The sequence below is a fragment of the Marinicella gelatinilytica genome (assembly GCF_026410405.1).
Taxonomy (GTDB): domain Bacteria; phylum Pseudomonadota; class Gammaproteobacteria; order Xanthomonadales; family Marinicellaceae; genus Marinicella; species Marinicella gelatinilytica.
Genome location: NZ_JAPMLN010000013.1, coordinates 1 through 57,671 on the forward strand (window position 1 = coordinate 1; position 57,671 = coordinate 57,671).

54 protein-coding genes and 2 pseudogenes (1 of these 56 running past the window's edge) are annotated in these 57,671 nt (G+C 41.9%); 23 read left to right on the forward strand and 33 right to left on the reverse strand.

Annotated features, from left to right (window positions below):
- Nucleotides 1-391: 391 nt before the first annotated feature.
- From OS173_RS09105 to OS173_RS09140, 8 genes are all read right to left on the reverse strand, one after another.
- A complete protein-coding gene (locus OS173_RS09105; protein WP_188366037.1) occupies nt 392-658 on the reverse strand; it encodes a transposase in 267 nt (88 codons plus the stop codon).
- Between the two features lie 51 nt (nt 659-709).
- The gene (locus OS173_RS09110) at nt 710-988 is read right to left on the reverse strand and encodes a GIY-YIG nuclease family protein (RefSeq protein ID WP_267183971.1); all 279 of its coding nucleotides are present in this window, start codon (nt 986-988) and stop codon (nt 710-712) included.
- Nucleotides 985-5,961: a DEAD/DEAH box helicase gene (locus OS173_RS09115; RefSeq protein ID WP_267183972.1), complete on the reverse strand. Its 4,977-nt coding sequence runs from the start codon at nt 5,959-5,961 to the stop codon at nt 985-987. Before OS173_RS09115 ends, OS173_RS09110 begins: the two co-directional genes overlap by 4 nt.
- 134 nt (nt 5,962-6,095) lie before the next feature.
- Nucleotides 6,096-6,719 carry a hypothetical protein gene (locus OS173_RS09120; protein ID WP_267183973.1) on the reverse strand — a complete coding sequence of 208 codons (624 nt, stop codon included), beginning with the start codon at nt 6,717-6,719 and terminating at the stop codon, nt 6,096-6,098.
- Nucleotides 6,706-8,727: a site-specific integrase gene (locus tag OS173_RS09125; RefSeq protein ID WP_267183974.1), complete on the reverse strand. Its 2,022-nt coding sequence runs from the start codon at nt 8,725-8,727 to the stop codon at nt 6,706-6,708. The genes OS173_RS09120 and OS173_RS09125 overlap by 14 nt, the downstream gene beginning before the upstream one ends.
- 8 nt (nt 8,728-8,735) lie before the next feature.
- Nucleotides 8,736-11,003, reverse strand: coding sequence for a hypothetical protein (locus OS173_RS09130; RefSeq protein ID WP_267183975.1), 2,268 nt, complete (start codon nt 11,001-11,003; stop codon nt 8,736-8,738).
- Between the two features lie 58 nt (nt 11,004-11,061).
- The gene (locus tag OS173_RS09135; protein ID WP_267183976.1) at nt 11,062-12,261 is read right to left on the reverse strand and encodes a tyrosine-type recombinase/integrase; all 1,200 of its coding nucleotides are present in this window, start codon (nt 12,259-12,261) and stop codon (nt 11,062-11,064) included.
- A gap of 116 nt (nt 12,262-12,377) precedes the next feature.
- Nucleotides 12,378-12,656, reverse strand: a complete 279-nt coding sequence (locus tag OS173_RS09140; protein ID WP_267183977.1) for a YjbQ family protein — start codon at nt 12,654-12,656, stop codon at nt 12,378-12,380.
- A gap of 96 nt (nt 12,657-12,752) precedes the next feature.
- On the opposite strand from OS173_RS09140, the gene OS173_RS13415 reads away from it, so the two are divergent.
- Nucleotides 12,753-12,878 carry a TA system antitoxin ParD family protein gene (locus OS173_RS13415; RefSeq protein WP_407659817.1) on the forward strand — a complete coding sequence of 42 codons (126 nt, stop codon included), beginning with the start codon at nt 12,753-12,755 and terminating at the stop codon, nt 12,876-12,878.
- A 405-nt stretch (nt 12,879-13,283) separates the two neighbouring features.
- Here the strand turns inward: OS173_RS13415 and OS173_RS09145 are convergent, their stop codons facing one another.
- Entirely contained in the window at nt 13,284-14,717 is a 1,434-nt protein-coding gene (locus OS173_RS09145; RefSeq protein WP_267183978.1) for an NAD(P)H-hydrate dehydratase, read from the reverse strand.
- Nucleotides 14,718-14,755: 38 nt separating this feature from the next.
- On the opposite strand from OS173_RS09145, the gene queG reads away from it, so the two are divergent.
- Nucleotides 14,756-15,829 (forward strand): tRNA epoxyqueuosine(34) reductase QueG, encoded by a 1,074-nt coding sequence (gene queG / locus OS173_RS09150; protein WP_267183979.1) that lies wholly within the window; start codon nt 14,756-14,758, stop codon nt 15,827-15,829.
- Nucleotides 15,830-16,240: 411 nt separating this feature from the next.
- Here the strand turns inward: queG and OS173_RS09155 are convergent, their stop codons facing one another.
- Together OS173_RS09155 and OS173_RS09160 are read right to left on the reverse strand one after the other, a co-directional pair.
- Nucleotides 16,241-16,783 (reverse strand): TlpA family protein disulfide reductase, encoded by a 543-nt coding sequence (locus OS173_RS09155; protein ID WP_267183980.1) that lies wholly within the window; start codon nt 16,781-16,783, stop codon nt 16,241-16,243.
- Entirely contained in the window at nt 16,780-18,051 is a 1,272-nt protein-coding gene (locus OS173_RS09160) for a YihY family inner membrane protein (protein ID WP_267183981.1), read from the reverse strand. The genes OS173_RS09155 and OS173_RS09160 overlap by 4 nt, the downstream gene beginning before the upstream one ends.
- 82 nt (nt 18,052-18,133) lie before the next feature.
- Here OS173_RS09160 and OS173_RS09165 point away from each other — a divergent pair, with 82 nt between their 5' ends.
- Entirely contained in the window at nt 18,134-18,514 is a 381-nt protein-coding gene (locus OS173_RS09165; protein ID WP_267183982.1) for a hypothetical protein, read from the forward strand.
- Here the strand turns inward: OS173_RS09165 and trpC are convergent.
- The 6 genes from trpC to OS173_RS09200 all read right to left on the reverse strand — a co-directional run bounded on the left by trpC (nt 18,497) and on the right by OS173_RS09200 (nt 26,396).
- A complete protein-coding gene (gene trpC, locus OS173_RS09170; RefSeq protein WP_267183983.1) occupies nt 18,497-19,309 on the reverse strand; it encodes an indole-3-glycerol phosphate synthase TrpC in 813 nt (270 codons plus the stop codon). The two genes, OS173_RS09165 and trpC, sit on opposite strands and share 18 nt — an antisense overlap.
- Nucleotides 19,302-20,342, reverse strand: a complete 1,041-nt coding sequence (gene trpD / locus OS173_RS09175; protein WP_267183984.1) for an anthranilate phosphoribosyltransferase — start codon at nt 20,340-20,342, stop codon at nt 19,302-19,304. The genes trpC and trpD overlap by 8 nt, the downstream gene beginning before the upstream one ends.
- 10 nt (nt 20,343-20,352) lie before the next feature.
- Nucleotides 20,353-20,934: an anthranilate synthase component II gene (locus OS173_RS09180; RefSeq protein ID WP_267183985.1), complete on the reverse strand. Its 582-nt coding sequence runs from the start codon at nt 20,932-20,934 to the stop codon at nt 20,353-20,355.
- 144 nt (nt 20,935-21,078) lie between these two features.
- Nucleotides 21,079-23,964: a TonB-dependent receptor domain-containing protein gene (locus OS173_RS09185; RefSeq protein WP_323373187.1), complete on the reverse strand. Its 2,886-nt coding sequence runs from the start codon at nt 23,962-23,964 to the stop codon at nt 21,079-21,081.
- Nucleotides 23,965-24,189: 225 nt separating this feature from the next.
- Entirely contained in the window at nt 24,190-25,665 is a 1,476-nt protein-coding gene (gene trpE, locus OS173_RS09195; RefSeq protein ID WP_267183986.1) for an anthranilate synthase component I, read from the reverse strand.
- 53 nt (nt 25,666-25,718) lie between these two features.
- Nucleotides 25,719-26,396, reverse strand: coding sequence for a glutathione S-transferase family protein (locus OS173_RS09200; RefSeq protein ID WP_267183987.1), 678 nt, complete (start codon nt 26,394-26,396; stop codon nt 25,719-25,721).
- A 161-nt stretch (nt 26,397-26,557) separates the two neighbouring features.
- Between OS173_RS09200 and OS173_RS09205 the strand changes: the two genes are divergently transcribed.
- Entirely contained in the window at nt 26,558-26,821 is a 264-nt protein-coding gene (locus OS173_RS09205) for a type II toxin-antitoxin system Phd/YefM family antitoxin (protein ID WP_267183988.1), read from the forward strand.
- Nucleotides 26,822-26,930: 109 nt separating this feature from the next.
- A pseudogene (locus tag OS173_RS13420) lies at nt 26,931-27,095 on the forward strand (type II toxin-antitoxin system RelE/ParE family toxin); the annotation flags it as partial.
- 35 nt (nt 27,096-27,130) lie between these two features.
- On the opposite strand, the gene recG reads toward OS173_RS13420, so the two are convergent.
- From recG to OS173_RS09230, 5 genes are all read right to left on the reverse strand, one after another.
- Nucleotides 27,131-29,182, reverse strand: coding sequence for an ATP-dependent DNA helicase RecG (gene recG / locus OS173_RS09210; RefSeq protein ID WP_267183989.1), 2,052 nt, complete (start codon nt 29,180-29,182; stop codon nt 27,131-27,133).
- Between the two features lie 12 nt (nt 29,183-29,194).
- Nucleotides 29,195-29,575, reverse strand: coding sequence for a RidA family protein (locus tag OS173_RS09215; protein ID WP_267183990.1), 381 nt, complete (start codon nt 29,573-29,575; stop codon nt 29,195-29,197).
- Nucleotides 29,559-31,742 (reverse strand): RelA/SpoT family protein, encoded by a 2,184-nt coding sequence (locus OS173_RS09220; protein WP_267184050.1) that lies wholly within the window; start codon nt 31,740-31,742, stop codon nt 29,559-29,561. The genes OS173_RS09215 and OS173_RS09220 overlap by 17 nt, the downstream gene beginning before the upstream one ends.
- Before the next feature lie 42 nt (nt 31,743-31,784).
- A complete protein-coding gene (gene rpoZ, locus OS173_RS09225; protein WP_267183991.1) occupies nt 31,785-32,063 on the reverse strand; it encodes a DNA-directed RNA polymerase subunit omega in 279 nt (92 codons plus the stop codon).
- Nucleotides 32,064-32,195: 132 nt separating this feature from the next.
- A complete protein-coding gene (locus tag OS173_RS09230) occupies nt 32,196-33,668 on the reverse strand; it encodes a M48 family metalloprotease (RefSeq protein WP_267183992.1) in 1,473 nt (490 codons plus the stop codon).
- Between the two features lie 91 nt (nt 33,669-33,759).
- Here OS173_RS09230 and OS173_RS09235 point away from each other — a divergent pair, with 91 nt between their 5' ends.
- From OS173_RS09235 to grxC, 5 genes are read left to right on the forward strand one after another with little or no spacing between them, the layout of a single operon-like run.
- Complete coding sequence (locus tag OS173_RS09235) at nt 33,760-34,080, forward strand: DsrE family protein (protein WP_267183993.1); 321 nt, start codon at nt 33,760-33,762, stop codon at nt 34,078-34,080.
- Entirely contained in the window at nt 34,080-34,358 is a 279-nt protein-coding gene (locus tag OS173_RS09240; RefSeq protein ID WP_267183994.1) for a hypothetical protein, read from the forward strand. The genes OS173_RS09235 and OS173_RS09240 overlap by 1 nt, the downstream gene beginning before the upstream one ends.
- On the forward strand, nt 34,355-34,621 hold the full coding sequence (locus tag OS173_RS09245) for a hypothetical protein (RefSeq protein WP_267183995.1): 267 nt from the start codon (nt 34,355-34,357) through the stop codon (nt 34,619-34,621). The genes OS173_RS09240 and OS173_RS09245 overlap by 4 nt, the downstream gene beginning before the upstream one ends.
- Nucleotides 34,612-34,929, forward strand: coding sequence for a TusE/DsrC/DsvC family sulfur relay protein (locus OS173_RS09250; RefSeq protein ID WP_267183996.1), 318 nt, complete (start codon nt 34,612-34,614; stop codon nt 34,927-34,929). Before OS173_RS09245 ends, OS173_RS09250 begins: the two co-directional genes overlap by 10 nt.
- A 5-nt stretch (nt 34,930-34,934) precedes the next feature.
- On the forward strand, nt 34,935-35,189 hold the full coding sequence (gene grxC, locus OS173_RS09255; RefSeq protein WP_267183997.1) for a glutaredoxin 3: 255 nt from the start codon (nt 34,935-34,937) through the stop codon (nt 35,187-35,189).
- A 1-nt stretch (nt 35,190) separates the two neighbouring features.
- On the opposite strand, the gene OS173_RS09260 is transcribed toward grxC, so the two are convergent.
- The 4 genes from OS173_RS09260 to OS173_RS09275 form a co-directional block, all read right to left on the reverse strand.
- Nucleotides 35,191-36,261: an AI-2E family transporter gene (locus tag OS173_RS09260; protein ID WP_267183998.1), complete on the reverse strand. Its 1,071-nt coding sequence runs from the start codon at nt 36,259-36,261 to the stop codon at nt 35,191-35,193.
- A gap of 79 nt (nt 36,262-36,340) precedes the next feature.
- Nucleotides 36,341-37,507, reverse strand: a complete 1,167-nt coding sequence (locus OS173_RS09265; protein ID WP_267183999.1) for a hypothetical protein — start codon at nt 37,505-37,507, stop codon at nt 36,341-36,343.
- Nucleotides 37,508-37,725: 218 nt separating this feature from the next.
- Complete coding sequence (locus tag OS173_RS09270; protein ID WP_267184000.1) at nt 37,726-38,730, reverse strand: isocitrate dehydrogenase; 1,005 nt, start codon at nt 38,728-38,730, stop codon at nt 37,726-37,728.
- A gap of 289 nt (nt 38,731-39,019) precedes the next feature.
- A complete protein-coding gene (locus tag OS173_RS09275) occupies nt 39,020-39,505 on the reverse strand; it encodes a peroxiredoxin (protein ID WP_267184001.1) in 486 nt (161 codons plus the stop codon).
- A 56-nt stretch (nt 39,506-39,561) separates the two neighbouring features.
- Here OS173_RS09275 and dapA point away from each other — a divergent pair, with 56 nt between their 5' ends.
- Together dapA and OS173_RS09285 are read left to right on the forward strand one after the other, a co-directional pair.
- Nucleotides 39,562-40,479, forward strand: a complete 918-nt coding sequence (gene dapA, locus OS173_RS09280) for a 4-hydroxy-tetrahydrodipicolinate synthase (RefSeq protein ID WP_267184002.1) — start codon at nt 39,562-39,564, stop codon at nt 40,477-40,479.
- Nucleotides 40,476-41,114 (forward strand): hypothetical protein, encoded by a 639-nt coding sequence (locus OS173_RS09285; RefSeq protein ID WP_267184003.1) that lies wholly within the window; start codon nt 40,476-40,478, stop codon nt 41,112-41,114. The genes dapA and OS173_RS09285 overlap by 4 nt, the downstream gene beginning before the upstream one ends.
- 50 nt (nt 41,115-41,164) lie before the next feature.
- On the opposite strand, the gene fdxA is transcribed toward OS173_RS09285, so the two are convergent.
- Complete coding sequence (gene fdxA / locus OS173_RS09290) at nt 41,165-41,500, reverse strand: ferredoxin FdxA (protein ID WP_267184004.1); 336 nt, start codon at nt 41,498-41,500, stop codon at nt 41,165-41,167.
- 67 nt (nt 41,501-41,567) lie between these two features.
- Here fdxA and pcnB point away from each other — a divergent pair, with 67 nt between their 5' ends.
- From pcnB to OS173_RS09320, 6 genes are all read left to right on the forward strand, one after another.
- Nucleotides 41,568-42,833 carry a polynucleotide adenylyltransferase PcnB gene (pcnB, locus tag OS173_RS09295; protein ID WP_267184005.1) on the forward strand — a complete coding sequence of 422 codons (1,266 nt, stop codon included), beginning with the start codon at nt 41,568-41,570 and terminating at the stop codon, nt 42,831-42,833.
- A complete protein-coding gene (gene folK / locus OS173_RS09300; protein WP_267184006.1) occupies nt 42,823-43,359 on the forward strand; it encodes a 2-amino-4-hydroxy-6-hydroxymethyldihydropteridine diphosphokinase in 537 nt (178 codons plus the stop codon). The genes pcnB and folK overlap by 11 nt, the downstream gene beginning before the upstream one ends.
- A 246-nt stretch (nt 43,360-43,605) precedes the next feature.
- Complete coding sequence (gene pgi / locus OS173_RS09305) at nt 43,606-45,162, forward strand: glucose-6-phosphate isomerase (RefSeq protein ID WP_267184007.1); 1,557 nt, start codon at nt 43,606-43,608, stop codon at nt 45,160-45,162.
- Nucleotides 45,155-46,177: an iron-sulfur cluster carrier protein ApbC gene (gene apbC / locus OS173_RS09310; protein WP_267184008.1), complete on the forward strand. Its 1,023-nt coding sequence runs from the start codon at nt 45,155-45,157 to the stop codon at nt 46,175-46,177. The genes pgi and apbC overlap by 8 nt, the downstream gene beginning before the upstream one ends.
- Before the next feature lie 5 nt (nt 46,178-46,182).
- Entirely contained in the window at nt 46,183-46,752 is a 570-nt protein-coding gene (gene dcd, locus OS173_RS09315; RefSeq protein WP_267184009.1) for a dCTP deaminase, read from the forward strand.
- A gap of 3 nt (nt 46,753-46,755) precedes the next feature.
- Nucleotides 46,756-47,532, forward strand: a complete 777-nt coding sequence (locus tag OS173_RS09320) for a Rossmann-fold NAD(P)-binding domain-containing protein (protein ID WP_267184010.1) — start codon at nt 46,756-46,758, stop codon at nt 47,530-47,532.
- Here OS173_RS09320 and OS173_RS09325 read toward each other — a convergent pair.
- The 6 genes and pseudogenes from OS173_RS09325 to gatC form a co-directional block, all read right to left on the reverse strand.
- Nucleotides 47,502-48,389 (reverse strand): NAD(P)-dependent oxidoreductase, encoded by an 888-nt coding sequence (locus OS173_RS09325; RefSeq protein WP_267184011.1) that lies wholly within the window; start codon nt 48,387-48,389, stop codon nt 47,502-47,504. The genes OS173_RS09320 and OS173_RS09325 overlap by 31 nt on opposite strands.
- Before the next feature lie 2 nt (nt 48,390-48,391).
- Nucleotides 48,392-48,859, reverse strand: a pseudogene (locus OS173_RS09330) (RNA pyrophosphohydrolase); the annotation flags it as partial.
- 390 nt (nt 48,860-49,249) lie between these two features.
- On the reverse strand, nt 49,250-50,188 hold the full coding sequence (locus tag OS173_RS09335) for a carbohydrate kinase family protein (RefSeq protein ID WP_267184013.1): 939 nt from the start codon (nt 50,186-50,188) through the stop codon (nt 49,250-49,252).
- Complete coding sequence (gatB, locus tag OS173_RS09340; RefSeq protein ID WP_267184014.1) at nt 50,181-51,626, reverse strand: Asp-tRNA(Asn)/Glu-tRNA(Gln) amidotransferase subunit GatB; 1,446 nt, start codon at nt 51,624-51,626, stop codon at nt 50,181-50,183. Before gatB ends, OS173_RS09335 begins: the two co-directional genes overlap by 8 nt.
- On the reverse strand, nt 51,623-53,062 hold the full coding sequence (gene gatA, locus OS173_RS09345; protein WP_267184015.1) for an Asp-tRNA(Asn)/Glu-tRNA(Gln) amidotransferase subunit GatA: 1,440 nt from the start codon (nt 53,060-53,062) through the stop codon (nt 51,623-51,625). The genes gatB and gatA overlap by 4 nt, the downstream gene beginning before the upstream one ends.
- Nucleotides 53,059-53,346: an Asp-tRNA(Asn)/Glu-tRNA(Gln) amidotransferase subunit GatC gene (gene gatC / locus OS173_RS09350; RefSeq protein ID WP_267184016.1), complete on the reverse strand. Its 288-nt coding sequence runs from the start codon at nt 53,344-53,346 to the stop codon at nt 53,059-53,061. Before gatC ends, gatA begins: the two co-directional genes overlap by 4 nt.
- Before the next feature lie 102 nt (nt 53,347-53,448).
- Here gatC and OS173_RS09355 point away from each other — a divergent pair, with 102 nt between their 5' ends.
- The 5 genes in view from OS173_RS09355 to rodA are tightly spaced (at most 12 nt apart) and all read left to right on the forward strand, a layout consistent with a single transcriptional unit that may run on beyond the window.
- The gene (locus OS173_RS09355) at nt 53,449-54,498 is read left to right on the forward strand and encodes a rod shape-determining protein (protein WP_267184017.1); all 1,050 of its coding nucleotides are present in this window, start codon (nt 53,449-53,451) and stop codon (nt 54,496-54,498) included.
- Nucleotides 54,499-54,510: 12 nt separating this feature from the next.
- Nucleotides 54,511-55,356 carry a rod shape-determining protein MreC gene (gene mreC, locus OS173_RS09360; protein ID WP_267184018.1) on the forward strand — a complete coding sequence of 282 codons (846 nt, stop codon included), beginning with the start codon at nt 54,511-54,513 and terminating at the stop codon, nt 55,354-55,356.
- Nucleotides 55,353-55,838, forward strand: coding sequence for a rod shape-determining protein MreD (gene mreD, locus OS173_RS09365; protein ID WP_267184019.1), 486 nt, complete (start codon nt 55,353-55,355; stop codon nt 55,836-55,838). Before mreC ends, mreD begins: the two co-directional genes overlap by 4 nt.
- Nucleotides 55,839-55,842: 4 nt before the next feature.
- Nucleotides 55,843-57,663 (forward strand): penicillin-binding protein 2, encoded by a 1,821-nt coding sequence (gene mrdA / locus OS173_RS09370; RefSeq protein ID WP_267184020.1) that lies wholly within the window; start codon nt 55,843-55,845, stop codon nt 57,661-57,663.
- Nucleotides 57,660-57,671, forward strand: the 5' portion of a protein-coding gene (gene rodA, locus OS173_RS09375; RefSeq protein WP_267184021.1) for a rod shape-determining protein RodA. Its footprint extends 1,062 nt past the window's final position; only the first 12 of its 1,074 coding nucleotides appear in the window; it begins with the start codon at nt 57,660-57,662; its stop codon lies off the right edge, out of view. Before mrdA ends, rodA begins: the two co-directional genes overlap by 4 nt.

Here is a 57,671-nt window from a genome sequence, read left to right on the forward strand (position 1 = left end):
TTATGGGCTTGAATAAGCTCAATCCATTGTTCTTTGCTTCGGTAAGTTTTGCTCATGTAATTCACTGTGTTAAAAACACACAGTGTGCATCAGACATCAGAAAAATAGTAGAATGGGGTTCGCTTGGCGCTTACGTTTATCTAATGCACTAGTCGGTGACTATTATATGTTTCATAAAACGTTCGTTTTCTGATACATGACCACTCAGCAAAATGTGATGACCATGAGCTTGAATTGCACAGTCTCATATACACGTCTCAATAATTAAAGGAAATAATCTGGGACATATATGAACGCCCCATTTATTTCAATGGTTTTTAGTTAATTTTAGCTTTCTGGGCAATGAATTTATTTTCTAAATGCTCAGCAGCCATCCTCTTTTGGCGAGAGCCTACCACTTTTTTGAGTTAACCTCCTTGAGCATCTCAATATCTAAGGCTTGATTGGCGATGATAGTTTTAAGCCGGCGGTTTTCATCGCTAAGTTGTTTCATTTTGCGGACATCTGAAACAGCCATACCTGAATACTTTTGTTTCCATTTGTAAAATGTGGACTGGGCTATGTTCTCACGCCGAATAATCTCGGCTGCATTGCCTTGCGTTTCTGCTTCTTTCAAAATCCTAACAATTTGTTCTTCTGTATATCTTTTTCGTTTCATTGGTTTGCTCCAAAGTTAAAGTTATTATACTCTCTTTAGCTTTGGTAGCGTTTATGGGGGGCTAGTCATACCATCTATGATTACGTTTTTAATTAATTCGTTTAACCGGATGTTTGTGCTTTGTGTTGGACCCGGCTTTTTATATCCATACAGTCTTTGTTTTAATTCCATCACTGTTTGGCCAATATATTTAATCTGTCTATCAATCACATAAGCATACAAAAGATTCTTTTCATTGGCGTATTCACAAAAATCACAATGCAAGTCCCCATCAAGAAGTTCCCAGTTTGATAGTTTCAAAAAACCCAGATTAGTTAATTTACCAATCATATATCGAGTTTTGGTAGTGAATTAACAATCTTATTGGTTTCCAAGCTGACTGTTATGATTCTCTGGAGTAGTTCAAGTGGGTATTTGGGGTTGTCCATTGTTTCTATGGCCCAATCATTGGCATCGTTGGTTATTCCTGATTTTTTATCCGTTTTAACACCTTGCCTTTCCATTACCCATTCGATGGCTGATTTGCCGTTAACCACATAGTCATAAGCTTCTAATGGGATATTTTTAAGGGTGATGTGAGGGTTGTAAACAATGGTGCTTTTATCCGGCACAGATTTGCCCTCAGAGTTTCTAGTTCGCGCAAATTTCATTTTTTTGACGTAATAATCTTTTGCGGTAAGGTCAGTAATCTTTTTGCCTTTCTTGAGTTCTATATCACATTTATAAATAGGCGCTTCCTCAAAATCTAAATGCCATTTAGCTAGGTCTCGTCCTGCTTGGCTAAAGGCCCAAAAGTCTTTGGCTTTTTTAACCCGTGGGATTCGTGGAAGCTCTTTGGATAGGTTCATCTCAAAGCGGCTACGATAATCGGATGAATGTAATAAGCCATATACGTAATAGAAAATGTCCTCTTTACTGATATTTTCGTCTGGGTAGGCTTTGAGGAAGTGTCTATGACCATCATCTGTTATGGCATTTTTTCTTTGGTAGCTTATTTCACTTTCATCAATCTTATCAGATTTCCCAATCAGAATTTCCTCATCGGAAATGTTTTTTGTCTTCTCATAGTGATAAAGTGGAAAGCCTTGTCCGTTAAATATAAGCTGGAGATCAGGTATAACATTTACTATTAATGCTGAAAATGCTTTTGATGCACCCTTTCCAGTTACACAAATAACTAAATTATTGCTTTTTGCAGATGGAAAAAACTTAGGCATTTGATATAGCTCCATTACTAAGGAGCCATGAAAGTAAAGCCACTGTTTTGTAAATGGACGATAGCAAGAGTGTGCAAGATGGCAGCTATCAAATTTTTTAACATCTTCTCTAGCAACATCATATCTAAAGTCTCGAGACCAGGCTATTTTAGAGCTATCAGGATTGTCAAAATAATCAGCTATATACCTTTCTTTCTCTTTTAATGAAGACGGCTGGTTTTTAATCTCCTCACTTTTTAAATATCGGTTTAGTTCACCATTGTAGTGATTAAATGTTTTGCAAATAGATTTTTTTAATGAGTTTTTGGATGAATTGTAGGCCCATGCGTCTCGACTTGTTGCAAGCCCTCTAGAGTAATTTTTAAAAAGTATTAGTTCATTATTTTTCTTTTCACCAATTACAATGAATTTACTAAAACTGTCATCTCTTTGATTAACCCAATCACCGTATTTATCAGGCGTTATTGGTTGCCATTTATTAGCTTTTGTAATTCCACCAATACTTGCAAATTCTTGGACAATTGCAAGTTTTTCAGCCTGACTTAAGTAGTCCCCAATGTCATGCCAAAATATCTGGCTATGTTGTTTGGCATTTGGATTTTTAACCATAATTGTTATAGCAACAGGGGTTCTGGTTCCTTGACCAAAAACATTGTCCTTTTCTTTCTGCCTTTGTACGCCTGACGTTCTCGCATTGCCTCTTAAATGAAACACATATATTGAACTGAACTCCTCAGCTAGACATTTTCTTATTCCATCACCAGTATTGGCTTCTAAAAATCCCGCATTTGTTACAAAACCGATTATTCCTGCACCTGTTTTATTCAGTTGATTTGATGCCCAACGTATCGCACGAATATAAGAATCATATAGGGCATTTTTATTTGTTGCGGAAGACTTAAGTGCATAACTATTACTAATGCTCTCATCTAGCTGTTTGTAACTTACATTTGCATTATTATCATTTCCAGAAGTTTGACCCGCAGAATATGGAGGGTTCCCTATAATAACCCGTATATCTAATTTCTTTTGCCGCTTTCTACGGTCGCTGTTATCAGTGAGTAGGTCACTGATCATGTCATCCTGCTCATACATCTGAAAGGTGTCAGTTAAACAGATACCTTCAAATGGCTTGTAATCACCACCCATAATGCCGTGATAAACAGCTTCGATGTTAATGGCGGCTATGTAATAGGCAAGCAATACAATTTCATTGGCGTGGATTTCATTTTTATATTTATGCTCAAGTTGATCTTTGGTAATTAAACCGCTTTGTAATAGCCTGGTAATGAACGTGCCGGTTCCGGTAAATGGGTCAATGATATGAACATCCTTATCACCAAGAGATAAATCAAACTCCTGTTTAAGCAGATCGTTAATACTTTGAATGATGAAATCTACAACCTCAACTGGAGTGTAAACAATCCCCAATCGCTCAGTCATATGCGGGAATGCGTTTCTGAAGAACTTGTCATAAAGCTCAACCACAATCTTTTGTTTGCCGGCAGCGTTGTCGATACCTTCGGCTCGCATTTGGACGCTGTAGTAGAACTTATTAAGCGTATCGGCTTCTTTATCAAGATGATGCTCGTTAAGTCGATCAAGCACATTTTGCATGGCTTTTGAAACTGGATTATTACTGGCAAAGCTGTAGTCTTCAAATAAAGCGTCGAATACCGGTTTGGTGATTAAATGCTGCGCCAACATTTCTATAATTTCATCATCGGTGATACTGTCGTTTAAATCATCTCGCAGTTCATCGGCAAAATTATTAAAGGCTTTTGCATCTTGAGGGTTTCGTTCAGCGTCCTTGACGATTGTTTCTATGCGGGTGATGTGAGTCTTTGCGATTTTAGCAATGTCGTTAGCCCAGTCTTCCCAGTGCATCCGGTTCCCACACTTTTTAACCACTTTCGCATAGAGCGCGCGTTCAATTTCCCCAACGCTAAACTCCAATTTTTGTTGATCGTCTTTGGTGAAGTGTTTTCTATCTTCCTCACTGCCTATATTGTATTGGCCTTTGGACTTAGGTTTGGAAGGTGATTTGCTAGGCTTTGTGACTTTATCGGTAATGGCCACGACTTCCATTTTAGATGGTCGCTGTTCCATTAAGTCCATTTTATTAATCATGGCGTCAAATTGGTCGTCATGTGACCGTAGAGCCTGTAAAACGTCCCAGACGACCTTGTACACCTTATTGTCGTTTAAAGCCTCTGACGGGCTCATACCGGCCGGTATGACCACAGGCAAGATGACATATCCCATATTTTTGCCGGGTGCATTGCGCATGACACGTCCAACTGATTGCACAACATCGACTTGAGAATTACGCGGTGTTAAAAATAAAACAGCATCCAAAGCAGGCACATCAACCCCTTCAGACAAACAGCGAACATTGCTTAAAATACGACAGGTGTTTTCAGGTGGTTCGGCTTTAAGCCAGTTTAATTTACTTTCTTTTATGCTGGCATTCATGCTGCCATCGACATGTTCTGTTTCACAAGCAAGATCAATGTCGTTATCATCTTGTTCCTGGTAGGCATCAATGACTTCTTGGAACATGCCGGCGATTTGTTTTGAGCTGACTTTATGTGTTTTAGCGTTCTGGTTCGGTTCAATAACCTGGCAAAAAGCAACCGCTCTTTTCATTGGATCTTCATTATGAGCGAAATCATCACCGGCACTTTGTTTACTTAAGGCTTTCCAGCAACCAATAATTTTGGCAGCATCATCTACTTTTAGGCTGTTGTTTTCATCTGAAAGTAAGCCTTGTATTCGACGGCTAACATGGGCTTCATCAATGGTTAAAACGACTACTTTATAATCGGTTAAAAGATTAAGTCTAACTGCCTCAGAGAAATTAATAACATGAAAGTTACGACCGTATAAGACCTCATCATCCATCGAGCACAATTCAGTGTTTTCAGTTTCAGCTGTCGCTTTGGCGATATCTGCATAAATCCGAGGCGTAGCAGTCATGTACAACCGCTTATCACTACGAATAAAATCATTGTTATGAACCTTTACGAACTTACTTTCACTCTCAGATTCAAATGTTGCACCTGTTGTTCGGTGAGCTTCATCGCAAATAATTAAAGAAAAATCGTCAAGCCCATATTCTTTTTGCGCTTTACTGATAACATCAATTGAGTGATAAGTAGAAAAGATAACCGTCATGGTATCTTTGGTCGCCGCGTTAGATTTGGTTTGTCTTACGGCTTCACCCAGCTTGCTGGCTTCTGTGGTCGATGGGTATTCAAGCTCATGAATGAGCATGTTTCGATCATCGCCTTTTTGTTTCTTACCGACATCACTGTCGGAACAAACTGCAAAGCTGGTGATGGGCGTTTCACTGAATTGAGTCCATTCAGTCAGCGTTTGAGATAGCAAATTAAGGCTTGGCACCAAAAACAATACATTTTTACCCGGGCCTGCTAAATGCTCAGCAAGTTTCAAGCTGGTATAGGTTTTACCAGTACCACAAGCCATAATCATCTTACCGCGATCAGCTTCTTTAAACCCTCGTACAACATCATTAAACGCACGCTCTTGGTGCTTTCTAAGACTTCGCTCACTTCGTTCGGTAAGAAGCACCGGGGCTTGGCCTGGTATATATTTTGACCAATCAATTTGGCTTTCCTCAAGCGCTTTGAGATCAATCTTAGAAACCGGTGGACGTTGATCTTCCAGCGCATCTAACGCATTATCTGACCAATTATTTGTGGTAGTAACAATAAGACGATTTGAAAATGGCTTCTTGCCGGAGGCGGTAAAAAAGCTGTCTATATGCTTTTTATAAATCGTGGCACCTTCATCATACAATTTACATTGAATGGCATGATACTCATCAGTCCCTTTGGTTTTAGCGACCAAATCAATACCGGTGTCCTTACCTGAAATTCCTTGTTCCGTGGCCCAATCAGAATATGTCCAAACATCACTATAAAGCGCTTTATACCGGGCTTCGTATTTAAAGAAGGTGATTATGAGTTTTTCAAAATACGTTCCTTTTTCTCGCTCTGTTTTGCTTGATGAACGGTAGGTATTGAGAATTTGTTGGAGTGGTGTTTGGTTTTCTTTGTCCATGGGTTTTATATTCCAATTTAAATAAATATAGCTATATATAAAAGTAATTTTCGCTTTTCTAACTGTCCCCAAAAGCGAAAAATCATAATTGATTATAAGCTAACATAATAGTTTTTTGATGATGTCTAACAATTTTATTTTACAGATTTCAGATTTGCAGAATTTTTATTTGATTGTCGGATAGCTTCAATAAGGTTATCAGATAGCATCTGATTATTGATTTCTAATTCGGCATTAGTTTCTTGAAGTTGATTGATTTTAAACTCGAGCCTCTTTATTCTCTCTTGAGTAATAACTTGAGATTCAGTTAAACCAGAATTCATTAATTCCTTCAGTTGTTCGACATAAAGCTCCTGGTCACGCTGCTTTAAATCATTGCGTAGTTTTTTTATCTCCTTAACCAACTCTTCCTTACGCATTTGTTCAGGTTTTTTGGCTGTGTAAGTTCTCTTTTTAACATTTACTTCTATTTCAGAGGCCAAACGTTTTAATCGTCGTTGATGGCCATTCACCCAATTATTAAGTTCTTTATGTTTAGCTATATATGAACCACTTAACTTAATATTTTTACAGATAACTGACTTGGCAATTTTGTACTCAGAAGGTTTTAGTGGATATTCGCTTTTTGAGATAAGATTTTCTATTTCTTCAATTCGATGAGAAATAGCTTTATACACCCGTTGTTCATTGTCGTTATTTACCCATTCAGGAGTGCTGCTTATTTCTATTTTTTTATTTGGAAGATCAAACATGTTCATTGTTTAGCTCCTCATCAATAATACTAACTGGAATTTTGTTATCCATTTGTTTAATAGCCGACTCACATAGCATTAATATTTTTTGTGATTGGTCAGCTAGAAACATTAATCCTTTAGACTTTCTAGATTCAATAACTTCTTGCTCTCTCATTCCAATCCTCAGAATAGAGTCTTTATGGTTGGCCATTCTTAAATTGCCTACACAAGCACCACAGTGTTTAAACCTTGCTGCATTATAATTGGGTGAATTTGTTTTTTTATCATAACATTTGGCTTGAGTTTTTTGTTCTTTACGAATCATACAATAGCCATATTCATGAGGTTCTAAAACATCAAATTCATTTGCCAGTTCTTCAATATTCTCATCAGTTAATACGTCTAGCTCTTTGACTCTTTGAAGTAAGTAAGTACCAATTGGCCCATAAAATTCCTCTTTCCCAGATGCAGCTCGACCAATTAACTCTCTGATATAATCTCTTTCAAGTTGAGGTAACTCTTGTTTAACTTTTCCATTCACATATGCCATGGTATTTTTTGAGCCATACGAGTGCCTAAAGTATTGCCTGATTGCTTCAGGAACGTTGCCGTCAAACCTTCGTAATGCAATTTCTACCCAGGTGTGCCTAAATCGATGTGAGGTCGCATTTGGGAATGAATTCAAATCTATGTTTTCTACTCGTTTGACTAATATTGCATTCATCCAACATGTTAGCCCAGTTTTATTTTTATCACCCCACCAAGAATTGCCAGATATATGGGTTGTCCTATATGGAACGTTTATTTTAAATAACCGATCTAACGAAGAATCATTATTTTGGTGATTCCCAGTTACATGCAGACTTTTGGCAAGCTCAACTGCATCCCATGCAACATTTGAAATCATTCGAACAGTGTCAATACTGTGATTTGTTTTTTTAATTGATGAAGTGAAAAATAAATCTCCATTCAGTTCTTTTTTAAAAGATGAACGTTTTAATGAGTCTAATTCACTTTTACGAATGCCTGATAATATTTGTATATTAGCTGTACAAGCATATAAAATATTTTGAATTAGTTTGTTAAGTTTAACTATGGTTAGGAAATTTTTAAAGACCTCTGATCTACCTCCCAGCTCTAAATATTTATCATAAATACATTTTGCAATTGTAAAAGTCTTCCACTGTTTTTTTGCAAGAGAGTCTGACTGATAAATCTTTAAATTCGAAGCATTCTTTCTATTATTTTCGATGAAAAAACCAGTTTTGTCATACCCGCATTTTCTCAAATAAAGTCCATTAAATATTTGAAAAAAGTCCTTCATTTTTATTGAGGAGTCTTGGACTTGAGCGTTTTTCATTCCATAGAGATGAGCTTTTGCAATTTTCGTTGACTCTTTGTCATTAATAATCTTCAACGACTCATCAAGAATGACCAATGCATATTCAATTGGAAATCCACCCAAGGTTCCTCCTGCTTGCCATTCAGGCCAAGACAAAACTTTTGTTACTGTTGGCTTTACTGAATCTAAAAAACCATCCCATGTTATCTGAACAGTCGGTCCATCCGGATAGTTGTTGTTTGCTCGGCTTGATTCTGTTAAAAATTTCATAACTGCGACTCTAATTGTACACATAGCATACAAATCGCCATCGATTTTTTTTATTAATTGGTTAAAAAAATCGTTGACGTTTTTTGCATTGATATCTTTAAGTGAATCAAAGCCCATTGCTTTGAGGATACGAGTACATATAGAAATTTGGGTAGCCAGAGTTTTTAATGATCCAACTTTGGAATAAATTTTGTTTTCGTTAGTTTTAAGTTGAGCTAATATAATCAACTTCATAGTTATTTCATATTCTATGGACATGCCTTCGAACAATTTTTTTAAACTAAATGTTGTGGAATTGTCAGGATTAGTTGGGTCAACGACTAACCATTGATCATCTATAAGAAATGAAGTAAATTCCTTTTCCTCAGGGTAATTTTGAATGCGTGTTGCGACTACTTTATTTGATTTTGAATTTTTCATTGTATTTTTTACACTAATATATCGCTGAATGGGAAAGTCACGCCTTTATATTTCTTATTGGACTCTCTGATTTCTGTAGGGCTAAATGCTTCATCTAAAACCAATGCTAAAAACATTCTTTTAGATATCATCTCATGAAGTAAATTATCATTGCTGTATTCAAGTAGTTCAATTTGTTGGTCAATAGCATCTATTTTCCCTTTAATCATTGCTATAGTTAAAGGATGACGAAGTATTATAGTTTTACCATCTTCGTTATAAATTAAACCAGTATCATCAAGGGTGCTACCTTGAAGGAAAGCTTGTTCCATAATAGAGTTAACTTCATCATTCATTTGAGAAATTTCATTTTCAAGTACTGTTGTGATTCCAAGTCTCTCCCTCAATTGACTGGTAGTTAAAATCTCAGATGAATCTTTAAGCACTGATGTTAGTTTAACTATTTCATCACCAACTCTAGCTGAAAAATTTACTAACTTTGCAAGGTGGCTTGGTAACCTGTCTGCATATACATTTAACTTGGTTTCAACAGAATGGTTATGTTTGGCAGCATCTATCTCTATTTTTTCATCGTATTCATCAGATGATACTTCCGCTTTGCTGTTCCCTGATAATGGAATCGCTTCAGAAGAATAATTAAATACATTTGAATTATTTACAGCCTGACGTGCAACGGTATTTACAGCAATTGAATTGTTGAAATCACTGTTTTCCCTTCCAAGAATATAAGACTTTGCTATTAAATCTAAAAATAGTTTCGAATTTGGCTCTTCTTTAAGTGTGTATTCGTTGGATACACTGCCAGACATTGAACATAGCTTAATGCCACAATTTAACATCGAAGTTTTGTTGAAATTAAAGAACGTAGAACGAATTGATGGTGCAGAACCATCATGATAGTCAATTCTTAGTGTGGGAAATAAATGCCTCCCACCATCTTTATTTGTTTTGCTGAAAACATTCATATCATATGCCTTTTCAAGGCATGTAACATAGCCAGATATGGCTTTGAATATATTACTGTTTTTTTTGTAAATACCTCCTGCCATTTCAGAATATGAAGTTCCTGCAGAGTTACCGCTGCGGGCTTTATAGCTGTACACGTCAATAATTGTAGATATTGAATTATCGGTAACTTTTAAGTCGTCTAAAAGCAAGTTGGCAAGATTTGTAGGTTGATGACGGTCTGTGGCTAATAGCCAAGCCATACAGATTTCTTCACTGGTGGTTACTCCAAAAAAATCCTTGATTGATGGAATTGACGCAAGTGACCCAGACCACTCAGAAGTAACAGAATAACTTTTCGAATCATTCAAATAACCTACCCTATTAAGTCTTTCGTATGCCCAATGCAACGAAACTAAACGGCCAGTTCTTTTACTTATAAATTGCTCATTGATTTCATGAAGCCAGTCTGTTTCATTAGCGTTAGAAGTAAAGCTATCAAAACTGTAACTTTGCTTGATGATTTGTGAAGGTTCGAATTTTTTTTTATCCGGAAATACATTCAGGTAGGCTGAAGTGAAATATTCATTTAAAATTGGGTTATTGATACCTTTTATGATATTAAAAATTAACGTAGGTATGTGTTGGCCAGATTCAGTAAGTTCATGTTTCTTACTACCACTTGAGAACAAACGCTTTCCTTTGTTTGGGTGTTTTAATATCTCACATACTTCATCAGGATATTTTTCATAAATTTGACACCTTACTTTGCTCCATTCACACAAATAGTAAATACAAAAAGATCTGATGCTTTTAATTAGCGCGTCTCCATCACAATCTAAACCAAATTTAGTAATTAAATCAGGAAAAGGTGTATATATGGGGGTATTTAAAATTGGGGCGAACGAGTCCGCTTCCCTTAAAATTTTTACTTCTTCATTAGAATATTCAACCAAAGATAAAAGATGTGAGTATGATTGAATTCCTCTTCCTGATCCTATGTTTTCGCGACGACAAACTGTCCTTGCAGATGTGTAATATAAGTATATCGATTTTTCAGAAAGATCTTGAGATTTTAAATATGAAACAACTGCTCCAAAAATTTGAGGAGGAGTAAACTCCCAATCATTATCATCTAAAACAGTAAGTATTATATTGAATGCTTTGATGTAGCGAGATTGATCTGTGCAAGCTTCAGAAAAGAATTGTGAATTAAAATATTTAACATGTGCAGTTATAAAAGGGTCATTGAGCCTTGCTTCTGGAATTTGAGTGATATTATTTCCCCAACTCCATAAAATTTTGTCATCGGGTTTAGGTAATGTAATCACGTCTTTAGTATTATAATTTTTTGAGTGCTCAGTGATCGAAATCTTATTTTTTTTGTTGTCACACATTTACTAATTCTCGATCTATTGGTCTATTTAATGTGTTTTCTATTTCCTCAGACAGTTGGTCCTGAACAATTATATTTTCAGTCAATACTGCTGCGAAATGACAATAAATTAATGTTGTTCTGGCGTACTCATGTCCCAATCGTTCTTGCACATAGACTTTTGCTAGCTTTTTATTTCCGCTAATAACCTCCATAGCTAAATTAGTAGCAAAACTGTGTCTCAATGCATGGAATGTCCAGCCTGTATTAGCTATCCACCTTTCCACGTTTCCTTTGGAGTGGTGGTTTATATCTTTTTCTAAATCAAGCTTTCTAATTAAGTTTTTTTTAGCACGATTGAATATTGTGGATGAATAACAGGAACCTAATTCTTTCCCATCTACGTCACAAATTAAATGAGTTTTCAGATGTTTTTTATTCGCCTTTATAAACCTTTGAATTTTACGTTTTAAAGCTGGGGGGATTACTACTGTTCTTTGTTTGCCTCCATTCCCACCTTTACCTAAAATACCCAGTTCCAATTCGTTAAGCTTTTTTTCCTCTGAATCATTTATAGATTTCTTAATAGCTGCAATTGAAAGGTTTTCGAATGAAGTAACCTCAGAAGCTCTGAGACCAACTTCATACCCCAAACGGAGAATAATTTCATTTCTTGCTCTTACATATGGATTTTTAGACGCTTCAAATGATAATAATAAATTGAACTGTTTTGCAGGTATGTATTTTTCAGATAGCCGGTATGGATCTAATGATCTTTCTCTGCCTTGGCTTTTGGCTTGAGCTAATTCAGCTGCATCACTTATACGATAAGTAAACCGATTAGGTTTCTTTAAGTATCCCATATCAAATGCTAAGGAAAAAAAGTTAGATAATGTCTGTTTATGTTGGTTTAAACTATTTCCTGATATTCCTCTTTCTTCATATAGAACCTTTTGAAGATAAGCAGACATCGTTGAATCATTAAGATCATCTAAGCTATCAATTTCTGGATCAAATTCAACTTCTTCAATTAAGGATAAAATAATTGAAGCATATTTCTCCACAGATTTAATCTTCAAACCTTTCATGGACTTGTTTATTAAATAAGCTGTTGCTGGTAAATGTAATGCGGCAGTTGAACGATTAGCAATAACAGCTGTTTTTACTTTTCTGCCATCACGGTTAATTTGTACTGTTTTTTGTAAGTACTTCAATCCCATCACTAAATCATAAAATAAGGTATTGAGAATAATACTTTATAAGATAGTAATAAAACAGATATATTGTGAAATAGTGATTAAAAAAATTAATTATTGGTATTTATTATTTTTTATATACTGTATCTAGATATATCGTCATCACCTTCATAATTATGTCGATAAGGAAAATCCCGCGGCACCAAATGTTCCTCAAAGGCCTTAAAGTCTTCTCGCACGGTGGAATCGGCATTTTCATTAATGGTTAAACCGGCGGAGGAATGCTGTAAAAATACATGCAATAAACCCACGTCAACATTTGCCAAAGTTGATTGTAGCGCCGAATTAATTTCATCGGTGATTAAATAATAGCCCCGCCCTGGCGTTTCAATGGTGAGTGTTGTTTGTTTCATGGTGTTAACGTATCAGCTTGTCGTAAATATCTCAATAAAATTAAATTCTACTGTCGGTATAATGATAATAATTTTATTTTATAAATTGTATCGCACATGTCAAAGTGCACAATATCGATAAGCACACATCTCATTAAAATGGCAAAAGTGGCGGGTCAAGCCATGAACAGGAGCACGGTACAGCAAATTGAGCATTGGGCTAAACAGACTGTGCTGCCATAGAAGACAATCCTGAATTACCCTATGATTTCACTAATCAAATCGTTATTTCAAAAGCCCAGAGAAAGCAAAAACAAATTGAGAATTACCAATTTGATTAAGCAAACTGATTGATTCAAAATAGAGTTAAATATCTCTTTGTGACCTCTGCGTCTCTGTGGTTATCATTTATTAATTCACCACAAAGGCACAGAGGTCACAGAGTGCGAATAATGATTCTAACATCAAATTATTACATTCTTATTTCACAACATCTCATTGATTGGATGCTTTAATCGTAGCCGCAGGGCTTGACCCTGCCATGCCCCGCATCATTGATAAATAGTTAAGAAAACTGAACTTCAAATTGATTTTAAAACATCAACATGACTAATTAAGGCGCCTGCAGAGGCGCGGCTACAATACAATCTATTTTAGCGCTTCTGGCAAATACTGAATCAAATCGGTTGCGGTCAGGCAGCGGCCTAACCCCAGCTTATCGGCTGTCACCGCGTGCCATACAACCGCCATTTGCGCGGATTGTAACGCTAAAAAACCTTGTGCCAGTAGGCTCCCCACCATTCCGGCCAACACATCACCGGTGCCGGCAGTGGCTAAATCAGCCGAGCCATAGGGGCAGATAAAATTGTCTGAGCCATCACTAATAATGCTACCGGATCCTTTGAGTACCACCACGCATTGAAATCTTTTGGCCAAAGTTTGACAGGCTTTTATTCGGTCGGCCTGAATGTCTTTAACCTCACAATGGAGTAAACGCGCAGCTTCTTTCGGGTGTGGTGTCATCACCGCAATTGAATCAGGTGTCCGATTACTTTCGGCCAGTAAATTTAAACCATCGGCATCCAGAACCGTGGGCATATTGGCTTGTATCAATTGTTGCCACAACGCTTTTGACCATTGCGAGGTGCCTAACCCCATACCCAACACCAACACATCGGCTGCCGGGATATTGATTTGGTTTTCACTACCTTGAAAACCCAAAGCCATTAACTCAGGTCGGTATAAAGGCACGGTTGGCGCCTGATCTTCGGTGGTGATCACTTGCACCAAACCGGCACCGGACACCAGAGCCGCAGTGCCGCTCAATAAAACAGCACCGAGCATACCGTGTTGGCCTCCGGCGACCAATACCCGGCCGTAACTGCCTTTGTGACTGTTGTGCTTTCTGACACACCTTAAATCAGCTAACCTGGCATTATCCAGTAAATAAGCGCTTGGTTTAATCCCGGCATAAGCGCGCGTCGACACATCCAGGCATTCCAGCACTAACTCACCGCAGCAATCTTGACCATCTCCGGTGAAATGTCCCGGCATAAGATTTATTACCGCCACGGTTTTATCGGCTTGAACGGTCGGTTTATAGGCCACACCGGTGTCACCGGCTAAGCCACTGGGAATGTCCACAGCCAGTACTTTGGCAGGATGGTTATTGATATAGACAATGGCTTCGGCATACCCGCCACTCGGTGCACGGGATAAACCGGTACCGAAAATGGCATCAACAACTACCTCAAAATCAGCACCAATGGCATCAACCGAAAAAACCACTTCACCTTGATAATCTGCAGCGGCTTTGGCGGCATCACCGCGTAAAGCATCGGGTTTTAGCAAGGCCCAAACCAACACCTTTTTATGGTCTTGCCGCGCCAGTTCTGCCATCACCCAGCCATCACCCCCATTGTTCCCCGGGCCGGTGACCACCAATACCGATTCGTAATGTGCAATATGACGATAAACAGCCAAAGCGGCGCGCTGCATCAGCGTGTATGAATCAATCTGCAAAAAGTTAGCAGCGGCTTCATCAATTGGTTTGGTTTGTTGACTGCGGTACAATGCCTGCATTAGGTCTAATCATTTAATGGCAAAATAATATTTTAACAGTGAACACGTCCCAACAACAAATTGACTTTGATAAGCTGAAGGCGGATATCAGTCTGTGGGCGAAAGAACTGGGTTTTTCCCAAGTGGGGGTTAGCGACATTGATTTAAGTGAAGCCGGCGACTACTTAAACCAATGGCTTCAGAAAAATTTCAATGCGGATATGGATTATATGCATAAGCATGGCGAAAAACGCTACCATCCGGACCAGTTGGTGCCGGGCACACTGAGTATTATTTCTGCGCGATTGAATTATATGGATACGGATGTAAAGCCTTACCAAAAAGCCCTTCAGGAAACCCAAAAAGCCGCCGTATCGCGCTATGCCCTGGGTCGAGATTACCATAAACTAATGCGCAATAAGCTCAAAAAGCTGGCACAAAGAATTGAGCACACCGTGGGTGAATTGGGCTACCGGGTGTTTTCCGACTCGGCACCGGTGATGGAAAAAGCCATTGCCGAAAAGGCCGGTCTGGGTTGGATTGGCAAACACAGCAATGTCATCAACCCCAAAGCCGGTTCTTATTTTTTCCTGGGGGAAATTTACACCGATTTACCGTTACCGGCGGATGCCCCGCAGAGTTTTCATTGCGGTAGCTGCACCGCTTGTATCCCCGCCTGCCCCACCGGTGCCATTGTGGCACCGTTTCAAGTCGATGCCCGTCGCTGTATTTCTTATCTCACCATTGAAAACCATGGCGCCATTCCCGAACCTTTAAGAAAACCCATCGGTAACCGCATTTATGGCTGTGATGATTGTCAGATGGTCTGCCCCTGGAATAAATTTACAGAAAAAAGTAAAGAACCGGATTTCTCACCGCGACAAAATCTGGATGACATTGAGCTACTGGAATTATTTAATTGGTCTGAAGAGGAATTTTTAGCCAAAACCGAAGGTTCACCCATCAGGCGCATCGGTTATCAATCCTGGCAACGCAACTTAGCGGTGGCCTTAGGTAATGCCAAAACTGAACCGGCCATAGTTGAAGCCTTGACCAATAAACTGGATGGTGTTTCAGACATGGTCAAAGAACACATCGAATGGGCCCTGCAACAACACAATGAAAAACAGTAATACCGCGACATTGTCGGACCTTGGTTTATACGCATACAGCCTATACCCGTGGTGTATTTGGAGTAATAATCGGTTCTTAAGATTGCTTTCATAACCTAAAAAGTGTCATGTCATTCCGACTAAGCGAAGCGCATGGAGGAATCTCCCTAATTTTATCGCAAATTTCCATCGTCAGGAGATATCTCCACTCGCTACGCTCGGTCGATATGACAATATTTGTTGGGTTCTGTCCCAAATGCACCACGAGTAGCCTATAAAAATTTAAATTGCACAATTTTTAACTTTCAAGAAGGCTTCGACGGGGCTCAGCCGGCTTGTATCTTTACAGAAAAAATAAACAAAAGCAGCCTGAGCTCCGTCGGTGGCGGTGTTTCAAACAGCGTAGCTTTTCAACACGTTCAATCAGTGATTTCAGTCAATTAATTCCTGCAAGCCTTTGTAATCAATCGGCCCCATATGTTTTTTATGACGCATGCCTTCGGGGTTATAAACGATGGTGGTCGGCAAGCCCAAACCGCCTTCAGCAGCAAATGCCGGCGGATTATAAATATCCATGGTCAATAAGGGGTAATTCACATTAAAGTCAGCGGCAAAATTTGAGAGTTTCTCTATGGTGGCATCTTCATAGGCAATGCCTAAAATTTGGACATTTTCATGGTTATTTTGAAAACGCACCAACTCAGGTATCTCATCACGACAAGGTGCACACCAGGTTGCCCAATAGTTCAACACCAACCATTGACCTCGATAATCACTGGCTTGAACCTCTTCACCGGCGAGATTTTTGAGGCTGAATTCTAAAGGCGCGGATTGACCGTCGCTGGCCTGGTCAGATTTTGACAGATTGGTTTCTGTGGTGGTTTTATCCGTTTCCGAATCAACGTTATTGCCCTCATCTTGTGACTGACAAGCACTTAAAAACACGACTATCGCGATCCAAGGTAGGTATTTCATTGTTTAGTTTGCTCCAAAATAGTGTCCAGGGACTTAGTCAGCAGATTATCCTTTGGTTGCCAAAATTCATCAAGTAAAGGTTGGAATTCTGAAAAGTAAGCATCGGCCTCCAAAGGTATCTTAAAATCCCCTCTTTTATAAAACTCACGCCAGGATAAATGCACTAAATCCCTTTGCAAAAGATAATCACCGTCATTATCCAAACTGGCAATATGCTCATCTAACAACCATGATAATTGAGTGGTTAATTCATTATCAGGCACAAACGAGAAATCATCTGCCAATTGCTGATAACTTAAAGTCTGGCCTTGCTTTTGTGCTGCCCGCAGCTTTTTTAATAATGCCAATAGCAAAACAAACCGCTGTTCTTTTCGATAGCTTCTGGTGCGAACTCGCCATTTTGAACTCGATAAGGTGGCGGTCATGGTACCGCCTAATAACACAATATTCCAAGACAAATACAACCAAATCAAAAACAAAGGAATTGTCGCCAAAGCACCATAAACCTTTTCATAAGTAGGAATCTTAGAGACATAAAAAGTAAAACCAATTTTCGCCAGCTCAAACAAAACCGCAGCAAATATGGCGCCCGCCAATGCATGTCGCCATTTAACTTTGGTGTTAGGCACAATTAAGTAGATTAAAAAGAAACCCACTGTTGAGGCTAACAGGGGTAAGGCTTTCAATAAAAACGTTTGTACCCCGGCAAAAGCCGAATTTTGTAACACCATGGAAGACATGGCAATTCCACCACCGACCAGCAACGGACCCATGGTCAAAACCGCCCAGTACATCAGGACTTTTTTCATAAAGCGTCCGGATGGTTTAGAAGCAAATATCCGGTTAAGGGCTTTTTCCATGGTTTGCATCATCAGCAATGAGGTCACAAATACCGCTAAAAACATGGTGGCTGTTAAACTTCTGACTTTATCCACAAAACCCAAAATATAAGTTTGAATCACTTCGCCACTGGTGGGTACAAAGTTCTGAAAAATAAAATTTTGCAACGTGGCTGAGGCATCTTCGAAAATCGGCATGGCAGAAAAAACCGTGACCAATACCGCCATCAAAGGCACCAATGCCAGCAACGACGTGTAAGCCAAAGAACTGGCTGCCAGTGAAGTTTCGTCTTTTATGTAGCGCTTGTATAATTCTTGTAAAAAATATTTTGAATTATCGCGTAATCGTTGATAGTCAGCCATCATATAGAATTTTTTTAAGATAATCTTATCATATAAATCATTAAAGACACCCGTGATGTCATACATGGCGTCTGCTGCGGTTTTATGGTATATTTATTTAATCTGATGTCGTATGTCAGCAATTTGTCGGGGTAAACAGGGGACAATTATGAAATATACACACCTAAAAGCCAACCTATTGATTTTAACACTGTGTATTATGGTGTCAGGATGTGGCAAAAACCAACCAAAACTAACCCATTTTGCAGCCATCAATGAACGCTTCCAAACTGTTTACGAAAGTGATGACAAAAATCAGTTAAAAACAATCAGTCAGCTCTTTTATGACCGTTATGAAGCCAATGATGTCGCAGCAGAGTTTCAGTATTTATTGGATGTAAGCACAAAGGACGGTACCGAGCGCTGGCGTTGTAGTGCCGATGGTTATTGTCAAAGACGAACCATCGGTACCGAAATATTGGTCAAAATCTATCGTTTAGAACGTTACCGGGAATTGTATGAATTGGTCAATTTAACCGCCGGTCGTTAAGCGCTCTAGAGCTAATCCCGGATTGGACTCTCGCATCAAGGATTCGCCGATTAAAAAACAATGAATACCTGAAGCTTGTAAACGTACAATGTCATCATGATTGCGGATTCCGCTTTCACTCACCACCAATCGATCACCATCCATCAGTTCCAATAACCGCTCACTGGTGGCAATATCGGTGTCAAAGGTTTTTAGGTTGCGGTTATTAATACCAATCAACTTTGCCGGGGTTTTTAATGCCCTGGTAAGTTCTTCCTCATCATGCACTTCCATCAGCACATCCATGTCCAAATCCTGTGCCAGCAGCGTCATGTGCATTAAATCGTCATCATTAAGACAGGCTGCAATCAGCAAAATACAATCTGCGCCCAAGGCTTTGGATTGATAAATTTGCCACGGATCGATGATGAAATCCTTGCGCAGTACCGGTAAATCAGTGACCTTTTTAGCCAGCATCAAGTAATCATCATGGCCTTGAAAATAAGGCTCATCAGTAAGCACTGACAAACAGGCGGCACCGCCTTGTTGGTAACTTTGAGCAATACTTTCCGGGTTAAAATCTTCACTTATAACACCTTTTGAAGGCGATGCTTTTTTAATCTCAGCAATAACTGCCGGCTTTTCTTGAGAAATTTTATCCTGCAAGGCCCGGATAAAATGCCGCCTTGCGGGCAGAGATTCGTCTTCGTTTAATGCCTTGATACGATCTTCTAAATCCTTAATGCTCAATGTGGCTTTTAAAGCCGTTACTTCCGATGATTTGCTGTGCATGATGTCAGTCAGCATATTAGTCATTGTCGGTCTCCATTTGTTGCGTTAATTCAACCAATTGCTGCCACACCATCCACGCTTTACCTGATTGCAAAATGGTTTGGGCCTGTTTCACGCCATCAGCGACGCTGGCAGCTTGACCGGCCACATAAATCGCCGCACCTGAATTTAACGCTAATATGTCTGCTGCCGGACCGGCTTTACCCTGTAAGGCTGCGCTAATGAGCTGCAAACTTTCTTGCGCGCTATTAACCACCAAATTATCCATGGATTGTTGAGACACACCAAAATCCTCCGGCTTCACACTGTACTCACTGACCACGCCATTTTTCAATTCACAGATGTAAGTCGGGGCTGATAATGATATTTCATCCATGCCATCGTGGGAATGCACAAACATAACATGTTCAGAGCCGACATTATGCATGACTTCAGCCGCAATACGCATCCAATCCTTGGAAAAGATACCAATCACCTGGCGCTTGGTGCCTGCAGGGTTGGTTAATGGCCCCAATAAATTAAACAATGTCCGTACCCCCAATTCCTTACGCGGTAACACCGCATGTTTGGTGGCACCATGATGTGCCGGGGCAAATAAAAAACCGATATTTAAGGTGTCGATACAAGTGGCCACCTGTTGTGGCGATAAATCTAAGTACATACCCGCCGCTTCCAACACATCAGCCGAACCGGTTGTTGATGACACCGAACGATTGCCATGCTTGGCCACCGGACAACCAGCAGCCGCAGCGATAAAAGCAGTTCCGGTTGAGACATTAAACACCCCTTTACCGTCACCGCCGGTGCCACAGGTGTCAATGATATCGGTACAATCGCAATTGACCCGTGTGGCGCGTTGCCGCATAACATTGACCGCCTCGGTGATTTGCGGTGCAGTCTCGCCACGAATTTTCATGGCCATAAGCCAACCACCAATTTGTGCCGAAGTGGCGTCACCATCCATAATCTCATTCATTACAGCCGACACCATGCCGTCCGGTAAAACCTGACCGTCACCCAGTAAATCCAATGATTGTTGTATTGCGTTTTTTGACATAAAAGGTTTGTTAATTTTGATTGATAAAGTTTTTGAGCATTTGATGACCATGCTCGGTTAAAATGCTTTCAGGATGAAATTGTACCCCGCTGATCGCATAGTCACGATGGCGAAAGCCCATGATTTCATCAAACTGGCCATTCTCATCTTCAGTCCATGCAGTGACTTCTAAGCAATCAGGTAAACTGTCTTGTGCCACCACCAAAGAATGGTAGCGGGTGGCATTAAAAGGATTAGCCAATCCGCTAAAAACATCACTGTTTTTATGATAAACCTTGGATATCTTGCCATGCATAATGTTTTTGGCGCGAACCACTTCGCCGCCAAAAACCTGACCGATACTCTGGTGCCCCAAACAAACACCCAATAATGGCACATTGCCCTGACAAGCGCGAATCATATCCATAGAAATACCGGCTTTATCCGGATCACAAGGTCCTGGCGAAATCACCACATGATCTGGCTGTAAGGCCAAAGCATCATTGACCGTTATTTCATCATTACGATATACTTTCACCTCACAACCCAACTCACCAAAGTACTGCACCAGATTATAGGTAAAAGAATCGTAGTTATCGATCATCAATAACATCTGTCACTTCCGATGAAAAAACAAGCATTGTACAGAATAATTTCAATGGTGGAAAACAAAAACGGCCTCAAGGAGGCCGTTTTGACATTTAAGACCTTTAAGCAATTAATGAATTACATATTAAGGTCAACAATCATGAATGTCTTAAAACTTAATGGTCGCTCGGACATAACCAAACATGCCTTCACCATCATAAGTTGACGGGTCGTAGCCGTTTAATGAACAACTAAAACAAGTGGGTGGCATTTTATCAGTCACGTTATTAACACCGACTTCAAATTGCACATCATGCCATAGCGGGAACAGAAGTTGTAAATCATGGTAAGTGGTACCACCCAAACTATTTGTTCCTGCAGCCTCATCAGAACACAACCCCAAACCAGCCACTGAATCACATGATTCGGTTAAACCGCCAATGTGGCGTGCTCCCCAGATGATTTTCCAGTCATTTAAGTTCAACGTGGTGTATAAATTCGAATTCCAGTTAGGAATACCTGAGTCAGCCACTTCTATACCATCTAAATCTCTGGGCGCAAAACCTGAGGGGTAATTAGCCAAATCTTCTGTAGGGTTGTATTCGTCAAACCGATTCACAAAAGAATTATTCCAGGAGGTCTGAACATACCCCCAATCAAACTGTGGCGAAGTCCAGTTAACATTAAAATCCACACCCGAGGTTCTAATCGAACCAATATTGGTTAATTGGGTGCTGAAGTTTTGAACATTACCATTGGCATCTCGCGTAAATGAATCACACAAAATACTGGCCGCATTAGCAGCACAAGAATTCAGAATAAATTGCGCATCGACTGACTGAATGGCACCGTCTACTTCAATATCATAATAAGTTAACTCAAAATCCAAGCTGGAAGACCAGCGGGTATCATCAGCCCATTGCGGTGAATACACCGCACCTAAAATTAAGGTTTCTGCTTCTTCCGGTGCTAAATCCGGATTGCCACCGGTAATGGTTGATATTTGTGGATTAATTTGTTCATAGGTATCGGGAACGCCGGCACAGCCCGGTAATCCACCACCACCAAAATTACATGGGTCTGTCAGTTGCGCATCAAAACGCGCTTGGGTACCAAACAACTCACCCACGGATGGTGCTCTTAAACCTTCAGCAAAACTACCGCGAAACAGCAAACTGGATGTTGGCATATACTTAAAGCCGATTTTTCCGGTGGTGTCAGAACCAGACGTGCTGTAATCAGAACTTCTAAATGCCAAAGAAAAATCAAGCAATTCAGCACCTGGTCTATCTGCTAAAATGGGCACTAAAAATTCAGCATAAAACTCATCAACACTGAACTCACCGGAAGTTGGACTGGCCGGGACACCATTGCTTTCACCGGCAACCACAATGGCATCAGGTTGAAAGAAACCTGATTTTTTGCGGTATTCATAGCCAACCGCCACTGATAATGGACCTGCCGGCAATTCAAATAAATCACCACTGATGTTGGCAGTAAAATCATTTAATTCTTGTTCAGAATTATCGGATTGTATAAAACTAATGTAATTGAGCATCTCCGGTGTAATGGTCCCTGAACCATCACCTTGGCCACCAAAGATATTTAACGGCACGCAACCCGGTGTGTTATTACATACATCAACCGGACCCAATGCCGTTTCAATTCGGGCAATATTTAAAGCACCGGTTTTACGCTGAGAAGCTTGGTTTTTACCATATACCCCACTGATATCCCAATACCAATTTCGGTCAGCGGCATTGAATGTACCTTCCAAACCGGTGGCAAAATATGTGGTATCAACATCTTGTTTAAATAACCGTGGTCCGGCTTCTAAAGGTCTTCTACCGATAAAGCCTTCGCCATTATAGTAAGGACTATTTGGATTGAACAAATCTACACCAAAAGGGTTATAAGGGTTACTGGCCGAAATCACGATATTATCCGCGATGGCTCCGGCGCCAGCTTCAGGGCCAATAAAAATGGGCTCTGGCGCAGCTTGGTTGCTTGATTTTCGGTTGTTATAAACACCTTTGACAAACCACGAAACATTATCTGTTAATTGCACATTGACCTGACCAAAGATATTGGCCCGCTTAGAAGGTGTTACGTAGTAGTTATAAGGCGCAAAATTAAATCGATCACTACCACTGAAAGCATGAAAATCATCTCCGTCACACGGACTATTTGGATCATAGTTTACCGGCCCGGTCACACCATCATTTAAGGTACAGTCAATGAGATTACCATTCGCATCTCTCACCACAAAACGACCTTGTGGCGTTCCCGAACTGCCTTGTGAGACACCTGTGAACGGTACCGGGTATTGAGATAAAAACCGATCTGCCGCAGATACTTCCCGTTGTTCTGTGTAACCGACATTAAAAATCATGTCGATCTTATCTGTTTTATTTCCAAAAGTGACATCTAAACTACCTGTTTCACCATCACCTTCATCAAACGCACCGGCATAAGCACGCATCTCAACACCTTGTGTCTGGCTTTTTGTGATGATGTTAACCACACCGGCAATGGCATCCGATCCGTAGATGGAAGAAGCCCCATCCTTAGAGATATCGATACGCTCAATAATTCCCACCGGAATGGTATTCAAATCAACGGCATTACTCACACCGGAGGCTGAACTACCGGCCACCCAACGCAAACCATCGACCAGCACCAAAACCCGACCCGGATCCAAATGGCGCATATCAATCTGTGTGGCACCGGCACCCACACCCCCGCCATTGGCGGGAAATCCAAAGTTTCCACTTGAATTAAAGCGTGTGTTTAACGCCGAACCTGACTGGGTCAGTTGTTGTAAGATATCACCCACTGAAGTCAGACCGGAGCGGTCAATGTCTTCTCGTGTCAGGGTTTGAATCGGCTCAATACCCTCGATTTGTGACTGTCTGATGCGCGATCCCGTCACTTGAACTTTACCTAACTCTTCAACGGATTCGTCTTGTGCATTGACAATGGGTGCTGTGAATGTAAAAGCGGCAGTCAGACACAGGGCCTGATACAACTTGTTACGGTTGCTTTTAGATTTCATAATTTTCCTCTATAACGATTATTATTTTAGCTTTAGTATCCCAACTATCTTTTATTGCAAATTGAATGGGACAAGTCCAATCTGCATTTTCATTATTATCCGCTTAGGAATCTATTAGACAACAGCTGACAACTCATTTAAAAGTGTGAGGTAGTTTTATATAACAAATTGTGACAGAGTTCAACATCTTATAAAGATGTTAAACCTAATCACCCATCACATCCCTTAAAAGCCATCAGAGGCTTGCGCCACCGCTTTAATCACAGCGCGCGCTTTGTTCATAATTTCTTGCCATTCATTCTCGGCAATACTGTCGGCAACAATGCCGGCACCGGCTTGAATATGCAGTTGTTGGTCTTTAATCACGGCGGTACGGATGGCAATCGCCATGTCCATATCATCATGCCAGCCCCAATAGCCAACGGCACCGGCATAGACATTGCGTTTAACCTTTTCCAACTCCGCAATAACCTCCATGGCACGAACTTTAGCGGCACCGGATAAAGTCCCCGCCGGGAACACGGCTTTGATGATATCGGCATTACTTAAACCTTTTTTAAGTTGTGCTCTGACTTCAGATACAATGTGCATGACATGAGAATAATGTTCAATCACCATTTTGTCTTTCAGTTCGACACTGCCGATTTCAGCAATCCGACCCAGGTCATTGCGACCCAAATCAATCAGCATCAGATGTTCAGCCAATTCTTTCGGATCATTCAACAATTCAGCTTCTAAGGCTTTGTCTTCTGCTTCATCTTTACCACGCGGCCGAGTGCCGGCAATTGGTCGTAAAGTGACTTCGTTATCGATTCTGCGCACCAACACTTCCGGGGATGATCCCACCACTTGGTAATCACCAAAATCCATAAAGTACATATAAGGGCTTGGGTTTGAAGCGCGTAACGCACGATAGACATCTAAAGGTCTGGCCTTAAATTCAGTGGTAATTCTTTGCGATAACACCACTTGCATAATGTCACCGGCTGCAATGTAATCTTTACAGGTTTGCACCGCCTCACTGAATTCAGCTTGCTCAAAACCGGTCTTAAAATCGGTGGTATTGATGCTGTCGGGGTTAATCATTTCAGCATAACCGGTACTCCCCGAACGTAAGCGATGCACCAATTCTTCCAGACGCTTTTGACCGCGCGCATAGGCATGTGCTTCTCTGGGGTCCACATGAACCACCAACCACACTTTACCGGCCAGATTGTCAAATACCGCCACTGTCTCAGCCAGCATCATATGTATATCCGGAATATCTAAGGTATCCGGCGGCGCTAAACCGGCCAGCTTGGGCTCAATGTGTTCAATGGTTTCATAACCCATATAACCGACCAAGCCACCTGAGAAATTCGGTAAATCATCGATTTCAGGGACTTTATATCTACTTTTTATGGCTGCTACAGTGGTTAGCATGTCCTCGGTTTGATAGCTGTCCACCTGTTCATTGTAATTAAACTCTTGAACCTCATTGCCCGAGATATGAAAACGCATATCCGCCGATAAACCGATAATTGAATAGCGTCCCCAGCGGGCACCGCCTTCCACCGACTCCAATAAAAAAGTGTGCGGACCATTGGCTAATTTGAGCCAAGCGCTTAGGGGCGTGTCTAAGTCGGCTGAAACACAGCGATACAGTGGAATGCGGTTATAACCGGCTTGCGCATAATCGTTAAATTGCTGGGCTGATAGCATAAATGTGAAATACTTAAAAAGGGTTAGTTTACAAGTAAATTAGTTGCAGTCAATTATTCCGATAGCTCATAGTCGTATTCACCACCCTGCTCAAGGGCTTTTTGATAAGCCGGCCGAGCCTGAAAACGTTTTACCCAAGCCGAGATATTCGGATAATTTTTTGCCAGTTTCTGTTGCTGCGATAAAGCCGCTGATAGCGGAAATGACATCTGGATATCCGCGGCACTGATGTTATCACCCAAGAACCATTGTTTATCGGCTAAATGCTGCTCGATAAAATCAAAGTGGGTTTTTATGTTTGGATGGACAAAACTGCTTAACACTTTATCGGCAATGCCTTTGGCTATGGGCCTGATAAAAAATGGCATCGGTGCGGTTTTGACTTTATCAAACACCAACTGCATCAGCAGCGGTGGCATGACACTGCCTTCGGCATAATGCAACCAGAACTGACAATCAGTATAAGCACTGCTGTTACGGCGTGGCAACCAATCCTTACCGTATTGACGACACAGATAATCGATAATCGCACCTGATTCTGCGATCACCCGCCCCTTGTCTTCAATCACCGGTGACTTACCCAAAGGATGCACCTCTTTTAATTCCGGTGGCGCCAATTGAGTTTTGCTATCCCGTTGATAACGCTTAATTTCATAATCTAATTGCAGTTCTTCCAACAACCATAAAATACGTTGCGAACGGGAGTTATTGAGATGGTGTAAGGTAATCATGAGAGCTCCTTAAAAGTTTTAAACCTTAGCACAGAACCGGTTAAACGACGAAACCTTTAGTAATAGACATCTGCATAAATTATTAAAACATTTCACATATTGTCCATTTTGTTCATTTTGTTCATTATGATTATAATGGACAAAAAACAAGCATTTAAAAAATGAAAAATACAATAACATCTACCCAAGCAAAACAAGAATTTGGTGACGTCATTATGCGTTCTCAAATTACCCCAATCAGCGTAACAAAAAATGGCAGACCTGTTGTGGTTATCATGTCAGAAACAGAATACTCGGCCATGAAGCGCCAGAACCTTCGCGCTGTTCTTATTGAAGGGGAATTCAATGGTGATGCCGGTGAATTAAATATGCAAACCCTCAAAGAAAAGGCCAGAAAACAAATGAATGATGCACAGAATTCATAAGCAACACCAAGCCGAACAGGATTTAATCGAAATTTGGATGTATTCTTGTTGAAACTGGGGCGTTAAACAAGCGGATACTTATTTAGATATATAGGACGAAGCGCTCCAGAATATTACGACAAACCCTGAGATAAGCGTCAAAATTGATTATATAAGAGCTGGCTATTACAAACACCCAATCAAAGAACATCTGATTTTTTACACGATTCATGATTTAACTACTCATGTTGTTCGTGTATTGGGTAATGAGATGGACTATGTCCAGCATTTATAGAAATTGCATAGGTATACGTTTATTAGTCTTTGATGTTAAACCTTCGCCAAAGTGGCGGCTTGGCGTTGCCAGCGGTGAATAATGGCTTGGCAGTTTTCCGGGTGGGTCTTTTGCATCAATTGTGCCAGTTTTTGTGCTTGATCTAATAGATCTTTATCGGTTTCCAAATTAACCAGTCGAAATTGCATGGCACCTTTTTGACGGGTGCCTAATATCTCTCCGGGACCGCGCAGTTTTAAATCGGTTTTGGCAATTTTAAAACCGTCATTGGTGTCGCGCATGGTGGAGAGTCGTATTTGTGCATTTTGACTCAAAGGTGCTTGATACATGAGCACACAATGCGATTGGCGTTCACCTCGACCAACGCGACCACGCAACTGATGTAATTGCGATAAGCCCAGACGTTCGGCATTTTCAATCACCATCAAAGTGGCATTTGGAACATCGACCCCCACCTCAATAACAGTGGTGGCCACCAACAGCTGGATTTTGGCCGCTTTAAAATCAGCCATCACTGCGGTTTTTTCGTCGTCTTTTAATCGACCATGGACTAAACCGATTTTTAAATTTGGAAACCAATCCTGTAATTCTTCATAGGTATCTTCCGCGGCCTTGGCCCGTAAGTGCTCAGACTCTTCCACCAGGGTGCATACCCAATAAGCCTGTTCACCGCGCTTGCAGGCGGCCTGTATGCGATCCGCTAATTGCGGCATTTTTTTATTGTCCAACAACACCGTATTCACCATTTGCCGATTAGGTGGCAGCTCATCAATCACTGAAACATCCAAATTAGCATACGCCACCTGCGCTAAAGTTCGCGGAATCGGTGTGGCAGTCATAATTAAGGTATGAGGCAACAAATCCTTATCTGCGCCTTTGTTTTTCATGGATAAGCGTTGATGCACGCCAAACCGGTGCTGTTCGTCAATAATCACCAGAGCCAAATTGCGATACACCACGTCTTCCTGAAACAATGCATGGGTACCAATGATGACTTGCGCCTGATCAGCAATGCGTGCTAGTTGTTCACGTCGTTCAGCTGATTTTAAACGACCTGATAAAAACGCCATTTCATTATCTGGGAAAAATTCAGCCAGAGTTAAACGGTGCTGTTCCGCCAATATCGATGTCGGTGCCATTAACACCGCCTGTTTGCCGTTTATAAGCGCATGAAAAATGGCACCGGCAGCCACCGCGGTTTTGCCGCTACCGACATCACCCTGAATAAGCCGTTGCATCGGTACTGCTTGGCATAAATCCGTTGAGATGTCGTGTAATACCCGTAGTTGCGCATCTGTTAACGTGAAAGGCAGTAAATCTAAAAAATTCTGTTTTTGTGCTGCGCTCAGAGTTAATACTGGTGCTTGGTGTTGTTGGCGTTTTTGTCTGAGGGCTTGCAAAGCCAGGAAATGGCTAACCATTTCCTCTATTTTTAAGCGCTTCTGACTGGCATGACGGCCACTTAATAGACGCGCCATATCAACATCAGGCGATGGTTGGTGAACATCATGTAAGGCCGTTTGCAAATCAGGCAGGGTGGCTTGTTCAAGCCAGTCTTTCGGTAACAGTTCAGGTAAATTAATCAGGCCTGTTTGTAAGTGTCCCAGGACTTGCGCCACTGCATTTTGAATGCGTTTTTGAGGTAAACCTTCGGTTTTTGGGTAGATGGCCGTCAGTCGATCAGTTAATGGCGGAATGTCTTCTGCTAACCAAAACTCAGGATGAATCATTTCCAAGCCATGCATGCCATGGTTAACTTCCCCAAATGCAAGAATCCGTTTGCCGGTTTGCATTTTAATTTTTTGAGAATAATAGAAGTTAAAAAACTTTAACTGAATAAAACCACTGTCGTCGGCCACTTCACAGACCAAAATTGTACGCTTACCTTGAATCACATAGCTTTTAGTGATTTCGCCTTGAATAAGAACCGGCTGCAAACTTTGGGCATGGCTTATCGGAGTCAGTTTGGTTTTATCCTCATAGCGCATCGGCAAATGAAACAGTAAGTCCAAAACCGATTCGATGTTAAGCTGCTTAAGTTTATCAACCGCCGCAGGACCGATACCTTTAAGATCTGTTAATTGCACCACCTGTGCCCTTTAGGGCATGGCTATGATGGCATCAATTTCAATAAGAGAATCCTTGGGTAAGCGTGCCACTTGAACTGCTGCACGTGCCGGATAGGGTTCACTTAAATAACCACTCATAATTTCATTCAAACCGGCAAAATCATTCAAGTCTTGCAAGTACACATTGAGCTTAATGGCATTTTGTAAGCCACTACCGGCGGCTTCCGCCACTGCCTGTAAATTTTTAAACACCTGATGCGCTTGCCGGGAAAAGTCTGCGGGTAACATGTCACCGGTTTTCGGGTCTATGGGAATTTGTCCCGAGGTATATAACACCCCATCATAAACAACTGCTTGTGAATAAGTGCCGATGGCAGCCGGTGCTTTATCTGTATTAATTATTTTTTTCATGGTAGACCCGTTTAACGTTAAGAACTTCAGTGTGGCGCTGTAATCGGTTCATTAATTGAGTGGCATGACCTCTGCTCTCAACCTCAACCACAAAATTTAATTGTGAAAAACCGCCTTCTTTGTCCACTTGATCAATGGTAACAATATTAACATCTTCCGCAGCTATCAAGGAAGCCAGATTCGCCAATACCCCGGTACGATTAATAACATCCACCATCAATTTTGTTTTAAACACCCCCGAAGGATCGACATTCCATTGGCATTTAACTGAACGCTCAGGACTGTCTTTTAATGTTTCCATTAGATTAACACACTGACTGCGGTGAATAACAACGCCTTTAGCAGGACTTAAATAACCGGTGATTTCATCACCCGGTAAGGGAAAACAGCAATGTGGATAGTTAACAATCGAACCTTCGGTGCCATCAATAACAAGCGCTTCTTTAGGCTGATAGTCTTTATCGAGCTTGCGTTTTTTCATCAACGGCAGTAATTTTCGAGCCACAATCGATGGCAATAACTGCCCATAGGCGAAGGACTTTAACAAATCATCCATGGATTCTAACTGATAGTGTTTTAAAACACGGTTAATGGTTCTGGCATCCAAAGCCTCAAAAGAATGACCAAAGGTGTCCAAAGCACGGTCTAACATTCGATGACCCAGTAATAAGGCATCTTCATCTTTAATGTCTTTCAGTTCTTTTCTGATGGCAGTTCGTGCTTTACTGGAGACCACCACGCTTAACCAATCGGCATTGACCGTTAGACCTTTGGTGGTTTTAATGGTAACGGTGTCACCGGTTTCCAAAACCTTTGATAAGGTCGCCGGTTCATCATTGACCACTGCACTCACAGCATGAGAGCCAACAGATGTATGAATGGCATAGGCAAAGTCCATAGCTGTTGATTTTATCGGCAACTGGACAATATCACCTTTGGGGGTAAAGACATAAATTTCATCCAGGCCTAAATCAGATTTGAAATTTTCATAAAATTCCAATGAACTACCTGAATCTTCTTGTAACCTTAACAGCGACCCAAGCCAACTGCGCACTTTATTCATCGAAGCAGTTGATTGTGCAGCCTTTTGTTTATACAACCAGTGTGCCGCCACCCCTGCCTCACTCATTTGATCCATGTTCTCTGTGCGGATTTGAATCTCTAGTTTAAGACCATAAGGACCTGTAACAATGCTATGAATTGACTGGTAACCGTTTTGTTTCGGTACCGCAATGTAATCTTTGAAACCATTTTCACTGGGCGGATATAGATTGTGGATAACCCCCAAAGCCAGATAACATTGATGTAACTCCTGCACAATGATGCGAACACCAAATAAATCATGAACTTCATCCAACGTTAATTGTTTTGACTTAATTTTTTTGTAAATACTATAAGGCGATTTCTGTCGACCGCTTACCTCAGCAACCATAGACGCATCGAGCAATGCTTTTTCGATGTTCTTACAAATCTTTTCAATGGCTTTTTTACGATTTCCGGCAATTTCTTTGGCACCGGAAACAATTTGTTGATAGCGATTGGGATGTAGGGCTTTAAAAGCATGCTCTTCCAATTCTTTTTGGATTTGCTTTAAGCCGATACGTTCGGCAATGGGGGCATACACATCAATGGTTTCTTGAGATATACGCTTTTGACCCGGCCGGCTCATGGCTTCAATGGTGCGCATATTATGTAAACGGTCAGCCAATTTAATGATAATTACACGGATATCATCGGACATGGCAAACAACATTTTCACAAACGTTTCTGCCTGAGCTTCTTTAAAGTTTCGGAATTTCAGCTTGTCTAATTTGGTGACTGCTTCTACCAAGTTGGCGATATCTTTATTAAACTCTTTAACAATATCGTCAAATCTAACGTCGGTATCTTCAATGGTGTCATGTAGAACACCGGCAATTAATGTATCAATATCCACCCGCATCTCAGCCAAAATGGCCGCCACTGTAATCGGATGGGTTATATACGGTTCACCGGATTTTCGGATTTGTTTTTCATGGGCGTAAGCACCGTAATGAACGGCTTTGCGCAATGCTGATTTCTCGTCAGCATTGAGATAAGAATTGGTGTTTTCTTTGAGTTTTTTAAAAGCAGCTTGTACCGCTTTATGACTCATGGTGTCAGAAGTGTATGACAAACCTGTCGTCATCACATCCAACACCATTTAAAATTTAAAAAGTCTTGATAATCGTTACTCGCTGTCTTCATTATCTTGGGTCTCAGCGGCTGCATTCCAAGCTTCCAGCTCTTTCGCACGCTTAGCTTCCAGTTCTAACTCAGCCAGTATTTCATTATTAATTTTGCCATCTGCAATTTCTCGCAAAGCCAAAACTGTGGGCTTATCATTTTCTTCTTCTACCATTGGCTCTTGGCCGTTGGCAATTAAGCGGGCGCGTTTTGACGCCATGATAACCAAATCAAAACGATTCGGTACGACTTCTAAACAATCTTCTACGGTCACTCGTGCCATTTTTATTTCCTGTGTTATTTTTTGCGCAATCGCGCATTTTAATCAAATCAGCAACTATTTTCAAAGTTTATTGTGTTTGAAGCCAATTAGTATCAATGGTTTGTCGAATTTTACCACTTTTGCCGCACACCATCAGCGACCGGGACGATTTCTATCTCGCTCTCGATTATGCTCATCATCGGTGATAAGAGGTTCATATTCAACGACTTGAGCGTCTATTTTTGCTGTTTGGTAAAAATCCAGATTTTCATTTTTACGCAAATTTTTCAAAATTCGGACCGCTTGGTAATTTTGACCCAATAAATGCGCCCGTCTGGCCATCGCTTGAGCGGCATCAATCGGCTTCATGGCTTTGTAATAGGCAATTGCCAACATATCTTGATAATGTGGATTTTCAGGGTACTGATAGCTGAGTTTACGTATATTACGAATGGCCTGATCTATCACCTCTAAATCATCGGATTGCATCATGATTTGAGCCGTCTCTTCCAGCACCAGATTATTTTCCGGATACTGAGTAAGCAATTGTTTGATAAATGTCTGACCTTGCTTGCCATCCATTCGACTTAAGTTCTGAGCTTTTAATAACTTCACCACCACCATGGTTTCTGCATCCGTATTAATTTTTTCGATGGTGTTAAGTGAGGCTGCAAATTTATTGTGCTGATATTGATGCAAAGCACGACCATATAAAAATGCAGCTGAGTTGACTTTAGATTCGCTTTGGTTATTATAGTAGGCTTCCAAACCGTCAAACTCATTGGCCGTTAATACCCGTAACCGCTCCTTGACAAAATCATACATACTCGATTCTTTATACACCTTAGGCGCAAAATTTTTACTGCGGTTTTTTGCTTCAGTAACACGATTGACTGATAGTGGATGAGTTCTTAAATACTCTGGCAATTGGTAACGAGGATCAACTCGATTTTTTGTCATTAATTTAGCAAAAAAACCAGCCATGCCTTCAGGATTCAGATCGGCTTTATACAAGGTATTAATACCGACACGATCAGCTTCGTATTCGTGATAACGGGTAAAGTTAATTGCCAATTGTTGTTGCAGCCCAGACATGGTTGATGCAATGGCAATGGGCGCATCACCACTGCTGCTCGAACTGGCGGCAGCCGCAGCCGCGAGCATTCCTAAAAGTATAGGGATGGTGGCTTTTTGTTGTTTCGCAATCATACGCGAAATATGGCGTTGACTCACATGGGCAATTTCATGCGCCAAAACCCCTGCCAATTCACTTTCGTTGGCAGTTTCCAGAATAAGTCCTGAATAAACCACAATTAATCCACCCGGATAAGCAGATGCATTAATAACATCTGCCGGTACCACAAAAAAGTCATACGCTTGCGTGGGCTTGTCGGAATGAGCCGCTAATCGGTAACCCAGATGATAAATATAAGAAGCCACCACTGCGTCAGTCATCACCATTTGGTAGGCATACATTTGCTGTCTGATTTCTTTACGATAACGCGCCTCATCATCTTCCGACATCACAGCATCAGAAGGGTTACCCAAATCCGGTAACTTTATTTGCGCGTACGCCACCGGTTGCCAGAGACTGACAAACAAATAGATGATTAAAACAAATTTCATGCCCATATTGTATAATTTAGACTGTTAATTTACGCTTAAATTCAATAACGATTACTTATTTTACGTTAACCGGTTAGCTATCTATAGAAATATGCGTCTTTGTTTATTAATCAACCCCACCGACAACTGGCAACAAGCTGTTGCGCATGCCCGCAAATTGGTAACGGCCTCAGCAGAAAAGCATGAAGTGATTGGTCTGTTTTTCTACGGATCTGCCGCCAAGATCATTGCCGATCCGAAACAACAAGCTCAATGGTTGTCTTTCAGCAACATCCCTTTATATATTTGTCGCACCATGGTGGAACAACATAATCTCTGCGATGAATTACTTGAACCACCCTTTACGGTTATCGGCATGGCACCTTGGGTCGTGTTAATGGAACAAGCTGATCGTATTGTGGAGATTATTTAATGCGGACTTTATTCAATATTACACCTGACCAGGATATACAAAGGCTACAACAAACACATCTCCTGATACTGGCATTACTCAATTTTGACCATACCGTGGACATTGTATTTCATAACAACAGCGACCTGCTGATAGAGGACCACCAGAACTTGTATCAACAATGGCAAGCTTTACCTTTATATGGTGCCCGCGATTTTAAGTTCCTGAACAGCCGTCAGGACAACATCAGTCAGCAACATTTTCACAAACTCATCCAACAAGCCGACTTTATCTCATGAGCACACTTCACCAATACAAATGGCAAAACCTTACGCACTGCCAACGGCGTTTGCATTATTTAGCCGCTGATGATGCGTTGCTTATTTACGGTACATTCAATCGCAGTGCGCAACAACAATTAATGGCTCAACACGACATTCTGAGTGCCCGGTGTTTCTGGCTGACAAACAAACCTTCACGTGACGACGACATCGCACATGTCAATTATCAACAATGGTTGACCTTGATCGCTGAACACGATAAAACACACACATGGAAATAACTGAGCTCAGAATTGACCAACATGGCCATTTGCAAAACGCCGCTGACTGGAGTCCAGAAGTGGCTGACATTTTTGCGCAAAAAGATGGTTTAATATTGACTGAAAAACACTTGGAAATTATTATGGCGGTTCGCGATATTTACCAAGAGACCGGAGATACACCACCTATGCGGTTGTTAATTAAGGTACTGAGATTACGACTTCATGATGACATTGACTCACGTTATTTATACCGATTATTTCCAGACGGACCGGTACGCTATGCCAGTAAATATGCCGGTTTACCCAAGCCTAAACATTGTATGTAAAAAAAATGAAAAATGAAATCATCGTTTACAGCACCCGAATATGCCCTTTCTGCGTGGCTGCTAAAAACTTATTGACAAGCCAAAACTTGGATTACCAAGAAATTATGGTCGACAAAGACCCAGAACAAAGAGCCATAATGATGGAAAAAAGCGGCCGCACGTCGGTCCCTCAAATTTTTATTAATGGCACCCATGTGGGTGGTTTTGATGACTTAAATGCAAAAGTTCGTAACAACGAACTCAACTCTTTGTTGCGATAATTTAAGAACGGTCTATATCGGTGGCCAATAGTGTTCTGGGCCAAGATTGAATAATGGCGTTGACTAAAGTTGCCAGCGGGATGGCAAAAAACACCCCCCAAAAGCCCCAAACACCACCAAAGAACAACACCGCCACAATAATCGCCACCGGATGCAGATTGTTAACTTCAGAAAAAAGCCATGGCACCAAAGCATTGCCGTCCAAAATCTGAATCACACCATAAGATATCATGACATAAGCAAATGAAGGTGACCAGCCAAATTGTACAAAGGCTACCAAAGCAATTGGAAATGTCACTGCCACAGCACCAATAAAAGGTACCAACACAGAAAACCCTGTCAGTGTTGCCAACAAGATGGCATAGTCCAAATCCAAAAACACAAACACAATGTAAGTAATTAAACCAACCAGCAATATCTCAAAAGCTTTGCCCCGAACATAATTACCAATCTGAACATCCACTTCATGCCAAACCGACAGCGTCAATTTAGAGTCGCGCGGAATGAATTGTCGTAACCAAGCTAATATCTGCTGTTTATCTTTTAACAGAAAAAAAACTAAAATCGGCATCACCACTAAAAATACGGCAATCGAGAAGGCACTAAATACAGATGACACTGTTTTGCCTAAAATTTGCTGGCCAATTATGGTTACCTCACCGGTGACCTTGTTAATGAGCCCTTGAACTTGTTCTGGTTGGATTAGATGCGGATATTTTTCCGGTAAAGCACGCATAAAGTCCATACCGGTTGAAAAATAATTGGGCAAGGCTTGCACTAATTGAGTTACCTGCGTAATTAGTTTTGGTACCAACCAAACCAATAAAATGAACATCACAGCCACAAACACCAAGAACACAACACCAACGGCCACCACCCGAGGCACCTTAAGTCGCTCCAAGCGCGCAATCACACTTTCTAACAAATAGGCCACCACAATGCTGGCTAAGAACGGCGCCAAAGCACGACCAAAATATATAATAAAAACGAAACTGACCAGCAAAGCCATGGTCAAGATGACGATTTGCGGATCAGAGAAATTTCTTTTAAACCAACTAGTGAATACGTTCATAATGGCAATTATATGTCAGAACGCGACAGAACCCACGTCTAAAAAGATATCCTGAAAAGAATTACTCAGAGAAAAAAACTTAGAAAGTTTTAAGCCAAGAGAGTACCGCTTCTGTATGACGGCCCTCAAAAGCACTGCTGACCCTACCAAAATCAGTGCGGCCAAAATTCAATGGTTGTGGCGCATAACTGGCGTATAAATCTAACTGTCCACCTAAAATATGGGTGGTCATCCCTATGCGTACGCTGTAGTCTGCCGAAATGGCTTTTAAAATCGTGGTCAAATCAGCATCAGTGGCCGGTGGCTGCTGTCGTCCTGAATATTCTATGTTGAACTGTGTACCTTGCTTAAAGGTGTGGTTATAACCCACTGCAAAGACGGTTTGGTCCGCCCACTTAAACTCAGGGCTTTCCATGTCATTCAAGAAACTTAAGAAAATATCAGGGTATGAACGCGACACGAATGCGTTAACATCACTGTAATAGTTATGCCGGGCAATAAACTGAAAACTATCTTGAGCGGTTATTTGAAGATTAAAGGCGACGTCTATACTTGCCGGAATGTCAAAATCAGCCGGGTCCGCTTGCACACCTAATAGCTGACTAAACCCGTCCATATCAATTTTTGACTGATAACTGGTTTCAAAAGACAGCCAACGATTGAGACTATGCTCAAGTCCTAAGTTAACACCTAGACCATTGCTGGTTTCCGTGTAGCTAACTGGATACATATCCAACTGACCATAGGTCAAAATAGGTGACGCTAAGAAATTAATATCGGAATAATTTTGTTGCGCAAACAACACCGCAAAATTAAATTGTGACTGTTCAGATAACTGAAAAGCCACCCCGGGTGCAAATATACGCCGACTATACTGCTCACGGTCAGTAAATAACAATTGATCAATTTCAAAGAGATTGTCAGAGAAGCTGGCCGGTTTGATAAATGATTTCTCGTAATCAAAGGTAAAGAAGTAATTTTTACCATCCATCAAATCACCCAGGTGATTCAGTCGTTCCTGTGAAAAGTAATATTTAGCACCGGCAAAACTGACAGCCTGAGGGAATTCTGCCGTGGGGGAAATATTCAACTGACGATAAAAATTCGGGTAAATTCGAGCCGCAATATCACCGCGCCAGTGACCCAAATCCATGATGGGCACTGCTGACGGACTTGTCAATGGTGTGGCTTGTGACGCCTGGTTCACAGATAGCAACACAACAAATAAGGATAGGAACAATTTCATCAATTTGACGTTTAACGGTAATTTAATATATTAATGGATGTGATTTTTGCAAAAAAACAACATAAAGTCAATTTAATGTGTACATATAACTCAAATAATTCACGTTTAAGCCCATAATGTTGTAATAGCGCAACATATTAACCAGAATTACAATTTTTTGACCAAAGCCCGATATGACTTTCGGGCTTTAGTGTTAATCAATTTGAGGCCTCTATTACTTACAAACGACTGATAACAGCCTGGGTAAATTCTGCTGTTTTCGCCTGGCCACCCATATCACCGGTCAGACAGTCTTTCGCTCCGATGGTGTCTGTGATGGCTTGTCTAATTTGGTTTGCTTTATCCACATGGCCCAAATGTTCAACCATCATGGCCGAGGCTAAAATCAATGAGGTCGGATTAGCAATTTTTTTACCGGCAATATCAGGTGCTGAGCCATGTACGGCTTCGAACATAGCCACATCTTTACCAATATTCGCACCCGGCGCCAAACCGAGACCACCAACCAAACCGGCACAAATATCAGAAATAATATCGCCGAATAAATTTGTGGTCACAATAACATCGAACTGTTCGGGGTTCATAACCAGTTGCATACAGGCATTATCAACAATCAAGGTATTGAACTTAATGTCAGGATATTCCTTGGCCACTTCTTGAGCCACTTCCAAAAACAAACCGGAAGTGGTTTTCATAATATTGGCCTTGTGAACTGCCGTGACTTTTTTACGACCTGCTTTTTGAGCCAGGTCAAACGCATAGCGAACAATATTTTCAGAAGCTTCGCGGGTTACAATAATTTTTGATTCCGCAATGGTGCGTTCGGCATTGATGGTTTGACCTTCACTTAAATAAGCCCCTTCGGTATTTTCACGTACCGTTAAAATATCAATGTTTTCATAGCGCGCCATGGTACCGGGAAATGTAATGACAGGTCGCACATTGGCATATAACTTAAAGTAACGACGCATGGCCACATTAATGGAACTAAAACCTTTACCGACCGGTGTTGTCAATGGGCCTTTTAAGCAGACACCATGTGTAGAAATGGCATCCAGCGTATCTTGTGGCAATAAATCATTTTGGCTTTCCAATGCCGCTAAGCCGGCTTCTTTAAATTCGTATTCAAAATCAAGATCCAAACCATCTAATACGGCCAAAGTGGCATCCATAATTTCCGGCCCGATGCCGTCTCCTTTAATTACAACGATTTTCTGAGTCATTTTTATTCCTATTTTATTCTAATGTGGTTTTGAGACCTTGGCGTAATACTTGATCCATTGAAAAAGTGCTGAAATTTCACTCATTCACTGATGAATTGCAATGGATAGTCACTTTATTGATAAGCCGTCTGACGCTGATTGGCAAAACATCGAACCATTCTCGTGAAGTTTTCTACTGATTTAACACGATACATAATCCATGCCAAGATCTCCTTTATTGTTGCGGTCAATTATACCTAATCGATGTCCATTATGACAGCAACAGCAGCCATCTGAATTTAAGAAATCTTCAATTTTCATTGATTAGCTGTTTGACTTGCTGCAACACGTCTTCTACGTGACCTTTTACTTTAACTTTTCGCCAGGACAATACCACGTCACCTTGTGCATTAAGCACAAAAGTACTGCGCTCAATACCCATGAATTTTTTTCCATACATGTTTTTTTCTTTGATTACATCGAAAGCACGACAAAGCACCTCTTCGGTATCAGCCACCAATTGAAATGGCATATTGAACTTTTCTTTAAAGTTTTGCTGTTTTTTTAGACTATCTGCAGAAACTCCGATTATTTCACAGCCCAATTCGGTAAATGCCGAATAAGCCGCACTAAAGTCCTGGCTTTCCTGACTACATCCGGGGGTATTGGCTCGTGGATAGAAAAATATACATACATAGTTTTCAACCATCTGTGCCAATGAGGAGGTGGCTCCGTTGGTGAGCAAAACAGGCGTTTGCATTATATTGTCTTCAATTTTTAGCATGGTTTCTTTCATATTATTTCCAAAAAACCCTATAATTATGGCTCTTTAAACACTAAGTACAAGTTTTTATGGGTCAAAATCGTCAATCTCCCCTTCATGCCCACGAGTTATCCGGCGCTATGGTGGCTTTGGTCACACCCATGCACGAGAATGGTGAGATTAATTGGGACCAATATCAAACCTTACTTGATTGGCACATTAAAATCAAAACACCTGCACTCATTATTTCCGGCACCACCGGAGAGTCTGCGTTATTAAACACCCAAGAAACACAACAACTATGGGCCCGTGCCATAAAATACTGCGGCGACAGCAACACGTTGGTGGTCGCCGGTACCGGAGCCATTTCTCCTGATCAGGTTATGGTTAATAATCAGCAAGCAGCAGACTGTGGTGTGCAAGTTGCTTTGGTGGTTACGCCTTATTATTTACGGTTAACACAACAGGCCTTAAAAGACCATTTTTTAGCCATTGCTGATGCCAGCCCAATACCTATTTTACTATATAACGTGCCAACAAGAACCGGCAATGACTTACAAACTAAAACCACAAAAGAGTTGGCCAAACACCCAAACATTATTGGCATAAAAGAAGCCAAAGCGGATATGGAGCGCATAGCGCAATTGGCCAAAATAGATAATTTTGCGGTACTATCGGGCGATGACAACAGCTTCTTCCAAGCCATGCGTGAAGGTGCCCAAGGCGTGATTAGCGTGGCCGCCAATGTGCGTCCTTTGGCCATCCAGCAAATCTGCCATGCCATGGTATTAGGTGACATGGCTAAAGCCCAAGACATCAACCAATCTTTAGAAGCCCTCTATCAATTACTTGGCCATGAGCCTAATCCCGGCCCCATAAAAGCTGTTATGGCGGCTGCAAAAATGCTATCATCCGGCATCCGCCGTCCATTACAACTTATGCCACTAAACCAAGCACAGTTAAAGCAACATTTGGGCGCCATTGAACAGGAGTTTACACAAACATGAAATTAAACATCAAATTCGGCAAAAGTCTTATTCTATTGAGCTTATTCATTTTATTGAGTGCTTGTGGGCGCATGGTTAAGGAAGAACCTTATTTAGAAGCCCAGCAAGTCAAGCCACTGCAAGAAGTTGAAGGACTTGATTTACCACAGGACACCGGTCAATTAGCCATCCCTGACATTAAAACCGATAACCAGGCACTGACTGGCATTGCTGTCCCGCCACCGGAAATGGCTTTTGCCAAACGCCGAAGCAGCGATGAAAATGTGGTTATTATTGATGCCGATGGCGTTCCCACCATGGAATTATTTAACAACAAAGATGCCTGGCAATTAATGAATGGTGATTTTGGTGAGCATTGGTTTATTATTGATGCCAATGAAGCGGACTGTCAAGTGACCCTGCATTATGACGATCCGATTAACAAAATGGTTGATGATCAAGGCTTCTTTAAAAAGCTGTTTACATTTAAAAGCCGATATATTGACCGTTCCGGCCAATATGTTCTGACCTGCTTAAAACTACCTCAAAAACAACAAATCTGGGTTCAGACCTTAGACTTCAAAGCGCCTTCTGCCTTTGTGGTCGATGACTTGTTCAGTCATTTGTTTAATGCGGCAATCGACGATAACTCTTAGAGGTGGCCACCGGCACCCGCTGACCGGGTGCCGGCTAGACTAACGTCAACTCAATCATCTTCGCCGCGATCTAACAAATGGATTTTATCTTCAACTTGCGCCCATTCATCAGCATCTTCAGGGGCATCTATCATGGCGGTTATAACCGGCCACTTAGGCGACAATTCAGCATTAATGGCGAGAAATTTTTCTTGGCCGGCCGGCAAATCATCTTCCGGGAAAATGGCATCCACCGGACATTCAGGCTCACATAAAGTGCAATCAATACATTCTTCGGGATCAATCACTAAAAAATTAGGGCCTTCGTGAAAACAATCGACCGGGCAAACCTCAACACAGTCGGTGTATTTACACTTAATACAGGCTTCGGTGACGACAAAAGTCATTCAATGGCTCCTTGATTTGATATAATTCCCAATTATACTATAAGCCAATATAACGAAACCACCTAACTTGCTAAATAAGAACCCCATTACATACCGTCAAGGTCAGCATCATCTGCCTCATGACGAAATTAACAATGCCGTAAAAAAAATTATACGTAAATTAACCGATGCCGGTTATGAAGCCTACTTGGTGGGCGGTGCTGTGCGTGATTTATTACTGGGCCTTCACCCCAAAGACTTTGATATTGCCACCGATGCCACCCCTGAAAATGTCAAGCAGGTCTTTAAAGGCCAGTGTCGATTAATTGGTCGCCGTTTTCGTTTAGCGCATATTTACATGGGCAGCCAGGTTTATGAAATTGCCACTTTTCGCGGCTCAGACAGTGGTGACCGGGTACTTAAAAAAGGCCAAATCATTCGAGACAATGTCTATGGCACCATAGAACAAGACGCCATACGCCGTGATTTTACCTGCAACGCCTTATATTACGACATCGAAAATCGTGCAGTATTGGATTTTGTTGGTGGTATTGATGATTTGGAGCGCGGCGAGTTAAAACTCATCGGTCAAGCAGATCAACGCTTTATCGAAGATCCTGTGCGGATGCTTCGAGCCGTGCGTTTTGAAACCAAACTAGGGCTGACATTACCGCCGGAAATGGCTCACCAAATAACCGCTCATCGTCACTTATTACATCAGGTCCCAATTGCCAGGCTGTTTGATGAAACCGTTAAAATGTTTCATTGTGGCAATATGGCAGCCGCCTATCACAAATTATGTGCGTTGGATTTGTTCGAGATACTGTTTCCGGATGCTGTTAAACACCTCAGCCATCAATCTTGGCATGATTTACTGGTTCATGCTTTTAACAACACCGACGAACGCTTAAAAAATGGTTTATCAGTTACCCCGGTATTCCTCACTGCCTGTATTTTATGGCCATCATGTGTGCATTTATACGAATTATACCGAGGTCAGGGCAGATCACCTCATGATGCGCTTCATCAAGCGGCCGGACAAGTATTAAGTCAACAACAAAAACATCTGATGATTCCGCGCGCCATTCAAAACGGTGTTCGACAAATGTGGATATTACAATTGCGTTTCAAAAAAATGTTCGGTAAAGGCATCTATTCCACCTTGCATCACCCCAGATTCCGAGCCGGCTACGATTTTTTACTGTTGCGTCATCAAGTAGACAACCATTTAAACAAAGAAGCCGATTTCTGGACACAAATCCAAAACATGCCGCCTGAAGCCATTAAAAGTCTGATTTATGGTAAGCGTAAAAAACGCACCATCAACTATCAACTCACGATTCATGGCGAATGATTACCGGGTCTATTTAGGTCTTGGTAGCAATCAAGGTCAACCACCCAAACAAATAACCACTGCCACTAAGCACATTGCCCGTATAGCTAACACCCGCATTATAAAAGTCGCACCCTGGTATAAAACCAAACCCTGGGGTGTCACCGACCAAGCTGACTTTATCAACACCGTCATTGCCATAAAGACTGGTTTAAGCCCTTTGGCACTTTTAAAGCAAATTAAACGCATTGAGTATCAGCTAATGACCCGCCAAATCAATCAGCGGTGGCACAGTCGTTGCATAGATATTGATATTCTTTATTATGAGAACCGGCCATTTGTGCGCCAGCAACTACAATTACCGCATCTATTTTTGGCGGAAAGGTGCTTTGTGATGCGGCCTTTACTGGACATCAAACCTCAGCGATTACCGTTAGCAGCAAAACGTGCCATGATGCTAAACAAATCATGCTGCCACAATTTGCAACACCAGAGAAACATCTTAGAAAGCAAAAAAATACAACAAATAATCCGAACCAACAGATAAAAGCGTTGTTTTTTTGCAACACTCCGTTCTATTTGTTGCATTTTTTAAACAAAAAGCAAAAAGACTGTTGCATTACTGCCAATTTTAGCGTAAGATTGGATTCAGTTTTAGAGTAAATCATTTCAAACTCCAAGACCAAACCAGGGCACAAAAGTAAAATATCGTATTTAACCCATCCAATTTGGATGGGTTTTTTTTTGCATATCTGCTAAAATAGTTGGCCAATATTTGCCCACGCACAGGACCATGCAAAACCCATCCTTACACAAGCTGCTAAACCAGGCAGCCGCTTCACCGCACATCAAAAATCTACAACAATTGTGGGCGAACAATCCCCAGCGTCACCAGCAATTTCATTTAGAAACCGAATCATTATACTTGGATTTATCCAAAAACTGGCTTGACAACAACTCTCTTGATTTACTTCATCAGTTAGCAGAAAGCTGCCAACTTCAGGAGGCCATCGAAAAACTTTTTAACGGCAAACAAGTCAATCACACTGAGCAGTCAACTGCCGGACACACCGCTCTGCGCGATCCGCACCACAGTGATTATCAAGCCAATTTAACTGCCATGTTTAATTTAGCCGACCGCATTGATAGCCAACACATTAAAACCGCTTTTGGCAAACCCGTTAAACAGTGGGTCAATATTGGTATAGGCGGCTCATACTTAGGCCCGCGCCTGGTGATTGAGGCGTTAACTGAACTACAAAGCGAAAGCCGAATTCCGGTGTATTTTGCCGCCAGTGTTGATGATTCGTTAATCAACCAATTATTCCGAACCATTGACATAGAGCATTGCTTATTTTGTATCAGCTCTAAAAGCTTTGGCACCGTTGAAACTTTAATGAATGCTCGCGCCATTGAAAGCAAATTAAGAGCGTGTAGCGGTTATCAGCCACAAGCAGGCCAATCATCACTTATGGCGATTACCGCAAAACCTGAAAAAGCCCGCCAACACGGCATCCCCGATGACATGATATTAGCTTTTGATGACAACATCGGCGGTCGGTTTTCGCTGTGGTCCGCGATTGGTTTTCCCATTGTTATGGCAGCCGGTAAAAAGGCTTTTAAAAACCTGTTAGTCGGTGCTTATAAAATGGACTGCCATTTCCGACAAGCACCATTACCTGGAAATTTACCAGTCACCATGGCTTTGCTGGCTGTCTGGTATCGGAATTATATGCAATTATCCGCTTATGGATGCTTGCCTTATGATGCGCGTTTACGCTGCTTACCCCAATGGTTACAACAGCTTATGATGGAAAGTACCGGAAAAATGCATAACAATGCCGGTCAAATAATAGATTACGCCACCGCGCCCTGGGTGTTCGGTGATCATGGCCAATTGTCTCAACATGCTTTTTTTCAAGCGTTTCATCAAGGCTTGGACGCCCTGCCTTTAGATTTTATTGGTGTTATCGACGACAGTCCCAACCAACAGTTTTTACTTTACAATATGTTGGCACAAGGTGCCGCCTTAATGCAGGGTCGCGAAGAAGACAGCAGCATGGCCGGCTGTCCCGGTAATAAGCCCAGCACCACCCTATTAATGAAACGCATGGATGCCGTGGCCTTAGGCGAACTACTGGCGATGTATGAACACATGGTTTATACCCAATCAGTAATTTGGGACATTAACTGCTTTGACCAGCCGGGTGTTGAGCTTGGTAAAACATTGGCCAAGCAAATTCAAGAATATGTCACCACCGGCTCTTTAAATCAGCTTCATTTGGACCCATCTACACTGTCATTGATTAATCAAGTAAGCCCAAAAATTAAGGAGTCAAATCATGACTGACATTTCACAACTCATAGACCCTATCAGCGGCCAAGCCTTTGGTTCATCCGTGGTCAAAACCGACCATGACAAGGACGTTGAATTCAGGTTTCCAATTAAACCGTACCAAAAGCAGTACCAAAAAGAGTTAGCAGGATTATTGGATTTAAAAAAGGTTAAAGCCAAAACCAGCATCCGCAGCCATCAAGTCAAAAAAAACATTGAACCACTTAAAGGCGTCAAAAACATCATTGCAGTGGCTTCCGGAAAAGGTGGCGTCGGCAAATCCACCATGAGTGTTATGTTAGCCAAAAGTTTACAGAATTTAGGCGCTTCAGTAGGTATTTTAGATGCCGATATATATGGCCCGAGTATTCCAAAAATGTTGGGCCGCCATGAAAAACCGCAAACACCTGACAATAACTCATTCTTACCGGTTGATGCCGATGGCATTCAAAGTATGTCCTTAGGTTATATTTTGGATGAAAAAGACCCGGCTATTTGGCGTGGCGCCATGGTCACTAAGGCGTTGATGCAATTAATTGGCGATACCCGGTGGCATGATTTAGATTACTTAATCATGGATTTACCGCCCGGAACCGGTGACATTCAGTTAACCATGATTCAAAAAATACCGGTGACCGCCGCGGTTATTGTAACAACACCCCAAGACATCTCTCTGATAGACGCACAAAAAGCCTTGGCTATGTTTAATAAAGTCGATATTCCGGTATTGGGTGTTATCGAAAACATGAGTACATTCATTTGTGAAAATTGCGGTCATGAAACACCTTTGTTCGGCCAACATGGCGGCACTAAAATGGCGAAAGAATTCAACATCGATCTACTCGGCCAAGTACCTCTTAACATATCTATCCGGGAACATATGGATTCAGGCCAACCCAAGAATGTTTGGGGAAAAAAGAAAAGCCACACCGAATTGGGTCAGATGATCGCACTGCGAACAGCTCAAAATTTAGCCAAACAACCGCTGTTACTCAAATCAGGTTTCAGCCTTAAATTGAACACAATATAAACACCATGAGCATCAAATCAGACCACTGGATACGCCGAATGGCCAAAGATCACGATTTAATCAGTCCCTTTGAGCCCAACCAAGTTAAAACCAACGCCAACAATGAACGATTAATTTCCTATGGCACTTCCAGCTATGGCTATGATGTCCGCTGTGCCGATGAATTTAAAATTTTCCACAACATTAACTCAGCCGTAGTTGATCCGAAAAACTTCGATTCTAAGAGTTTCGTAGATGTTAAATCCGATGTCTGCATTATTCCGCCGAATTCTTTTTGTTTAGCGCGAACCGTTGAGTATTTGAAAATACCACGGGATATTTTGACCATATGTTTAGGTAAATCCACCTATGCCCGCTGTGGTATCATCGTTAATGTCACCCCCTTAGAACCCGAATGGGAAGGCCATGTCACTTTGGAGTTTTCCAATACCACCTCTTTACCCGCCAAAATCTACGCCGGTGAAGGCGTTGCACAGTTTTTATTTTTCCAATCGGATGAAGTCTGTGATGTGTCTTACAAAGATCGTGCCGGAAAATATCAAGGACAGCGCGGTGTGACCTTACCAAAAGCCTAAATAATGAACATCGGTATCATCGGCAGTGGCTGGCTGGCGCAAGCCATGGCACGCGCATGGCGTGCCAAGGGTCAAATCACCTTAACCACCAGAGATTCTGAAAAACAGCAACAACTCATTGACCAAGGATTTAATTGTGTCATTTATGAGTTGGGTGATGAGCTGCCTTTTTTAGCCAGTATCGATACCTTAATTATCGCCACCACCAGCAAACAGCTGAACGCCCACCAATCGCTGATAAAACATCTCGAACAATTCCCTGATTTAAAAATACTGTTCACCTCTTCAACATCTGTTTATCCCAACGACAGTAAAACCCATGCTGAAGACAGTAAACAAGTTATTACAGACCATCCGCTGTATCTCATTGAACAATGCCTGCAACAACATCCCGAAACAACGGTGATACGCTGCGGTGGGCTAATTGGACCAGGCCGCCATCCGGGTCGGTTTTTTAGAGATAAGCCCATACCCTCACCACACGCGCCGGTAAATTTATTACCCTTGGTGGATGCGGTGGGTGTATATTGGTTTATTATCGAGCAAAACATAGGTAACATGACAATCAACGCCTGCCATCATGAACACCCAACGAAAGGTGAATATTATCCGAAAATGGCGAAATCAATCGGCTTGAAACCACCGACGATTAGTCAACACAATTCGAATCCCGGTAAAACCGTAAATAGCCGCTTATTAACAGAGGCATTGGGTTATGCCATGCAGGGCAGCATTTGGGAAATAGATGTTCAATCTAACATCTGGGTTAAACCACGGTAATAATCAACAATTACGGCGGCTGTTTGATTGTCGTCAGAACGGGCCGAAATATGCGGTGACAAGATTACTTTAGGATGTCGCCAAAAAGCATGGTCATCAGGTAATGGTTCTGTTACAAACACATCTAAAACCGCCTGCCGAATAACACCCTTGTCTAACGACTTAATTAAGTCATCTTCATTCACATGGCCACCGCGACCGACATTAATCAGCATCGTATGCGGCTGACACCAAGATAAGGTTTTGTTATTAATAATTGCTTGCGTGTCTCTATTTAACGGCACCAAAACCACCAGATAATCACTGCTTTGGCAAACCTTTTTCAAGCCTGATTGACCATGAAAACACGGATGTTTTGGATGTTTTTGCTGACGTGTCCAAGCAACGGTTTTAAAACCCAAATCAAGGCATCGATCGGCGACAAACTCACCCAAAGCACCTAAACCCAAAAAACCCACCGTTGGGGTGGCGTCGGTTTCTAATACTTGCCACTTTTGATCTTGCTGCTGTTGTTCATAGGCTGTCAAATTACGCCAATCTCGCAATACATAAGCAAGCACATATTGTGCCATACGTTGCTGTAAAGAAGGGGTCATGATACGCCATTGTTGATAGCGATCACCAATGGCCTTATCGGCAATGATGTGATCCATACCGGCACCCAAAGACGTCACCGCTTTGAGGTTTGGGTAATTATTCGTAATGCCGGGTGGGTGCTGCCACAAAACAGCCAAAGTTACCGTCTCAGGTTCAGTGATATCAGGCCATTGCTGAATGGTGACATCGGGTAACATTTGTCGCAGCAAATGCGCCAACTCATCACTGGGCCGGTCGGTGATAACTAAGGCGATACTCATGATTTCACCAACGGTGCCAAATGCCGTAAAGCCCGCTTATAGACCTTGCGTTTAAAATGAATAACATTATGAGCCGGGTACCAAAAATCGACCCAACGGTAACACTGGAATTCCGGCGAGGTGGTGCAATTAAAATCCACCTTTGACTCATGCTCAAGTAGCCTGAGCAAATAATACACTTGCTTCTGTCCGACGAATAAAGGGTCAGAACCCTTTTTCTGAAATTTTTTAGGCAATTGGTAATGCAACCATCCGGGCGTGCACCCTAAAACATCCACATGTTTTGGCTTTAAACCAATTTCTTCATATAATTCCCTAAACATGGCTTCCTCTGCGGTTTCATCATTATTTATACCGCCTTGAGGAAATTGCCAACCGGACCCACGGGTACGTTTGGCCCAAAAAACCTGTCCGTCATCATCAAGCAAGATGATACCCACATTGGGGCGAAAACCATCTCGATCTAACATGATGATAAAATAAATTTAAACTGCTATTATTGTTTCAAAAAATCCCCGCTTACACAAGTAATAATTCACAGACTCTCGGAAGACAACATTAAACCATTAATAACTTTGTGTTTTTTCAGGTTTTGAGAAAAGTTTTACTTAAACACCAATTACAACTGAATTTTTGAGGCAGGCGCCCATAATCTATGCGTTACAGCTTCAAAACGACGGGTAAGGGCAAATTCAAACCCCGGAGCTGAGGGAAAATTTGTAGATGGAGTACAAAGGCGCAGGTGAAATTCTAAGGCGTGAGCGTCTCAAAATTCACCTGCAACGCGAAGATTATCCCTAAAGACACTGGTTACCAGCCTACGTCGGTACTGCAATGCTTCGCATTTACATCTTATTTTCTCAGTCGAAACTATAACCAAACTCTTCTACAAATCTCGCATGAAAGTCTTTTTCGGATATGTAATGATTCTGCGTTCCGGCACTGGCAATTTTTATGCTTCCCAGTAATGAAGCAATACGACCAATGGTTTGATAATCTAATTTATTCATCAAACCAAATAATAAACCGGCTCGATAGGCATCGCCACAACCTGTGGGATCCACCACCTTTTCAGCTTCTACCACCGGAATATGGTACATGGTGTTATCGGTGTAAATCTCAGAACCATTACCGCCGCGGGTCACAAACAAGGCTTCCATGTGCTGAGCAATTTCTTTGGCGTCCATGCCGGTGCGGTTATGAACCATTTCATATTCATAATCATTGGTCGCCATCCAGGTGGCTTGCTCGATAAACTGGCGCAAATCATCACCATCAAACAGGGGCATCGCCTGACCCGGGTCAAATATAAACGGAATACCGGCATCATAAAATTCTTGGGCATGTTGAATCATGCCATCACGGCCGTCCGGGCCCACCAGACCGATGCAAATGTCTTGATAGTTTTTTACATTATTTTCATGGGAAAAATTCATGGCGCCGGGATGAAAGGCGGTGATTTGGTTATTTTTCAAATCGGTGGTGATGTAGGCTTGTGGGGTAAATTGATCCTCTTTAACCTTAATGGCCTCTAAGCTTATATCCAGCTCTTTTAAGCGTTGCTCATAGGTTTCAAAATCACTGCCCACTGTGCCCATGGGCACCGGCTTGCCACCAATCATTTTTAAATTATAGGCAATGTTACCGGCAACACCACCAAACACCCGACTCAGGCTCGGCACCATAAAAGAAATATTTAACTTATGAATTTGATCGGGCAAAATATGGTTGGCAAATTCATCCTCAAAAACCATGATGTTATCAAAGGCCATGGAGCCACAGATTAATGCTCTACTCATTGCTTAATAATTCCTCTAAAATTTGTTTGGTTTGTACCGGGTTAGCTTGTCCTTTGGTCTGCTTCATGACCTGCCCGATAAAAAAGTTGAACATTTTCTCATTACCTGAGCGGTACTGCTCTACTTGCTTTGGGTTGTTGTCCACCACTTGTTGAATGATGGTTTTTAAGGCGTTGCTGTCAGAAATTTGTGCCAAACCTTGAGCCTCAATAATGGTTTGTGCCGATTTGCCCGTATGCCACATGTCGGTTAACACCTGTTTCGCTATTTTACGCGATATCTGCGCTGACGCCATGGCATCCAATAAACCGGCATAGTTTTCGGCAGAAATTTGACTTCCAATCATGTCACTACTTTGCTCATTAAGCAACGCATTAAAATCGGTGATTAAAAACTTGGCATTATCAGCTGCAGTGGCTTTGGTCAACGCTTGGCTATGTTCAAAAAAACCCGACATGGCCACGTCATAAGCCAATTGAGCGGCATTATCTTCAGGCAAGTTCCATTCCTGGATATAACGCTGTAATTTAGCTTCCGGCAACTCCGGCATCGACGCCCGTTGCTTATCAAGCATGTCGGCGGTAATCTTTAAGGCCGGCAAATCGGGGTCCGGAAAATATCGGTAATCATTGGCATCTTCTTTACCGCGCATAGAGCGGGTGACATCTTGTTCCGCATCATATAGCCGTGTCTCTTGGACCACTTTTTCACCACTTTCTAATAATTTAGCCTGGCGTTTTATTTCAAAATTGATGGCTTTTTCAATAAATCTAAATGAATTGAGATTTTTTACTTCAGCACGGGTACCTAAGGTTTCACCACCTTTGGGCTTCAGTGACACATTGGCATCACAACGGAACGAGCCTTCTTGTAGATTACCGTCACAAATGCCTAAAAAGGTGACGCGATTATAGATGGCGCGCATATAAGCCACCGCTTCTTTGGCACTATATAATTCAGGTTCTGAGACCACTTCGATTAATGCTGTACCGGCCCGATTCAAATCGATGGCAGTCCAATCATCATATTGGTCATGAATGGATTTACCGGCGTCTTCCTCAAGATGAGCGCGGGTAATATTGACCGATTTGCGCCCTTTACCAGTGTCAATTTCAATCCGGCCACGGCCAACAATCGGGTCATCCATCTGACTGATTTGATAGCCTTTGGGTAAATCGGGGTAAAAATAATTCTTACGGGCAAAGCGGGTAACCTCGGGAATCTCCGCATCAATGGACAAACCAAAACGCAAGGCATATTCAATGGCTTTACTGTTAACCACCGGCAAGGTGCCCGGTAAAGCCGCATCCAAAAAGCTCACTTGACTATTCGGTGTTGCGCCATATTGTGCTGACGCACCGGAAAACAGCTTACTTTTCAATGCCAGGCGCACATGGATTTCAAGGCCAATCACCACATCCCATTGCTGTTGACTCATAAAAAGGCCTCCGGCATGTGCTGGTGATAATCAGTCACCAACTGATACTTTGCGGCAGTCGTTAAAATGACTTGTTCATTAAAGTAAGGACCAATTAATTGTAGCCCAACCGGCAGATTACGTGCCGGTTGAATCGGCATACTCAGACAAGGCAAACCGGCTAATGACGCAGGAATGGTAAATTGATCAGCCTGATACATACTGACCCCATCACTTTTTGTACCGTGCTTAAAAGCCACTTCCGGTGACACCGGAACCGCCATCACATCCACCTGAGAAAATGCTTGTTTAAAATCTTCACTAATTAAACGGCGAATACGCTGTGCCCGGCAATAGTAATCATCGTAATAACCTGAAGAGAGCGCCCAAGTACCGAGCATAATGCGTCGCTGAACCTCAGCACCAAAGCCTGCGCTTCGGTTTTTACGGTACATGTCATTAACATCGTCACTTTTCCCGTCACTTTGCTGACCAAAGCGAATGCCGTCAAAACGTGCTAAATTAGCCGAAGCTTCAGCCGGTGCCAAAATATAATAAGCCGCCACCGCCAAATCGGCATGGGGCAAATCAACGTCAACCAATTCTGCGCCTTGTGCCACCAATGTATCCAATGCCGCCAAGGTGCTTTGTTTAATGTCTTGGTCTTCTAACTGCTCAAGCCAGTCAGGAATGACACCCACCTTGAGTCCCTTCATTGAGGCATCTTCAGGTGCTTGCCATGTCCATTTATCTGCCGCTATGCTGGTGGAATCTTTTGCATCATGACCCATCATAGCCGTTAAAACCAAAGCACAATCATCAGCAGAAACGGCCATCACACCGCCTTGATCTAAACTGGACGCAAAAGCCACCATACCGTAACGAGAAACCCTGCCATAACTGGGTTTTATGCCGGTCACACCACATAAAGCGGCCGGTTGTCGGATTGAACCGCCGGTATCAGAAGCGGTGGCCACCGGTGCTAATCGTGCTGCAACTGCAGCTGCAGAACCACCTGACGAACCGCCGGGTACCCGCTGTAAATCCCAAGGGTTTTTAACCGCTCCAAAGGCAGAGTATTCATTGGATGAGCCCATGGCAAACTCATCCATGTTGGCTTTCGCCAGCTGCACCATGCCGGCTTGATTCAATTGTGACACCACTGTGGCATTAAAAGGCGGCACATAATTAGCCAGCATTTTTGAGCCGGCCGTCGTTGTTACGCCTTGGGTCGAAAATAAGTCTTTGTGAATAATCGGAATGCCGGCCAGAGGTCCTTGTGACACTTGTGCTGCCAGTAAATAGTCAGGTTTTATGTCAGCGTCAATATGCACTAAAGCATTGAGAATAGGATTGTATTGATGACATCGATCCAGATAGACACTCGCTAATTCAGCCACACTGATTTGTTTTTTGTGCAGACACTGCTGTAACTCCCGTAAACTCAGGTTAATCATTCAATCACCTTCGGCACCAGATAAAAATCCCCATCGGCATGCGCCGCCAATGCCAACAATTGTGCTTTGTGAGAATCTTCAGTGACTTCATCTAACCGTAACGGCATCCAAAAGTCACAAGGGTGAAACATCGGCTCCACTTGTGCCGTGTCGGCTTTTTTGATGCGTTCTACCAATGCCGTGATTTGGTTCAATGACTGACAAACTTCCTCGGTTTGCTGCGTATTTAAATCCAGTTTCGCCAAGTTGGTTATTTCTGTTAATTCTTTACGATTTATTGACATTTAAAAGGTTGGTTTCATATATAATTCGGTGCTTGGGCGACCAAGTCGCATTCAGCCGGCTATTATGCCACTTCCGCAAACCACATGTAAAACGAAAATAATATGTTTAAAAAAATCCGAAGCCTGTTTTCTAATGATTTAGCCATCGATTTAGGCACCGCCAACACTTTGATTTATATGCGTGATCACGGTATTGTTTTGAATGAGCCATCAGTGGTGGCGGTGCGAATGGATCAAGGTCGTGGCGGTCCGGTCAACATCGCTTCGGTGGGACTGGATGCAAAAATGATGTTAGGCCGTACACCGGGTAACATTGAAACCATTCGCCCATTAAAAGATGGTGTGATCGCAGATTTTGATATGACGGCAGCCATGCTGCAGCACTTTATTCGCAAGGTGCATGCCAACAGATGGCTTAAACCATCATCACGGGTTCTGATTTGCGTACCCTGCGGTTCCACACAAGTGGAACGTCGCGCCATTGAAGAGTCTGCGTCAGGTGCCGGCGCTTCTGAAGTGTTTTTAATTGAAGAACCCATGGCTGCAGCTATTGGCGCTGGCATTCCTATCCATGAAGCCCGTGGCTCCATGGTGCTCGACATTGGTGGCGGCACCTCAGAAGTGGCTGTTTTATCTTTAAACGGCATTGTTTATTCAGCTTCCGTGAAAATTGGCGGTGATAAGTTCGACGAATCCATTATTGCCTATGTGCGTCGCAGCTACGGCACCTTGATTGGCGAGTCAACGGCTGAACGTATTAAACAAGGCATTGGTTGCGCTTACCCTGATAACGAAGAGATATCCATGGAAATATCCGGACGCAACTTAGCAGAAGGGGTTCCCAGAAAATTCTCCATGACCAATAATGAAGCACTTGAAGCTTTACATGAGCCTTTATCGGGCATGGTGGCGGCGGTAAAAACCGCTTTGGAACAAACACCGCCTGAATTGTGTGCCGATGTCGCTGAACAAGGTATTGTTCTCACCGGTGGTGGCGCTTTATTGAAAAACCTGGATAAATTATTAATGGAAGAAACCGGCTTACCGGTTTTTGTGGCTGAAGATCCGTTGACATGTGTGGCACGAGGCGGTGGTAAAGCCTTAGATATTATTGACGAAAAAGGTTCTGATTTCTTTGCCCCTTTTCGGTAACAGCATTGGTAGGTGCTTGATTCCATGGATGCGCTTAGCCAACAGCAAAAATTAACGCAATCACCCCTGTTTCGATTTATTTTGTTACAGTTTATTTGCCTGGCACTGATGGTGGCTGACAAAAACAGCCAAATCACACAACCCATCAGGCAAGGGTTGTCTTGGTTGGCTTTACCCATCATTAAAGTGGTGGAATGGCCGCAACACATATACCAAACAGTAGAAACTGCGGTTGCCCGTCAAGCTAAGCTCATAGATGAGAACAACGAACTTAAACAGAACTTATTGGAATTACGTCTGCAGGCACAAAGAAACACCGCCTTATCGGCTGAAAACCAACGCTTACGTGACATGCTTAACACCGCTCAAGATTTGCCCATCAAAACCTCGGTGGCTTTTGTCACTGACATTGCACAAACTCAGAAAAGGCAACATATCGTCATTAACCAAGGACAAACGGATGGCTTATTCTTAGGTCAGCCGGTGCTCAGTTTAGGTGGCGTGGTTGGCCAGGTTGATGTGTTGTCTGATCATTTTGCCCATGTCATCGTTATCACCGATCCGGCCCACATTATCCCTGCAGAAATTCTACGAACCGGATTACGAACCCTGGCCTATGGCCATGGCCAAGACCTACAGTTAAAAGAAGTACCCATCAGTGCCGATATTCAAGCCGGCGATGTCTTGATTACTTCAGGGTTTGGCGGCCGCTTTCCACGTGGTTTAACCATAGCCACATTAAGCGATGTCAACATCAGCGCACAACGCGACTTCCAGGTGGCGAATGCCACGCCTGAAGCCGCCTTGAGTCAACTGACTGAGGTATTTCTGGTTTGGCCGGATGAAGTTTTGCCATGAACCATAACCGAAGTCAACAAGCGCTTGTACACCTCAGCTTACTGGTTTCTTTATTATTAACCATTTTACCCTGGCCATCTACCGTTCAGCTTTTTATGCCACAATGGGCAGCTATGGTGATAGCCTATTGGTCTTTACATGACCAAAACCGGTCGGTCATGTTTTTGGCATTTTTTTATGGTTTATTATTGGATATTTTGATGGGCAGTTTGTTGGGCAAACACGGTATGTCTTTAGTGGCCTTATCATTTTTAGTCCTGAAATCAGCCAAGCAACTGCGCATGACCTCTTTTTGGCAACTGATGTTAATGGTATTGGTGTTATTATTTAATGACGTCATCATTCGATTATTTATTGACTGGGTTAGTTTTGGCTATTTACCTGTTTGGCAAGATTTTTTACCGTTACTAACGGTGATTTTAATTTGGCCGTGGCTTCATTATTTATTAAACAGAATAAACACCCATCTCAAACAACATTAACGACATGGGTACACCATTAAAACAACCCCACTTAGAACGCCGTATTTTTCAGCAACGCCTATGGGTGGCGGTGATGGTCGTGGTAGTTATCTTTGCTGCTTTGATTGGTCGCTATTTTTACTTACAAGTCATAAAACACAGTTATTATGCCGAACAAGCTGAAAAAAACCGCATAAAAACCAACCGTATTAAAGCTTCAAGAGGCTTGATTTATGATCGTAACGGCATACTTTTAGCCGATAACGTCACCACTTACCGCTTATTATTAACCCCTGAAAAAGCCGGTAATATTGAACAACAACTCACTGAACTGCGTAAATTAATACCCCTGACTGCTGATGAACTCAGTGAAATTAATCTACAATTACAATACAACCCCATTTTTAAACCACTTATCATAAAAGACAAACTGAGCGACCAACAAGTTGCGGCCTTTGCTGTTCGTCAACATCAATTTCCGGGATTTAGCACTCAACCTTACCTGATTCGGCAATATCTATATCCGGTGGTGATGTCTCATGTCATAGGTTATGTGGGCAAAATCACGGAACAAGAGTATTTATTGGAAGACAAGGTTCGTTATGCGGCGGATGATTATGTTGGGAAAACCGGTATCGAGAGCTATTACGAGCAACAATTACATGGCCACCCCGGAATTCTGAGTACGGTCATTAATGCCAAAGGTAAAATTTTATCTGAAGAAATAAACCAACCACCCAAAAACGGCAAACCATTAACATTGACCATAGATTTGGCTTTACAACAAGCTACTTATGAAGCGTTTGATGAAAATACCGGTTCAGCCATTGCCGTCGACCCCAACACCGGGGAAATACTGGCTATGGTTTCAAAACCGGGATTTAACAGCAACCTGTTTATTAACGGCATTTCTCATGCTGACTATCAACAATTAACCACCTCACCTGAAAAGCCTTTGTTTAATCGCAGTATCAAAGGTGGTTATGAACCAGGATCAACGATAAAACCCTATATGGCTTTAGCGGGACTTTTTTATCAGTTAATTGATGAAGATTACACCTACTTTTCCCGGGGCTTTTTCCAGCTACCCGGCCAAGCCAGAAAATACCATGATTGGAAACGTGGCGGACACGGTCAGGTGGACATAGTTAATTCATTGGCAGAATCTGTGAATGTTTTTTATTATGATTTAGCAAACCGCTTAGGTATTGACCGCATTCATGATTTTTTACAACCTTTTGGCTTTGGGCAATTAACCGGTATTGATGTCAGTGGTGAAAAACAAGGTATTTTACCTTCTCGCGGTTGGAAACGTGCCTTTCGAAATATGATCTGGTTTCCCGGCGAAACAGTGATTGCAGGTATCGGTCAAGGCTACTTCGTCATTACGCCCATTCAAATGGCACAAGCTTTGGCCATTTTTAGCGCCAAAGGTGAGATCAATCCATTACATCTGGTACAAAAACCAGTGAAAACTGAGCATTTGCCCATGGAAATCAGCGCCAAAGACTGGCAAATCGCACATGATGGCATGATTGCTGTGGTTAACGCCGCAAACGGCACCGGACGCAGCATTCGCTCCGATGATTACCTGATTGCCGGTAAAAGTGGCACCTCTCAAGTATATGGAAAATCAGAAGAGGATATTTATAAAAAATCTGAAGATTTACCCAAAGAACTGCGAAATCATGCGTTATTTATAGCCTTTGCACCGGCAGAACAACCCCAAATTGCTGTGGTGGTGGTGGCTGAACATGGTTCCAGCGGTTCCAAAGCCGCGGCACCCATTGCCAGAAAAATAATAGATGCCCACTTGAAAAAACCACAGGAAAACCCTTCGTTATGAAACAAACA

Bases quoted from the DNA above. Each gene is read 5' to 3' on its own strand.
- OS173_RS09200 (WP_267183987.1), bottom strand. From the start codon at position 26,396: ATGATTACCTTACACCATCTCAATAACTCCCGTTCGCAACGTATTTTA.
- OS173_RS09115 (WP_267183972.1), bottom strand. From the start codon at position 5,961: ATGGACAAAGAAAACCAAACACCACTCCAACAAATTCTCAATACCTAC.
- mreD (WP_267184019.1), top strand. From the start codon at position 55,353: ATGAACCATAACCGAAGTCAACAAGCGCTTGTACACCTCAGCTTACTG.
- OS173_RS09230 (WP_267183992.1), bottom strand. From the start codon at position 33,668: ATGAAATTTGTTTTAATCATCTATTTGTTTGTCAGTCTCTGGCAACCG.
- OS173_RS09320 (WP_267184010.1), top strand. From the start codon at position 46,756: ATGAACATCGGTATCATCGGCAGTGGCTGGCTGGCGCAAGCCATGGCA.
- OS173_RS09250 (WP_267183996.1), top strand. From the start codon at position 34,612: ATGGAAATAACTGAGCTCAGAATTGACCAACATGGCCATTTGCAAAAC.
- OS173_RS09120 (WP_267183973.1), bottom strand. From the start codon at position 6,719: ATGAACATGTTTGATCTTCCAAATAAAAAAATAGAAATAAGCAGCACT.
- folK (WP_267184006.1), top strand. From the start codon at position 42,823: ATGGCGAATGATTACCGGGTCTATTTAGGTCTTGGTAGCAATCAAGGT.
- OS173_RS09155 (WP_267183980.1), bottom strand. From the start codon at position 16,783: ATGAAATACCTACCTTGGATCGCGATAGTCGTGTTTTTAAGTGCTTGT.
- grxC (WP_267183997.1), top strand. From the start codon at position 34,935: ATGAAAAATGAAATCATCGTTTACAGCACCCGAATATGCCCTTTCTGC.
- OS173_RS09140 (WP_267183977.1), bottom strand. From the start codon at position 12,656: ATGAAACAAACAACACTCACCATTGAAACGCCAGGGCGGGGCTATTAT.
- apbC (WP_267184008.1), top strand. From the start codon at position 45,155: ATGACTGACATTTCACAACTCATAGACCCTATCAGCGGCCAAGCCTTT.
- gatC (WP_267184016.1), bottom strand. From the start codon at position 53,346: ATGTCAATAAATCGTAAAGAATTAACAGAAATAACCAACTTGGCGAAA.
- OS173_RS09180 (WP_267183985.1), bottom strand. From the start codon at position 20,934: ATGTTATTGATGATCGATAACTACGATTCTTTTACCTATAATCTGGTG.
- OS173_RS09335 (WP_267184013.1), bottom strand. From the start codon at position 50,188: ATGAGTAGAGCATTAATCTGTGGCTCCATGGCCTTTGATAACATCATG.
- dapA (WP_267184002.1), top strand. From the start codon at position 39,562: ATGGGTCAAAATCGTCAATCTCCCCTTCATGCCCACGAGTTATCCGGC.
- OS173_RS09240 (WP_267183994.1), top strand. From the start codon at position 34,080: ATGCGGACTTTATTCAATATTACACCTGACCAGGATATACAAAGGCTA.
- OS173_RS09215 (WP_267183990.1), bottom strand. From the start codon at position 29,575: ATGAAAAAAATAATTAATACAGATAAAGCACCGGCTGCCATCGGCACT.
- OS173_RS09265 (WP_267183999.1), bottom strand. From the start codon at position 37,507: ATGAAATTGTTCCTATCCTTATTTGTTGTGTTGCTATCTGTGAACCAG.
- OS173_RS09270 (WP_267184000.1), bottom strand. From the start codon at position 38,730: ATGACTCAGAAAATCGTTGTAATTAAAGGAGACGGCATCGGGCCGGAA.
- OS173_RS09355 (WP_267184017.1), top strand. From the start codon at position 53,449: ATGTTTAAAAAAATCCGAAGCCTGTTTTCTAATGATTTAGCCATCGAT.
- OS173_RS09145 (WP_267183978.1), bottom strand. From the start codon at position 14,717: ATGCAGGCATTGTACCGCAGTCAACAAACCAAACCAATTGATGAAGCC.
- fdxA (WP_267184004.1), bottom strand. From the start codon at position 41,500: ATGACTTTTGTCGTCACCGAAGCCTGTATTAAGTGTAAATACACCGAC.
- OS173_RS09160 (WP_267183981.1), bottom strand. From the start codon at position 18,051: ATGTATGACATCACGGGTGTCTTTAATGATTTATATGATAAGATTATC.
- trpD (WP_267183984.1), bottom strand. From the start codon at position 20,342: ATGTCAAAAAACGCAATACAACAATCATTGGATTTACTGGGTGACGGT.
- OS173_RS09220 (WP_267184050.1), bottom strand. From the start codon at position 31,742: ATGACGACAGGTTTGTCATACACTTCTGACACCATGAGTCATAAAGCG.
- OS173_RS09260 (WP_267183998.1), bottom strand. From the start codon at position 36,261: ATGAACGTATTCACTAGTTGGTTTAAAAGAAATTTCTCTGATCCGCAA.
- OS173_RS09285 (WP_267184003.1), top strand. From the start codon at position 40,476: ATGAAATTAAACATCAAATTCGGCAAAAGTCTTATTCTATTGAGCTTA.
- OS173_RS09125 (WP_267183974.1), bottom strand. From the start codon at position 8,727: ATGAAAAATTCAAAATCAAATAAAGTAGTCGCAACACGCATTCAAAAT.
- OS173_RS09105 (WP_188366037.1), bottom strand. From the start codon at position 658: ATGAAACGAAAAAGATATACAGAAGAACAAATTGTTAGGATTTTGAAA.
- OS173_RS09165 (WP_267183982.1), top strand. From the start codon at position 18,134: ATGAAATATACACACCTAAAAGCCAACCTATTGATTTTAACACTGTGT.
- rpoZ (WP_267183991.1), bottom strand. From the start codon at position 32,063: ATGGCACGAGTGACCGTAGAAGATTGTTTAGAAGTCGTACCGAATCGT.
- gatB (WP_267184014.1), bottom strand. From the start codon at position 51,626: ATGAGTCAACAGCAATGGGATGTGGTGATTGGCCTTGAAATCCATGTG.
- OS173_RS09110 (WP_267183971.1), bottom strand. From the start codon at position 988: ATGATTGGTAAATTAACTAATCTGGGTTTTTTGAAACTATCAAACTGG.
- OS173_RS13415 (WP_407659817.1), top strand. From the start codon at position 12,753: ATGTCAAAGTGCACAATATCGATAAGCACACATCTCATTAAAATGGCA.
- OS173_RS09325 (WP_267184011.1), bottom strand. From the start codon at position 48,389: ATGAGTATCGCCTTAGTTATCACCGACCGGCCCAGTGATGAGTTGGCG.
- trpC (WP_267183983.1), bottom strand. From the start codon at position 19,309: ATGACTAATATGCTGACTGACATCATGCACAGCAAATCATCGGAAGTA.
- gatA (WP_267184015.1), bottom strand. From the start codon at position 53,062: ATGATTAACCTGAGTTTACGGGAGTTACAGCAGTGTCTGCACAAAAAA.
- mrdA (WP_267184020.1), top strand. From the start codon at position 55,843: ATGGGTACACCATTAAAACAACCCCACTTAGAACGCCGTATTTTTCAG.
- pgi (WP_267184007.1), top strand. From the start codon at position 43,606: ATGCAAAACCCATCCTTACACAAGCTGCTAAACCAGGCAGCCGCTTCA.
- trpE (WP_267183986.1), bottom strand. From the start codon at position 25,665: ATGCTATCAGCCCAGCAATTTAACGATTATGCGCAAGCCGGTTATAAC.
- OS173_RS09205 (WP_267183988.1), top strand. From the start codon at position 26,558: ATGAAAAATACAATAACATCTACCCAAGCAAAACAAGAATTTGGTGAC.
- OS173_RS09185 (WP_323373187.1), bottom strand. From the start codon at position 23,964: ATGAAATCTAAAAGCAACCGTAACAAGTTGTATCAGGCCCTGTGTCTG.
- OS173_RS09235 (WP_267183993.1), top strand. From the start codon at position 33,760: ATGCGTCTTTGTTTATTAATCAACCCCACCGACAACTGGCAACAAGCT.
- dcd (WP_267184009.1), top strand. From the start codon at position 46,183: ATGAGCATCAAATCAGACCACTGGATACGCCGAATGGCCAAAGATCAC.
- OS173_RS09275 (WP_267184001.1), bottom strand. From the start codon at position 39,505: ATGAAAGAAACCATGCTAAAAATTGAAGACAATATAATGCAAACGCCT.
- OS173_RS09245 (WP_267183995.1), top strand. From the start codon at position 34,355: ATGAGCACACTTCACCAATACAAATGGCAAAACCTTACGCACTGCCAA.